The sequence below is a fragment of the Corynebacterium sp. c25Ua_89 genome (assembly GCF_047459735.1).
Taxonomy (GTDB): Bacteria; Actinomycetota; Actinomycetes; order Mycobacteriales; family Mycobacteriaceae; genus Corynebacterium; species Corynebacterium simulans.
This window is the reverse complement of the sequence record NZ_JASBOD010000008.1, coordinates 55629-98091: the sequence shown is the minus strand read 5'-3', so window position 1 is coordinate 98091 and position 42463 is coordinate 55629. Positions and strand designations below refer to the sequence as shown.

The 42463-nt window shown below is 59.3% G+C and carries 35 protein-coding genes and 2 pseudogenes (1 of these 37 running past the window's edge); 15 read left to right on the top strand and 22 right to left on the bottom strand.

The genetic code is table 11. The features are described from left to right. Window positions 1-45: 45 nt before the first annotated feature. Together QKB66_RS11580 and QKB66_RS11575 are read right to left on the bottom strand one after the other, a co-directional pair. Entirely contained in the window at window positions 46-1143 is a 1098-nt protein-coding gene (locus tag QKB66_RS11580; RefSeq protein ID WP_414253349.1) for a DUF4282 domain-containing protein, read from the bottom strand. A gap of 163 nt (window positions 1144-1306) precedes the next feature. Beyond that, entirely contained in the window at window positions 1307-2359 is a 1053-nt protein-coding gene (locus QKB66_RS11575; RefSeq protein WP_248092410.1) for a Cj0069 family protein, read from the bottom strand. A gap of 398 nt (window positions 2360-2757) precedes the next feature. Here QKB66_RS11575 and QKB66_RS11570 point away from each other — a divergent pair, with 398 nt between their 5' ends. Both QKB66_RS11570 and QKB66_RS11565 read left to right on the top strand, forming a co-directional pair. Further along, a complete protein-coding gene (locus QKB66_RS11570) occupies window positions 2758-3609 on the top strand; it encodes a sulfurtransferase (protein ID WP_070731942.1) in 852 nt (283 codons plus the stop codon). 151 nt (window positions 3610-3760) lie between these two features. Then, window positions 3761-5530, top strand: a complete 1770-nt coding sequence (locus tag QKB66_RS11565; RefSeq protein ID WP_414253348.1) for an acetyl/propionyl/methylcrotonyl-CoA carboxylase subunit alpha — start codon at window positions 3761-3763, stop codon at window positions 5528-5530. A 53-nt stretch (window positions 5531-5583) separates the two neighbouring features. Here QKB66_RS11565 and QKB66_RS11560 read toward each other — a convergent pair whose 3' ends face one another. Both QKB66_RS11560 and QKB66_RS11555 read right to left on the bottom strand, forming a co-directional pair. Then, window positions 5584-9015, bottom strand: a complete 3432-nt coding sequence (locus QKB66_RS11560) for a pyruvate carboxylase (RefSeq protein WP_414253347.1) — start codon at window positions 9013-9015, stop codon at window positions 5584-5586. Between the two features lie 219 nt (window positions 9016-9234). Beyond that, window positions 9235-9417 (bottom strand): annotated as a pseudogene (locus QKB66_RS11555) (citrate/2-methylcitrate synthase); the annotation flags it as partial. A 283-nt stretch (window positions 9418-9700) separates the two neighbouring features. Between QKB66_RS11555 and QKB66_RS11550 the strand changes: the two are divergent. Beyond that, complete coding sequence (locus tag QKB66_RS11550; protein ID WP_414253346.1) at window positions 9701-10240, top strand: Ltp family lipoprotein; 540 nt, start codon at window positions 9701-9703, stop codon at window positions 10238-10240. Between the two features lie 16 nt (window positions 10241-10256). On the opposite strand, the gene QKB66_RS11545 is transcribed toward QKB66_RS11550, so the two are convergent. From QKB66_RS11545 to upp, 4 genes are all read right to left on the bottom strand, one after another. Then, complete coding sequence (locus QKB66_RS11545) at window positions 10257-11705, bottom strand: NAD(P)H-quinone dehydrogenase (protein WP_248092455.1); 1449 nt, start codon at window positions 11703-11705, stop codon at window positions 10257-10259. Window positions 11706-11770: 65 nt separating this feature from the next. Beyond that, entirely contained in the window at window positions 11771-12952 is a 1182-nt protein-coding gene (locus QKB66_RS11540; RefSeq protein ID WP_248092457.1) for a M20 family metallopeptidase, read from the bottom strand. Window positions 12953-13065: 113 nt separating this feature from the next. Beyond that, the gene (locus tag QKB66_RS11535; protein ID WP_062035772.1) at window positions 13066-13389 is read right to left on the bottom strand and encodes a helix-turn-helix domain-containing protein; all 324 of its coding nucleotides are present in this window, start codon (window positions 13387-13389) and stop codon (window positions 13066-13068) included. A gap of 52 nt (window positions 13390-13441) precedes the next feature. After that, entirely contained in the window at window positions 13442-14077 is a 636-nt protein-coding gene (gene upp / locus QKB66_RS11530; RefSeq protein WP_414253345.1) for a uracil phosphoribosyltransferase, read from the bottom strand. 52 nt (window positions 14078-14129) lie between these two features. Between upp and QKB66_RS11525 the strand changes: the two genes are divergently transcribed. From QKB66_RS11525 to QKB66_RS11515, 3 genes are all read left to right on the top strand, one after another. Then, window positions 14130-14414 carry a hypothetical protein gene (locus QKB66_RS11525; protein WP_061920725.1) on the top strand — a complete coding sequence of 95 codons (285 nt, stop codon included), beginning with the start codon at window positions 14130-14132 and terminating at the stop codon, window positions 14412-14414. Continuing rightward, entirely contained in the window at window positions 14411-15346 is a 936-nt protein-coding gene (locus QKB66_RS11520) for a C40 family peptidase (protein ID WP_414253344.1), read from the top strand. Before QKB66_RS11525 ends, QKB66_RS11520 begins: the two co-directional genes overlap by 4 nt. Window positions 15347-15414: 68 nt before the next feature. Beyond that, window positions 15415-16653, top strand: coding sequence for a hypothetical protein (locus QKB66_RS11515; RefSeq protein WP_414253343.1), 1239 nt, complete (start codon window positions 15415-15417; stop codon window positions 16651-16653). 99 nt (window positions 16654-16752) lie between these two features. On the opposite strand, the gene QKB66_RS11510 is transcribed toward QKB66_RS11515, so the two are convergent. Beyond that, entirely contained in the window at window positions 16753-17637 is an 885-nt protein-coding gene (locus QKB66_RS11510) for an adenosine deaminase (RefSeq protein ID WP_414253342.1), read from the bottom strand. A gap of 40 nt (window positions 17638-17677) precedes the next feature. Between QKB66_RS11510 and QKB66_RS11505 the strand changes: the two genes are divergently transcribed. Further along, window positions 17678-18964 carry a serine hydrolase gene (locus tag QKB66_RS11505; protein ID WP_414253341.1) on the top strand — a complete coding sequence of 429 codons (1287 nt, stop codon included), beginning with the start codon at window positions 17678-17680 and terminating at the stop codon, window positions 18962-18964. Here QKB66_RS11505 and QKB66_RS11500 read toward each other — a convergent pair. From QKB66_RS11500 to QKB66_RS11475, 6 genes are all read right to left on the bottom strand, one after another. After that, complete coding sequence (locus tag QKB66_RS11500; protein ID WP_248092485.1) at window positions 18933-19769, bottom strand: RDD family protein; 837 nt, start codon at window positions 19767-19769, stop codon at window positions 18933-18935. The genes QKB66_RS11505 and QKB66_RS11500 overlap by 32 nt on opposite strands. A 51-nt stretch (window positions 19770-19820) precedes the next feature. Further along, window positions 19821-20903 (bottom strand): YhjD/YihY/BrkB family envelope integrity protein, encoded by a 1083-nt coding sequence (locus tag QKB66_RS11495; protein ID WP_248092497.1) that lies wholly within the window; start codon window positions 20901-20903, stop codon window positions 19821-19823. A 95-nt stretch (window positions 20904-20998) separates the two neighbouring features. Beyond that, window positions 20999-22018, bottom strand: coding sequence for a tryptophan--tRNA ligase (gene trpS / locus QKB66_RS11490; protein ID WP_248092517.1), 1020 nt, complete (start codon window positions 22016-22018; stop codon window positions 20999-21001). Window positions 22019-22117: 99 nt separating this feature from the next. Beyond that, window positions 22118-22309 (bottom strand): hypothetical protein, encoded by a 192-nt coding sequence (locus QKB66_RS11485; protein WP_049147434.1) that lies wholly within the window; start codon window positions 22307-22309, stop codon window positions 22118-22120. Window positions 22310-22364: 55 nt separating this feature from the next. Continuing rightward, the gene (locus tag QKB66_RS11480; RefSeq protein WP_414253340.1) at window positions 22365-23291 is read right to left on the bottom strand and encodes an exodeoxyribonuclease III; all 927 of its coding nucleotides are present in this window, start codon (window positions 23289-23291) and stop codon (window positions 22365-22367) included. Between the two features lie 102 nt (window positions 23292-23393). Beyond that, window positions 23394-24716 carry an MFS transporter gene (locus QKB66_RS11475; protein ID WP_414253339.1) on the bottom strand — a complete coding sequence of 441 codons (1323 nt, stop codon included), beginning with the start codon at window positions 24714-24716 and terminating at the stop codon, window positions 23394-23396. A gap of 210 nt (window positions 24717-24926) precedes the next feature. On the opposite strand from QKB66_RS11475, the pseudogene QKB66_RS11470 reads away from it, so the two are divergent. The 6 genes and pseudogenes from QKB66_RS11470 to QKB66_RS11445 all read left to right on the top strand — a co-directional run bounded on the left by QKB66_RS11470 (window position 24927) and on the right by QKB66_RS11445 (window position 31956). Then, a pseudogene (locus QKB66_RS11470) lies at window positions 24927-25977 on the top strand (iron-siderophore ABC transporter substrate-binding protein). Window positions 25978-25981: 4 nt separating this feature from the next. Next, window positions 25982-26974 carry a FecCD family ABC transporter permease gene (locus QKB66_RS11465; protein ID WP_414253338.1) on the top strand — a complete coding sequence of 331 codons (993 nt, stop codon included), beginning with the start codon at window positions 25982-25984 and terminating at the stop codon, window positions 26972-26974. Further along, window positions 26974-27978, top strand: a complete 1005-nt coding sequence (locus QKB66_RS11460) for a FecCD family ABC transporter permease (protein ID WP_414253337.1) — start codon at window positions 26974-26976, stop codon at window positions 27976-27978. Before QKB66_RS11465 ends, QKB66_RS11460 begins: the two co-directional genes overlap by 1 nt. Window positions 27979-27993: 15 nt before the next feature. Next, window positions 27994-28794, top strand: coding sequence for an ABC transporter ATP-binding protein (locus QKB66_RS11455; protein ID WP_414253336.1), 801 nt, complete (start codon window positions 27994-27996; stop codon window positions 28792-28794). Continuing rightward, window positions 28795-29697, top strand: coding sequence for a siderophore-interacting protein (locus QKB66_RS11450; RefSeq protein ID WP_414253335.1), 903 nt, complete (start codon window positions 28795-28797; stop codon window positions 29695-29697). A gap of 72 nt (window positions 29698-29769) precedes the next feature. Then, window positions 29770-31956 carry an NADP-dependent isocitrate dehydrogenase gene (locus tag QKB66_RS11445; RefSeq protein WP_248092534.1) on the top strand — a complete coding sequence of 729 codons (2187 nt, stop codon included), beginning with the start codon at window positions 29770-29772 and terminating at the stop codon, window positions 31954-31956. 136 nt (window positions 31957-32092) lie between these two features. On the opposite strand, the gene QKB66_RS11440 is transcribed toward QKB66_RS11445, so the two are convergent. Next, window positions 32093-32875, bottom strand: a complete 783-nt coding sequence (locus QKB66_RS11440) for a MerR family transcriptional regulator (protein ID WP_414253334.1) — start codon at window positions 32873-32875, stop codon at window positions 32093-32095. 78 nt (window positions 32876-32953) lie between these two features. Here QKB66_RS11440 and QKB66_RS11435 point away from each other — a divergent pair, with 78 nt between their 5' ends. Further along, window positions 32954-35008, top strand: a complete 2055-nt coding sequence (locus QKB66_RS11435) for a M3 family metallopeptidase (RefSeq protein WP_414253333.1) — start codon at window positions 32954-32956, stop codon at window positions 35006-35008. Window positions 35009-35074: 66 nt separating this feature from the next. On the opposite strand, the gene QKB66_RS11430 is transcribed toward QKB66_RS11435, so the two are convergent. The 3 genes from QKB66_RS11430 to pdxS form a co-directional block, all read right to left on the bottom strand. Continuing rightward, window positions 35075-36091, bottom strand: coding sequence for an HNH endonuclease signature motif containing protein (locus tag QKB66_RS11430; protein ID WP_414253332.1), 1017 nt, complete (start codon window positions 36089-36091; stop codon window positions 35075-35077). An 86-nt stretch (window positions 36092-36177) separates the two neighbouring features. Further along, window positions 36178-36771: a pyridoxal 5'-phosphate synthase glutaminase subunit PdxT gene (gene pdxT / locus QKB66_RS11425; protein ID WP_311517823.1), complete on the bottom strand. Its 594-nt coding sequence runs from the start codon at window positions 36769-36771 to the stop codon at window positions 36178-36180. Between the two features lie 49 nt (window positions 36772-36820). Next, window positions 36821-37753 (bottom strand): pyridoxal 5'-phosphate synthase lyase subunit PdxS, encoded by a 933-nt coding sequence (gene pdxS, locus QKB66_RS11420; RefSeq protein WP_414253331.1) that lies wholly within the window; start codon window positions 37751-37753, stop codon window positions 36821-36823. A gap of 81 nt (window positions 37754-37834) precedes the next feature. Between pdxS and QKB66_RS11415 the strand changes: the two genes are divergently transcribed. Then, window positions 37835-39151 (top strand): PLP-dependent aminotransferase family protein, encoded by a 1317-nt coding sequence (locus QKB66_RS11415; protein ID WP_414253330.1) that lies wholly within the window; start codon window positions 37835-37837, stop codon window positions 39149-39151. Window positions 39152-39316: 165 nt separating this feature from the next. Here QKB66_RS11415 and QKB66_RS11410 read toward each other — a convergent pair whose 3' ends face one another. The 3 genes in view from QKB66_RS11410 to QKB66_RS11400 are tightly spaced (at most 9 nt apart) and all read right to left on the bottom strand, a layout consistent with a single transcriptional unit that may run on beyond the window. Continuing rightward, window positions 39317-40156, bottom strand: coding sequence for an SPFH domain-containing protein (locus QKB66_RS11410; protein WP_061920695.1), 840 nt, complete (start codon window positions 40154-40156; stop codon window positions 39317-39319). Further along, window positions 40156-40803, bottom strand: coding sequence for a hypothetical protein (locus tag QKB66_RS11405; RefSeq protein ID WP_248092545.1), 648 nt, complete (start codon window positions 40801-40803; stop codon window positions 40156-40158). Before QKB66_RS11405 ends, QKB66_RS11410 begins: the two co-directional genes overlap by 1 nt. 9 nt (window positions 40804-40812) lie before the next feature. After that, window positions 40813-42463 carry the 3' portion of a nitric-oxide reductase large subunit gene (locus tag QKB66_RS11400; RefSeq protein WP_311517752.1) on the bottom strand. It continues 998 nt past the right edge of the window, so only the last 1651 of its 2649 coding nucleotides appear in the window; the start codon falls outside the window, past its right edge — the gene reads right to left on this strand; it ends in the stop codon at window positions 40813-40815.

The window sequence follows — 42463 nt, the reverse complement described above, 5'->3', positions numbered from 1 at the left end:
AAAGAGCACATGAGACCGAGGCTTTTTAGCTGGCAGATGAAGGGCTTACTTATCCTCTTCTGCCAGTTCGACGAGCTTCTTGGTGTTCTCCGTGGTCTGGATGTTGGAGACGAAGAACTCAAGCACGAGGCGAACCTGAATGAGGTAAATCAGCAGACCCAGGGTGCCGAAGATGAGGTGGCCCAGGATCATCACTGCAGCCATGCCACCGCCAGCAGAGGACGAGCCTGCAAGATCGCCCATGATGCCGGTTAAGGAGCCGCCCGTGACGGCCACGATGAGGCCACCAATCCAGGACAGAACACCGACCACAACTGCGATCACGTAGATGATGGATGCAAACTTCACGGTGATGAAGCTGGAGAACTTGAAGTCAAACAGGGACTTAAAGAAGTTATCCTTCGGCGCCTGCGGGTACTGGTTGAAGCCCTGAATTTGTGGGTTGTAGCCTTGCTGGTTCTGCTGGCCCGGCTGCCCCTGTGGCTGGAAGCCACCGAAGCCCTGCTGGTTCTGCTGGCCCGGCTGCCCCTGTGGCTGGAAGCCGCCAAAGCCCTGCTGGTTCTGCTGGCCTGGCTGGTTCTGTGGCTGGTTCTGCGACTGGAACTGCTGGTTGAAGCCGCCCTGGTTGAAGTTGCCGGCCGGCGGAACTGGCTGACCAAAGCTGGACTGGCCAAAACCATTGCCTGCGTTGTTATTGCCTGTGTTGTTCACGCCGTTTGCGCTACCTGCATTATCAGCGCTGTGACTGTGGGAGCCCAATGCAGAGCTTGCGGGCTCGGCGGAAGCGCTGGCAGCCTGAGCGTTCTCAGAGCCAAAGCCTTGGACATTGTCGGAGCTGTTGAAGGAGGCCTGGTTGAAGTCGGACTGGCCGAAATCAGAGGAAGTCTCACCGAAGTTTACGGTTTCTTCGCTGCCGGTGCTGTGCGCGCCGCCGAAGCTCGATGCCTCGGAGGAATCAGAAGCGCCGAAGGAAGAAGCACCGAAATCGGACTGGCCAAAGTCAGACTTGCCAAAATCAGAGTTTCCAAAATCGGAGTTGCCGAAGTCGGAATTACCGAAGGAAGAGGAGCTCATTGCGTCCTCAGCAGCGTGCTGTGGATTCTGGTCGGAGTTGTTTTCTCCGAACTTGTCTGGGTTGGTCATATGAGAGACGTTCCTTTCAATTTATTTAGTACGCACAAAAGAAACTACAACACGCTGCACGATTCGGCAGCCCAATGGGAAATACTCCCTTTATAAGGGGCATATAAATACCCTGCTTCCACCACCTTCGGGGAAACAGGGTCTGCAAAAGTAAGAGGAGACCTTAAGCGTGTTTTGCCTCAACGCGCTTGATGGCTTCAGCGGCAACCTTCTGCTGAATGCCCATGTCAAGCTCGGAAGTAAAGCCCACACAGGAGCAGTTGATCTCGCCGAGGACGTAGGTGTCCTCGCCATTCTCGCCGTCGGCAAGCATGAAATCAGCAGTCCAGATCAGCGGGATGTTGTCACCGCCAAGCTTTTCTGCAATGACCGGACGAACCTCGGCAAACATGTCTACAAGTTCCTGCCAAGCTTCGGGCTTGTCATAGGTGTACTTAGCGCCGGAGAACAATGTGGCGGAGAAGTTGTCGCCGCCTTCAGCCGGCTTCTTGTGCACCACGAAGACTGGGTCAGGGCCGACTAGGAGGATACGGATTTCTCCCTCGACGATGCGCGGCATGAAGCGCATATCAACGAGCATGCCGTTGTCACCGACAATGTACTGGTCACAGAAATCCATGAACTCACCGAGCTCGCGAACCTCGGTGTGGTTATCCACTGCCTCGGTGCACTTAAGCTTGGTCTCTAGCGGCAGTGCGGTGCCAGGTTCTACCTCGAGGGACTTGTCCTCGAGCTGGACACGCCAGATGCCTTCGCCCGTCGAACCGCGGTTTTGCTTCAGCACGCGCTCGCCATAAGACAGCGAGGTGGGGAAAGTGTCGTGGAACGATTCAACGTCGTAATATGCCGCGGTATCGGAAGGCACAAGCTCAGTGTCATTGAGCTTGACCAATGCATCCTTGGCACCGTAGGCCATCATCTCATAAGGAGTGGACATGCCAACCAGTCCAGCTTCAGAGAGCTTGGTCAGCAGATCAAAGTAGCCTTTCTCGCCGCCTGGGATATTACCCGGGTTTACGCGGGAGATATAAGCGTCGAAGTTTTCGGTGACGTACTCGAAGATGCGCTCAGACCACTCTGGACGGAAGAAGACGACCTCAGAGTGCCAGCCTGCGTCCTTGATGGACTCGACGATGGGCATGGTGTCCTTGCGGTGGCCGTTGAGCTGCTTGTCAGATCCGCCCTCGACCTCGAAGACGACGATTGCCTTGTGCACAGCAATTCCCTTTCGTTTGGGGGTTGTGGGTGATGGTCCGGTACGCCAGCGGCTTTTTGTGGACGCTTCGTGTTTTAGACAGTATTTAAGCGATTCAAGCGATTTACGCAGCGTTTTGTACCGCACCACACCTTAAAAATAACGCAGGTTTGCACCTCCTCGCTGGGTTGTTAACCCCGCATTAACCCCGGTACGTTTTGGCCGCTCAAGATACATTTTAGGCATCTGACCTGCAGGCTTGTTATAACCAGTGATTGTGAGCCACGGCAATCGGCAAGAAAATGTATGCAACGCCACAATGTTCAGCTCAAGGTGACCAATTTAAGGGCTTAAGCGTTAGAGTTGTTGTGTTTAGAGAGATCTCTTTTATAAACCCCATTTAGAAAGGAAACCGGACCGTGGCCGAGTTCGATCCACATCCCCCATTCCAGGAATATGCGCACCCAGAGCGCCTCGTTTCCGCACCTTGGCTCTCCGCTAGGCTCGGCACCAAGGGCCTGCGCGTTATCGAAGTAGACGAGGATTCCCTCCTCTACGACATCGGACACGTCCCGACCGCCTCGCGCATTAATTTCCAGACCGAGCTGCTCGATCCCCTCACACGCGACGTCGTCGATGCAGCCTCCTTCTCCCAGCTCATGCGAGACAAGGGCATCAAGCGCGAAGACACCGTTGTTATCTACGGCGACAAAGCCAACTGGTGGGCGGCCTACGCCCTGTGGGTATTTGAACTTTATGGCCACCCTGACGTCCGCCTGCTCGACGGCGGCCGCGACGCATGGGTTACCGAAGAGCGCGATACCTCTTTCATGGTTCCAGACTTCCCGGAGTCCGATTACCCAGAGGTAGAGCGCGACGACGCCACCTTCCGCGTCTTTGTAGACCAGATGCGCGAGACCTCAGCAAAGCTCGTCGATACCCGCACGCCTGAGGAGTACGGCGGCGAGCCTTCCACCGGCGAGTCCGCTTATGGCACCACCATGCGCCACGGACACATTCCGGGCGCCGCCAACTTGGAGTGGGATCGCTCCGTTTACCCGAATGGCTGTTTCCGCGCGCTTTCTGAGCTCAGCGTCAACTATGGCAACCTCGAGCCAGAAACCGAGACCATCCTCTACTCCCATGTTGGCGCGCAGGCCGCCCACACTTGGTTCGTGCTAACCTTCCTGCTGGGATTCAAGTCCACGAAGGTCTACGACGGTTCGTGGGCCGAGTGGGGAAACATGGTTCGCATGCCAATCGAGAAGTAACTTCTCCGTTCAACACGCCGATTTACTCCCGTATCCTTGCTGGTGCGGGAGTATTTTTGAGAGCAAAACCGGAACTTGACGGTTTTCTCATGTTTTTGTGTGCAAGAATAGTGGACAGTCCAATACAATTTTTATCAGGAGGGTTCCTGCCGTGGCAGTTGAAACCAAGAAGATCACCAAGGTGTTGATTGCTAACCGTGGTGAGATTGCAGTCCGCGTCATCCGTGCCGCGCGCGACGCTGGCATCGCCTCCGTCGCCGTTTATGCAGAGCCAGACGCCGACGCACCATTTGTTGCGCTTGCCGACGAAGCCTTCGCCCTAGGTGGGCAAAACTCCGCCGAGTCCTACCTTGTCTTCGACAAGATTCTCGACGCCGCCGCCAAGTCCGGCGCAGACGCCATCCACCCAGGCTATGGCTTCCTGTCTGAAAACGCCGACTTCGCGCAAGCGGTCATCGACGCCGGACTTATCTGGATCGGCCCTTCCCCACAGTCCATCCGCGACTTGGGCGACAAGGTCACCGCTCGCCACATCGCAGAGCGTGCCGACGCCCCGATGGCGCCGGGCACTCCAGACCCGGTTAAGGATGCAGCCGAGGTAGAAGCCTTCGCCGACGAACACGGCCTGCCAATTGCCATCAAGGCCGCCTTCGGTGGCGGCGGCCGCGGCATGAAGGTCGCCTACGAGCGTGACGAAGTAGCAGAGCTCTTCGAGTCCGCTACCCGCGAGGCCACCGCCGCATTCGGCCGCGGCGAATGCTTTGTCGAGCGCTATCTCGACAAGGCTCGCCACGTCGAGGCACAGATACTGGCTGACCAGCACGGCAACGTAGTCGTCGTCGGCACCCGCGATTGCTCCCTGCAACGTCGCTTCCAAAAGCTCGTGGAGGAAGCCCCTGCCCCGTTCTTGAGCGATGAGCAGCGCACCGCCATCCATGAGTCGGCCAAGCGCATTTGCCGCGAGGCTGGCTACTTTGGCGCTGGCACCGTCGAGTACTTGGTCAGCTCCGATGGACTGATCTCCTTCCTCGAGGTCAACACCCGCCTGCAGGTGGAACACCCAGTCTCTGAGGAAACCACCGGCCTAGACCTAGTGCGCGAGCAGTTCAACATTGCAGAGGGCGGTGAACTTTCTATCACCGAGGATCCCACCCCGCGCGGCCATGCTTTCGAGTTCCGCATCAACGGCGAAGACGCCGCAGCAGGCTTTATGCCAGCACCGGGCACCATCGTTTCGTACAGCGAGCCTTCCGGACCAGGCGTCCGTGTGGATTCCGGCGTGCGCGAGAACACCGTCATCGGCGGCCAGTTCGACTCCATGCTGGCCAAGCTCATCGTCTGGGGCCCTGACCGTGAGACCGCGCTTGCCCGTGCTCGCCGTGCGCTCTTCGAGTACACCGTCGAAGGCCTGCCCACCGTCATCCCGTTCCACCAGGCCATCGTCAACGACCCTGCGTTTAGCGCCGAGAACGGTTCCTTCGATGTCTACACCAAGTGGATTGAGGAAGAGTGGGTAAACGAACTGCCTGCCTACGTCGACGTTGAAACCCCAGAGGAAGAGGAGGCAGCAGCCTCTCAGAAGTTCGTCGTCGAAGTCGGCGGTCGCCGCATCGAGGTAGCACTCCCAGGCAATCTCCTGCTTGGCGGCGGCGCACCCCGCAAGAAGTCCAAGAAGCGCCGCGGCTCTGGTTCTAAGACCGCCGCGTCTGGCGACGCCGTCGTGGCACCGATGCAGGGTACCGTCATCAAGGTTGGCGTCGAAGAAAGCCAGGAAGTCGCAGAAGGCGACGTCGTGCTCATCCTCGAAGCCATGAAGATGGAAAACCCAGTCAAGGCCCACAAGGCCGGCACCGTCACTGGCCTTAGCGTCGAGCAGGGCGCTCAGGTCAACAAGGGCGCAGTGATGCTCGAGATTAAGTAGCAAATAAGAAAATCGCTCCGAATACAGCGCGTATTCGGAGCGATTTTTGTGTTTTAGTCGATGACGACGATCAAATCTCCGCCCTCGACCTTGGTGGCCTTACCAATAGCCACGCGCTCGATCTTGCCGTCCTTGGTAGCGGAGATGGAAGCTTCCATCTTCATCGCTTCGATGACGGCCACCTGATCTCCCGCCTTGACCTCGTCTCCGGCTTGAACGGTGACGTTAACGACGCCCGCAAACGGCGCCGCCACGTGCCCCTCGTTGGAACGATCTGCCTTTTCCACCGTGGCCACGGTGGACTCGACGTTGTTGTCGCGCACCTTCATCGGGCGAATCTGGCCATTGACGTTGAAGACCACATTGCGTAGACCCTTCTCGTCTGGCTCGCCGATGGCGTCAAGGCGCAAAGTGATCGTCTTCAGGTCTGCGCGGTCATTAGAGCCATCTGGGAAGTAATGCACGATGTACTCGTTGCCCTCTTCGAGGCCATACAGGAACACGGTGTCGGTCAGCGCCTCCGTGTTGCCATAAGTGCGGCGGAACTCGTTGAACTCCTCGAACTGCTTCGGGAACAGCAGACGGTTAAGGCTAGCGCGACGCTCGCTGGAATCGGCAGAAGCCAGGTGCGCCTTTTCCTCTTCTGGGATCGGTTTGACCGAGACGTCGCCAGGCGTGCGGCCTTCTAGCACCTTGTCACGCAGCGGCGGCCAGCCGCCCGGAGGGGTACCGAGCTCGCCGCGGAGGAACGCGATGACGGAATCCGGGATGTCGAACTTGGTCGGGTCGGCTTCGAAGTCTGCTGGGTCGACACCCGCCCCCACGAGGTGTAACGCGAGATCGCCGACGACCTTCGAGGACGGGGTGACCTTGGTCGGACGGCCAAGCATCTCATTGACGGCGGCATAGGTGTCCTCGATGACCTCGAAGCGGTCCTCCAAGCCCAAGGCCGTGGCCTGCGCGCGCAGGTTGGACAGCTGGCCGCCCGGAATCTCGTGGCGGTAGACACGGCCGGTCGGGCCAGGAATGCCCTTTTCAAACGGACGGTAGAGCTGGCGCACGGCCTCCCAGTACGGCTCCATGTCAGAGACCGACTGCAAGTCGATGCCGGTATCGCGCGAGGAGTTGGAGAAGGCCGCGATGATGGCAGAAAGCGAAGGCTGCGAGGTGGTGCCAGCCAGCGGTGCGGAAGCACCGTCGACGACGTCCGCGCCAGAGAGCGCCGCAGCGTAGTAGGTGGCCAGCTGGCCGCCCGCGGTGTCGTGAGTGTGGACGTGGACTGGCAGGTCGAATTCCTTGCGCAGGGCCATGACGAGCTTGGAAGCAGACTCGGGGCGCAGCAGGCCAGCCATATCCTTAATGGCCAGCACGTGTGCACCGGTGTTCACGATTTCCTCGGCCAGCTTCAGGTAGTAGTCCAGCGTGTAGAGCTTTTCCTGCGGCGAGCACATATCGCCCGAATACGCCATCGCAACCTCGGCCACGGTGGTGTTAGTCTCCAGCACGGCATCGATGGCAGGACGCATTTGCGTGACGTCGTTAAGCGCGTCAAAGATACGGAAGACGTCGACGCCGGACTTCGCTGCCTCCTGCACGAAGGCGTTGCATACGTCATTGGAGTACGGGGAATAGCCCACAGTGTTGCGGCCACGCAGCAGCATCTGGATGTTCTGGTTCGGCATCGCCTCGCGCAGCAGGTCCAGGCGCACCCATGGGTCCTCCTTGAGGAAGCGCATGGCGACGTCGTACGTAGCGCCGCCCCACGCCTCAACGGAGAAGAGCTCCGGGGTCATGCGCGCGACAGCCTCAGCAGCGGTGACCAAGTCGGTACCGCGCACACGGGTGGCCAGCAGGGACTGGTGCGCATCGCGGAAAGTGGTGTCGGTGACGGCCAGCGCGGACTGGGCACGAATCTTCTCAGCCCACTTCTTCGGACCGAGCTCCAGCAGCTCATCGCGGGAACCGCGCGGCAGTGGCTGGGACCTGTCGAAGGTAGGAATCTTGTCGAAAGGACGCAGCTTGGTCGGGCGCTCACCGTTTGGCTTATTGACCGTGACGTCAGCAATGTAGTCGATGATGCGGCCAGACTCATCCACTGCCGGCGGAGCCTTGAGCAGGTCTGGGTGCTCTGGGATGAAGCCGGTGTCCACGCGGGTGGCTACGAAGTCAGGCTCGCGCAGCAGGGCGCGCAGGAAGCCGATGTTGGTGGCCACGCCGGCGACGGTGAACTCGTTGAGCGCGCGCTGCGCACGAGCGACGGCCTGTTCAAAGGTGGCGCCGCGACAAGTCATCTTCACCAGCAGCGAGTCGAAGTTCGGCGAGATTTCCGCACCTACGGCGGTGGCGCCGTCGAGACGCACGCCCGCGCCGCCCGGCGAACGGTAGGTGGTAAGGATGCCAGTGTCTGGGCGGAAGCCGTTTGCTGGGTCCTCAGTGGTGATGCGGCACTGCAGCGCCGCGCCGGTGAGCTGGATGTCCTCCTGGTGGAGCCCAAGTTCCTCGAGCGAGACGCCGGCCGCAATCTGCATCTGGGACTTCACAATGTCCACGCCGGTGACTTCCTCGGTCACGGTGTGCTCAACCTGCACACGCGGATTCATCTCGATGAAGACGTGGTTGCCCTTCTCATCCACGAGGAACTCCACGGTGCCAGCGCCCTCGTAGTTGATGTGCTGGCAGAACTTTACGGCATCGGCACAGATGCGGTCACGCAGCTGCGGATCCAGCGTGGGGGCCGGGGCGATCTCGACGACCTTCTGGTGGCGGCGCTGCACGGAGCAGTCACGCTCGAAGAGGTGAACGACGTTGCCCTGGGAGTCCGCCAGAATCTGCACCTCGATGTGCTGGGGCTTAATGACGGCCGTCTCAAGATAGACGTGCCCATCGCCGAATGCTGCCTCTGCCTCGCGGGAAGCCTCAGCACACTTGGTCTTGAGCTCGGCCTCGTTCTCGATGAAACGCATGCCGCGTCCGCCGCCACCGGCGACGGCCTTGACAAATACCGGAAAGGTGAAGTCCTTGGCGTAACCAGCCAGTACATCGGGGTCCGTGGAAGGCTCGGAGTCCTGCAGGGTCGGCAGGCCAGCTTCCTGAGCGGCGGTCACAGCGGCGGCCTTGTCACCGGTCAGGTCCAGGGTCTCCGGGGTCGGGCCGATGAACTTGATGCCATTGTCCTGGCACGCACGAGCTAGGTCGGCGCGCTCTGAAAGGAAGCCGTAACCAGGGTAGATTGCGTCTGCACCGGACTTCTTCGCAGCGCGGATGACCTCGTCGATGTCGAGGTAAGCCTTGACCGGCTGGCCCTCGGTACCGATGCGGACTGCCTCATTGGCAAATGAGCGGTGGAAGGAATTACGGTCTTCGCGCGGGTAGATTGCAACGGTTTTCGCGCCCACCTCAAAGGCGGCACGGAAAGCGCGCACGGCGATTTCGCCGCGGTTGGCGACGAGCACCTTCTTAAACGATTTTTGTGCGGTGTCAGACACTGCGCATTGTCCTTTCAAAGTCCTCCGCCGCCAGGGTTCTGGCGGCAGGAGTGATCTGGTTGGTACATCCCCTTGGACATGAGATTCCACTCTCAGAGTAGTTCTCTTTGTGGCCTAGAGTGCAAAGATCCCGGCATAAATTTTCCCGATATCCACGACTCATAAGAAAAGGCCAGTGTCCCTTTAGAAAAGTTAATTAAGGGGTGCTGGCCACAGCCACTAAATCTGCTTTGGTGGCACCGAACGTTGTTCCTCACCGTTGTAGGCAGACAGCGGGCGGATAAGCGAGTTGTTCTCGTTTTGCTTCACGATGTGGGCGGTCCAACCGGTGATACGCGCCATCACAAAGATCGGGGCGAAGAACTCGATATCGAATCCAAGGACGTGGTACGCCGGGCCAGCTCCTGGACTGAGTATCCGTGGTAGGTCAGGGAGTTGGCCAGCACGGCGCCGGGCGCGTAGACGCCGTTGAAGCCGCCAAGGTCCTGAATCAGCAGCCCCGGTAAAGCTCGAGCTCAACGCCACTCCGGAGAACGCCTACCAAACCAGATAGCGCGTACGTTCGAAACGCGCGGAAGCCGTGTCCAGTGCCTTTGCGAAACTGCTTGTGTTCCCAAGGTTGCACCCCAGCTTTTCACTCGCTGGGGAAGCATCCTCCTCAACAGTTTCTCTCTGGAGTTTTTCCATGTCTAACTCGAACAATCCATATGCAAACCCGCTGCAGCAGCCTAGTCAACAATCCGGCCAACAACCCGGCCAACAACCTGGCCAACAACCAGGTTTCCCCGCCGCTGACGGCACCTACGGCGTAGGCTCTGTACCGCCACAGGAACCGAAGAAAAAGAAGAAGGGCGGCTGCTTCAAGTGGGGCGCTGGCGCCTTGGCCGTGCTCGTCATCATTGGTGTCGCTACCAGCGGTGGCGGCGAAAAGGAAGACACCGCGGCAGACAATCCCACCAGCGTTGTCCCCGAAGGCAACGTTGCACAAGAGTCCGATACCTCGGGTGACCTCGCCAAGCTTTCCGACGCCCTAGCAAACATGAGCGGCGACGAGGGCGACCCCAACGCTCCCGTTGAGCACCGCAACGCACTGCGCAAGGCCAACCAGTACCTCAAGACCATGAACTTCTCCCAGGCCAAGCTCTACGACCAACTCACCAGTGACTACGGCGAGAAGTTCACCCACGAAGAAGCCCAGCAGGCCGTAGACCAGCTGGGCATGTAGGAAGAACTTCTGGGTTCTACTCCAAGTCGTCGTGTGCCACGAGACGGCGTGCCGCCTCGGTGATGGTGCCGGACAGCGATGGATAGACCGCGAAGGAATCAGCCAGCTGGTTAACGGTCAGCTGGTTGGTCACTGCCACGGCAATTGGCAGGATGAGCTCGGAAGCGGTCGGTGCAACGACAACGCCGCCAATAACGCGGCCGGAGGTAGCACGGCAGAACAGCTTCACAAAGCCGTGGTTCAGCGAGCGCATCTTCGCGCGCGGGTTGGTGTTCAGCGGCATCGTAATGGTGCGCGCGGAAACCTCGCCAGCCTCAATCTCAGCCTGGGTAAAGCCCACAGCTGCGATCTCCGGGCGCGTGAAGACGGCCGTGGCGACAGTCTTCAAACGCAACGGCGAAACGCCCTCACCAAGTGCGTGGTACATCGCGATGCGGCCCTGCATAGCGGCCACGGAAGCCAGCGGGAACAGGTCGGAGCAGTCACCGGCTGCGTAGATGCCCGCGACGTTGGTGCGAGAAACACGGTCGACCTTGATGTGGCCAGACTTCTGAGTAGCCACACCAACGTGCTCAAGGCCAAGTTCCTGGGTATTCGGAATAGAGCCGATGGACATGATGACGTGCGAGCCATGAATCTCGCGGCCGTCCTGCGTCTTGACCACAACATTGCCGTCTTCAGTACGGGTAACGGTCTCAACGCGGCAGTTCTTCTCCAGCTCCACACCGCGCTCAGCCAGAACGGTCTCGAGGACGTCGGCTGCGTCGGCGTCATCATGCGGCAGAATACGGTCACGGGAAGCCACCATGGTTACCTTGACGCCCATCTCTGCAAAAGCAGAAACGAACTCCGCACCGGTCACTCCAGAACCGACCACGATGAGGTGCTCCGGCGCTTCCTTCAAGTCATAGACCTGCTGCCAGGTCAGGATGCGCTCGCCGTCTGGCTGCGCGCCCGGCAGGATGCGCGGGGTGGCACCGGTAGCCACGAGCACGAGGTCTGCCTCGAGGGTTTCAGTTTCGCCTTCGCGCTTGACGACGTCGACCTTGTGCGCCGCGCCCTGCACCCCATGCTGGTCCTCGCTGAAGCTCGCGCGGCCGTCAATAACGTTGACGCCGATCTTCTCCAGGCCTGCACGAACGTCTGCCGACTGCTTGCCGGCCAGTGCCTGCACGCGTTCGTTCAGGGCCTGCAGCTTCAGCTGCATTGAGCCGAGCTGCTCGTTTAGCCCCATGGCTTCAGCGCGACGAAAGTCGGTGCGCAGGTTTGCACCAGCAATGAAGGACTTGGAAGGAACGCAGTCCAGCAAGACGGAAGAACCGCCGGGGCCCTGCTCTTCTACCAGGGTAATCTGTGCGCCGTACTTGGCTCCGGCAATGGCCGCCTCGTAACCTGCTGGGCCGCCACCGATGATAACGATGCGCGGGGCATCTTCGATTGCAGCGTCTAGCGTTTCCTTCGTCACTGTCTAATGCTCCTTTATAGAGTGTTTAAGGACCTAATCCTTAAGACAGTGTAATGGTTGCTCCCCTATTCCTGCACCTTGGTAAATTGCTCCACCACGGAGCCGAAAAGCTTCACGCCTACACCGATGCAGCGCTCGTCGACATTGAGATCCCCCATGTGCAGATCGTGCTGCTCGCCCTCGCCAGACCAGCAGCCCAGACGCGCCATGGAGCCCGGTACGTGTTCTAAGTACCAAGAGAAGTCCTCGCCGCCGGAAGATTGCGGGGCCTGAACGACGGCCTGCGGGTCGATGGCCTGTGCGGCAGATGCTAGCAGTGCGGTAGAGACGTCGTCGTTAAGCACGGGCGGAACGCCACGGTGATACGTGAGCTCGTGTTCCACCCCAACCGGCGCCAATACCTGCTCCACGAGCTCCGAAAAGAGCGCTTGCATGCCGCGCCAGATACCGATGTCCGCGGTGCGCATGGTGCCCGTTAGCGTGCCAGACTCCGGCATTGCGTTCGGCGCATAGCCGGAATTGACCTGTCCGAAGACCAAGACCGTTCCCGTCCTCGGATCCACCCGGCGCGACAGCAGGGCCGGCAGCTCCGTGATGACCTTGCCCAAAGCGTAGACGACGTCTGCAGAAAGGTGCGGGCGGGAGGTATGCCCTCCTGGGCCTTTGATCTCGAGCTCGACGACGTCGGTTGCAGAGGTAATCGCCCCTGCGCGCACGCCAATTCGGCCCACGCGCAGCTTCGGCTCCACGTGTACCGCGAAGATGGAGTTAACCCCTTCAAGAGCGCCCCACTCGATCACATCCGTGGCGCCGCCGACCCATACTTCCTCCGCTGGCTGGAAGATAACGCGTACACCCAACGGCAAGGAATGCGCGCGCTCGAAATCCGCCAGAGCGCACGCAAGCCCCAAAGCGATGGTGGTGTGCACGTCGTGGCCGCAAGCGTGCATAGCACCGGGGTTTTCGGAGGTGTATTCCAACCCCGTGACCTCCGTAACCGGAAGTGCATCGATGTCGGCGCGAAAGGCCAATCGGCCCTGCTCGGTATCAGGGCCAATATCAACCATCAGGCCAGTCTGTGGGAAACGCTGCGGATTTAACCCATATTCTTCAAGCCTGCGGGCGATGAAGTTGGTGGTCTCAACTTCATTGTTGGACGTTTCCGGGTGCCGATGAATATGGCGGCGCCATGCAATTACTTCCGCGCGATGATTGTCGAACCACCCATTCACGAATGTGGAAATCACTCGGCACCTCCCAAAATTTTTCTACTGACCTCAAAGTCTACAACTAGACAAAGCGGTTCAGGTAGCCACGCAGCTCAGCGCCGGAATATACCAAGTGGTGCAGTTTTTCTTCCTCAAAATTCTGCGGCCGCTGCGAAGCGACGCCGGTCGATATACTCGGGCGCAAACGGGGTGACTTCGTCAAGCATGTGCTCCGCATCAGGCAGCAACGCAGAGGGTGGCACTTCCAGCGCGAATGCCAACTTAAACATCGTTGAAAGCTGCGGATCCGCACGCAGCGGCAGCGCCTTATCCGTACGCTCCAAGTTTGAGATTTGGCTGCGCGAGACCCCCGAGATTTCCGCCAAAGCCTGTTGGGACATGCGACGTCGTGCACGAATCCCCCGTAGCCGCGCCGCAAAGTCATGCCCTACTAACGCCCACGTTTTGTTGGCCACGAATCTTTCCTTTCCCCCAAAAAGTAGTTCGTGGCCGCTAGCCTAGCGCAGATTAGAAATCGATGTTGCGCGGGCCGTAGAGGCGGTCACCGGCGTCGCCCAAACCAGGAACGATGTAGGCTTCTTCATTCAGGTGCGGGTCAATCGCGGCGGTAACCAGACGCACAGGCAGGCCAGAATTGGCCAGCGCATCGACGCCTTCCTGCGCGGAAACCATGCAGATTGCGGTGATGTCGGAGGCTCCGCGGTCTGCCAGCAACTTTAGGGAATACAGCAAGGAACCGCCGGTGGCCAGCATTGGATCCACCACAAAGACGGTGCGGCCGGAAAGATCCTCTGGCAGTGCCTCTAGGTAAGGGACCGGCTCGTGGGTCTCTTCGTTGCGGGCCATGCCGATGAAGCCCACCTGCGCGTCTGGGATCATGGCGAGAGCTGGGTCAATCATGCCCAGTCCAGCGCGGATAATCGGAACGATGATTGGCGGGTCGAGCAGGCGGCTGCCTTCGGCTGTTGCCACGGGGGTCTCGCAATCGAAGTGCTCGACGTCGAGGTCGCGTGCGGCCTCATAAACAAGCATGGTTCCGAGGTCTTTGAGGGCGGCGCGGAATGTGGAGTTATCACTGCGTGCATCGCGCATGATGGTCAGGCGGGAAGCAGCAAGCGGGTGATCTACTACGTGGATGTCCATGGTTTCCCACTTTAGAACTTTTGGGAACCGTTTGGGTTTTGGGGCAGTCCAAATGACCATGACGACTTTCACGATTGATACCGAATTCACCCGACATCTAGCCCGCGAACTTTTTGCCGCTACGCAAGAGACCACTCCTCCACTTCCGCATATACCTGACGGTTCACTTTCTGCATTTGGTGCTCATCTTTGTGACGCCGTTGCCAACCTCAACTCCCGCACGGAATCTCTGCGCGCGGATATGGAAGAGGTAGCCGCGGCGTCGGTAGCCATGGCAGAGGAGGCGGACGCCGCTGATTCTGCGACTGCCGCTCATCTGGGAGGTGTTCTTTCATGATTGAGGCAGCAGTAAGGCAGATTTCGCAGATGGCTCCTCCTGCGCTACCGGCGGTAGAGCTGCCAAAGGTCCCGGATTTAGAGACTGTCCCGGCGCTGGCAAAAATTGCGCACGGTGACCCTTCCAAGCTTCTCGACGCCGCGAATGTCCTTGCAGAAGACCGCACCACCATCGAAAACGCGGTATCCCAGGCGCAACAACTGATTAAAGCTGCAGGCCGCGACCTCATTGGTATTGGAATCTCGCTGTTGACCAAGGCCGCCCCTGTGGCTTTGGGCATGCTCGTTCCGAACCCGGCAATCAATGCGGCAGCCCGGGCGCACATACAAGGTTTGAGCGCGTCCCATCTGGCACAGGCTTTTGCGCGCTTAAAACAGCTTTTGAGCGAACTGTTGGCGGCGGCGCAGCCACTATTGCCCATTGCCCGGCGCGCGGTGGAAAAGACTGTCAATGGCCGCAGCTCTGAGCCTGCCGAGCCGCAGATAGCGCCGGGAAATAGCGAGAAACCGAGTGAGGCCAAGCCGGTCGCTGGGCTTTCATCTACAGCTGCAGCACAGGCGGCGGGTTCTTCCAGCGCAGGTGCGGGAAGCGAGCAGGGCAAGGCCGCAGTCGCTGCGGCGATGAGCAAGCTCGGTACGCCTTATGTTTGGGGCGGTACGGGTAACGGTGGCTTCGATTGCTCCGGTCTTACCCAATGGGCGTGGCGCCAGGCAGGCGTGGAGATTCCACGCACGGCGGAAGCACAGACCGTGGGCAAGCAGGTTAGCGCAAATGAGCTCCAGCCGGGAGACCTCGTGGTTTGGGACGGGCACGTCGCGATGTACAAAGGCAGCGGTGAGATGATTGAAGCCGGCAGCCCGGTGGAGACGAGTCCGTTACGCACCAGCAATATGGGTATGGCCTTCAAGGGCTTTTGGCGGCCCACCGGCTAAAAGTATCTCGCTGGACTCGGGATATGCGAATACGGCGAATCTAAAATGTTTGGGTAGACTGTTTGCCCATGAGCACACGCGCAATTGTTCCAGTCCAGCTCTCCTTGACCGAGGGCGATTTCTACACCCTGTGGGCGCCAAAGTGGCGCCAGAATGGCTCCGAGTGGCAGGCATTTTTGGGGGATGCGGAATCAGTCCTCGTGTTCAACTCCGAAGCAGAGATGCTGTGCTACCTGGAGTCCGGAAAGCACCATGATCTCCTCGACCATCCACAGTGGTCCGAGTTCGCTGCGCGTGCCGAAGACCGCGTCAGCCCAGCAAAGAAGGAAGTCTTCGATCTCATCGGAATGCCGGCGCACCTAGCCGGCCGCCCCAGCCACGAAAACGTTAGCGCGGTTGCTCGCTGCCTAGAGGTAGCCGAGTCTCTCGCTAACGTAGCCGGCGCCGAGCACACCGTAATTTTCTTCGCCTCCCACTCCATCCTGCGCAACGTCCCGCGCGGTGCAGACCACTACGCGGGCGAGCAAGGCATGAGCGAGTGGTCTGGTGTAGGCCGCGTAATCCTTGCTAACTGGAAGGAAGTAATCGAAGACCTCGATTCCAACATCAAGGTAGTAGATTCTTCCGAGTTAGACTCGGCACAAGTCGCTTCAGCCGAAGAGCGCATCGCAACCGCAACCGCGGCGGCCGAGAAGGAACGAAAGGAAAAGGCAGAGGCACGCAAAGCTGCTGCGGCGGCAGCGGACCCATATGACAACTCCCCATGGGCTGCGGCTGGCATCGATCCGGTCAAAATCACCGCAGACATGAAGTCGGTTTATACGCTGCGCACCTACCTAGACGGCAAACCCGTGTTCTTGGGCAAGTGGGGCGAAATCTTCACCTTCAACTCCCCGAAGACTCTCGTTCGCTGGATTATGGAAAACGACGAGCATGATCTAGCCCGCGTTTCCACCTGGGAGGAACTCGTCTCCGCGGCCAACGCTGGCGAGCTGGAGCTTAGCGTTCACCCGGATAATCAGTACACCTTCAACGGGCTTACCCGCGATATCGAGAAGGGCCCCGAGGCAGTCGACCAAGACCAGATGGGCCGCTGCTACGAGGTTTGCGCAGATGCCGCAGACTGGGCTGGCGACGACTCTATTAACTCCTACATGCTCGAAAACCCACGTTTCCAGGATTACTTGGGCTACATGCTGGGCTCTACCGAGCACGCAGGCTACGTCCCCTCGAAGCCTTATAACCACCACGCAGAGGCATGGAAGGGCCTAGAGGAAATGCTCATCAAGCGTTTCTCCCGCTTCTAGCCTCAACGCGAAAGGACCCTGCATCGCAAGATGCAGGGTCTTTTACGATGCAGGGTCTTTTGCTTGTGCTGGCATTACTTCGCCGGCTGCTCCGGGGAACTATTCCGCGGCGACGGACTCTTCGGTGCCTGGTCCTACAAGCTCAGGGTCAGAAAGCTCCTCGTATGCGGGAAGGATGACAGTCTCCAGCAAGTGCTGACGCTCCTCCTCAGTGCTAAACGAGTTCTCCAGCGCCTTCACGCTCAAATCGAAAACCTCCTCCAACCCGTAGCCAAAGTGCTCGGTTAAAGCCAGGAACACCTCATTGAGATTGCCCGAACCGGCGGTTACGGCACAGGTAAAGCCCAGCTGCTGTAGCAGCGGCAGCGGATGGTCGCTGAATTCCTCAAAAGACAGCGGCTCAAAGGTAGCTGCCAGATGGCGATCCCGAATCCAACTCGAGACCGTTCCTGGCTGGATGCCCTCGAGATCGGCGGAGAAATCATCCGGCAGCTGGGTCGCATGCGCCAAACGAGTGGCACCGGCCTGCACAGCAGCAGCAACCGCCCCGAATTCGAGGCCGCGGACATCAACAACGAAAGGCACGAAATTCGCGCGCAGATCCGCAACAACCTGCGGATCACTCTCGCCTTCCAGCACAAAACCGACGACCTGCGAGCCCAAACGGGCGCTAGCGGACTGCGGGGCGTTGGTCAGCAACAAACGCGCATCAATTCCGGCAACGTCGAGGCCGGCTGTCGCTGCTTCGAGAGCGGCTTCCGCACCAAAAGCAAATGCCTGTGGGTCGAAACGAATCTCTGCATACACCACGTTCGCCGCGGCCAATTCCTGAACATATTCGCGCATCGCCGCGGTTAAGGCGGCGTTATCTGCGGGCAAAGATTCCGGCGCGAAAACCGCATCCAATTCGACCTTGGGAAGACGAGCGATAAGCTCCGGCGCGGAATCTTTATTTTCTGGGCTAATTAATGGTGCGTCATGCATAAGACACATCCTAGGCACTGTGCCTAAGATGTTCCATGCCATGAAAAACGTTATCGCTACCTTCCTCGCTTCCGCCTGCCTCGTCGCTAGTGCTCCGCTTGCCTCGGCCCAAGACTTTGCACCCGCAGAGTCCGAACCTGACTCCAACGCTGAGCCAAACGTTGAAGGCGCCGAGACCAACACAGACGCCGCAGAAATGAGCACGGACGCCGAGTCCTCGTCCATCCGCACCGAAGCGCCGAACACCGATAACTGCCCCCACTCGCTTAGCCCCGGAGAGCCTGTCTCCACCTCGGAGCGTCTCGCGCCGGGCCAGCCCACCCCAACTCCCCTGCCGCCTGTCAAATCCACGCAGCGCTGTGGTGTCACCGCCGCCCCAAGATTCGATCTCAATAAGGACGTCGTCGCCTCCGCTTGGATGGTCAGCGACTTAGACACCGGCGAGATCATCGCCATGAAAGACCCGCACGGCCGCTACCGGCCGGCTTCTATCATCAAGGCCCTTCTAGCACTCGTGGTCATCGAGGAAGTCCCCCTCGACAAAAAAGTCAAAGCCACCATGGAAGATGCATCCGTCGAAGGCTCCGCCGTAGGTATCGGCCCCGACGGCGAATACACCGTTGAACAACTCCTCGAGGGCCTGTTGATGGCCTCCGGCAATGACGCCGCCCACGCCCTCGCCGGCCAAGTTGGCGGCGATGAGGAGGCCCTACGCAAAGTCAACGTGCTCGCGAAGAAGCTCGGCACCCGCTCCACCCACGCGGCAAGCTACTCGGGCCTCGATTCAGCCGGCATGTCCACCTCCGCGGAAGATATCTCCATCATCTACCGCGCTGCGTTCCAAAATAAGACTTTCGCCCGCATTGTCGACACCGAACACGTCGAATTTCCCGGCTGGGGCGAACTGCCCGGCTACGAGTTATGGAACGACAACGGCCTTTATTTAAACGATCCCCACGGAATCGGCGGTAAGACCGGCTACACCGAAGACGCCCATCACACTTTCGTTGGTGCACTCGACCGCAATGGCCGCCGCCTGCAGGCCGTCATCTTAGATACCACCGTCGAGCACGGCTTCCGCGCGTGGCAGCAGGCGCAGATGCTTCTCGACGCCGCGTATAAAGTCCCGGCTGGCTCGGGCGTCGGCAAGCTTGGCGACGCCCCGCAGAAAGAAACTCCTCGCCCCGCACCGCAGACCACGCAGCAGTCCCCCGAAACTAAAAAATCAGCCCTCGAGAAAATCGAGGGCTGGGTCGGCTGGGCCATCGCTGCAGCAGTGGCCTTGCTGGTTATCGTTATCGCTGCTTTTTCACTACTTCGGCATTAGCGAGGTTATCGTGCGCACCGAGTAAACCATTTTCCTGATTGATAGTGGTGGCGTAGAAAATCGCGGCGAAGAAGCTGACTGCCCCACCCAAACCTGGAACGAGGGTGACAACGCGCCACCACTGCCGTTTCAAAGACTGGATAACGCTGAGCTTGTCACCCGAAGTCCGGTCACGGACCTCATAGCCCAACAGCTTCTTTACCGGCGTTGCACCCCATGAAACTTCGAAGCCTACGCAGTACAAAATCGTGCACAGTCCGAAGATAAGAGACATCGACAGCTCCGAGGCCTCCGCACTTATTGCCGCAATCGGAGCAGAAACCATGCCGCATAGGACGAGGTCCGCAATAGCCATCAGCGCACGGGTGCTGCCCAACGGGCGCTCGGCGTTAACTTGCGCTGGCTGATACGGGCTAAACGGTGCCGGAGCGGCTGCCTTATTCTGCGGCGCGAAAGGATCGAAGGGCGAAGCTTGGGCCTGCGCAGTTGGAGCGAAACCATAAGGCTGCTGTGGGCGCTGCATTTGCGCCGGCCACTCGCCGTAAGCGGCAAGCTCGCTCAGCTGCGCCCAGGTGGGCTGGAAACTATCCTCCAAGCCCTGATCGTAGGTGGCGCGGTTTTCCGGGTTAGACAAGATTGTGTGGGCAATCTGCGCTTCTTGCCGGCGGTCGTCGCCAAGCTCGAAGCCCATCTGCTCCAGACGCGCGTCCTTGGCAGCAAGCAAGATTCCCAGCTCCCGGGAAGTGCTGCGATGGTCGAGGGAAAAGTGCTCGTACAGGTTCGGCGCGAAGGATTCTGGAGTCATAATAAGTAGTCTAAATCAGAGCCTAAAGTATGGTGTCGGGGACGGGGAATGTTACTTCCGACGCAGCAGTGCCGCGATGCCGGCAATCACAGCACCCATCGCTGCACCTGCGCCGAGGGTCACGCTAGTCGACGGTCCGCTCTTGACCTCGTTGCGCACGCGGATCACGGCAGGCTCCGGCACTGGTGGCTCCGCCAACTCCATGGATTCTTCTGTGGTGGCGGTCCACGCGGAGACATAAAGTACGACGCGCCAAACCAGGTACATCATGACCATAAGCACGATGACCGGACCAAATACCGCACCCGCGAGGTTGCCGGAGGCAGAAGACATGATCACGGTGGAAAGCTGCTTAATGGCCTCGAATGCCACCGCACCGATTACCGCGCCCTTCAGGCCGGACTTGGTAGGGACCTTTGTGCGTGGAAGGAAGACGATCATCCACCAGAACACGAGGAAGTTCGCCAGCAGGCCGAGGGCAATACCGGCCAGGATGATCACGGCGTCCATGCCCGGGAAGGAGGCGATGCCGACCTTTTCAAAGATTTTCTGAGTAAGACCGGACGAGCCCGCGGCGGTAACGCCGAAGGCGATGATGAGCGCCACCAGCAGGCCGATTAGGCCCAGAAGGTCGCTCAACTTTTGGGTAAAGAAGTTGCCCTGGGTTTCGTTCGGGTCCTTATCCCACATCGCAGAAATGCCGATACGCAGGTTATTCATCCAGCCCAAGCCGGACCAGAGAGTGGTAAGGCCACCGATGCCGTACATCGCGCCGCGCTGGGCGATGGCGGTTTCTAGGACCTCGTTGAGGGTGCCACCAAGGTCGCCGGATACGGAGTCGGAAATGTAATCCTGGACCTGCTGCATGAGGTCAGGGCGGCTCGCCAAGACCGTTGCGGCGACTGCCACCGTAAGCATGAATAGCGGGAATATTGCCAGCACCGAGAAATAGGTGATGCCGGCGGCGAACTGGTTGCCGCCGTTTTCGCCGTAGCGGCCCAGCATGCGCATGATGTGGTCGATGAAGGGCGACTTATCCCGCACCTTGTCTACCGGACTTGGGTCATCAGCGTAGGCGCGCTCGATGCCGTAGTCGTCCGTTTTGGAAGAGTCTGTTTGGGTGGTGGTAGCCACGGGCAACATGTCCTTTTCACGTATGAGTTTTCACATATAAGTTCAGGCTACCCAGGTTAGCGTGTCATACCACCACCGCGCAGAATTGCTGGCTTTTACTTACGCAGTCGGGGGAGGAATCCGACTGCCTCGTAAACCTTCTCCACGAGTGGTTCTGCGATCTCCGAAGCCGCCTCTGCGCCTTTAGCCAGCAGGCGTTCTAGCTCGCCGCGGTCTGCCATGAGCTCGTCGTAGCGAGACTTCAAAGGAGTAGTAAACGCCTCCAGCGCATCGGCGGTATCCACCTTGAGGTGGCCATAGCCCTTATCGGTGTATTTCTCCACCAGCGCATCGATCTTCTCGCCCGTGAGCGCAGACTGGATGACCAGCAAATTGGACACGCCCGGCTGCTTCTCGCGGTCGAAGGCCACAACGCCCAAGTCATCGGTGACCGCAGACTTGATGCGCTTCGCGGAAGTCTTAGGCGGATCCAGCAGGTTAATAAGGCCCTTTGGGTTATCTCCCGACTTCGACATCTTCGAAGTCGGCTCCTGCAGGTCATAGATCTTCGAAGCGCCTTCCGGAATGAATGGTTCCGGAACACGGAAAACCTGGCCGTATTTGTTGTTAAAGCGCTCCGCCAGGTTGCGGGTTAGCTCCAGGTGCTGGCGCTGGTCCTCACCCACCGGCACGTAGTCCGGGGAGTACAGGAGGATATCGGCTGCCATCAGCATTGGGTAGGTAAACAGGCCAACCGTTGTGCGATCCGAGCCGTGCTTTGCAGACTTGTCCTTGAACTGGGTCATGCGGGAGGCCTCGCCGAAACCGGTCAGGCACTGCAGCACCCAAGTCAGCTCCGTATGCGCCGGAACGTGGGACTGAACAAAAAGCGTGGACTTTTCCGGGTCAATGCCCAGCGCAATAAGCTGTGCGGCGCCCGCGACGGTGCGGTTGCGCAACTCCTCCGGATTCTGCTCGACGGTAATCGCGTGCAGATCAGGGATGAAGTAGAAGGCCTCGTAGCCGTTTTGCAGATCGATCCACTGCTTCAGCGCTCCCAAGTAGTTACCCAGGTGATAGGAATCAGCCGTGGGTTGGATACCGGACAGTACGCGGGATGGATTCTGCTCATTCATGGTTATTCACTCTACCCCGGCAGCTGCAACGCGCACCCAAGAGATCAAAAAATGCCCCTTCCCCAACGGCGGGAAAGAGGCATCAAAAATGCGCAGGCTTTAAAGCTTGCGAGAAGTCGGCGCATGAACGTCGAGCATAACTGCCCAACCAGCGACCATGAACGCGCCGCCGACGCCCTGGAGGATAATTGGAGCCAGGAAGGCGAAGGACGGACCTACGATGGTCCACCACCAAATACCCAGGCCGAGCAGTACGGCGCCGAGCACGAAGTAAATAATTGCGCGGGTCATTAGGTTCTCCGTATACGAACTTAAGGGTTTAAAGACTGAGTCAGTTTAACACCGCTTAGCGATACTGCACCAGCAAAGGGGAATGATCGGACCACCGCTCCTCCACGCTTGGTGCTTTTTCCACCCAGCTTTTTTCTGCACGGGAGAGCAAGTCCTTGGTCGTCGCCTGATAATCGATGCGCCAGCCTGCGTCATTGTTAAAAGCCTGGCCGCGATAGGTCCACCAGGTATATGGACCATCAGCCTCTGGCGCCAAGCGCCTTGCAACGTCGTACCATTTGACGTCTTCCTCCCCCGGCACGCGGGTGGACCAGTCAGTCTTGGTCGCATACTCCACGACGCCCAGGTAATCGCCCAAGCCTTTCTTCGGTTGCGGCGCGTCGTCCGGGAAGGTGCCAAAGACGTGATCCATGAAAGCGCGCTCTTCCGGCAGGTGGCCCGACTTCTTCTCGTTGGCCTTGTTGTTTTTCAGATCCTGCGCGCAATGGCAGATATTCCAGTCACCGCCGATAACCGCCTGCGGGTAAGCCTCTGCCAGCTCAGATAACACGCCCGAGAACTCGTCGAGGAAAAGGTACTTTTCATCGAGCTTTGGCGAATCCGTATCGCCCGAAGGCAGGTACAGCGACGCCACGCGAACGTCCTTGCCCTCTGGGTCTTTAACGGTAGCCGCAATGAAGCGACCGGCGTCGAGGAAGGAACCGAAGCCAACGGTGACGTCGCTAAGCGGTGTGCGCGACAAGATTCCCACGCCCGCGCGCCCCTTAGCGGCAGCCTCTGCCTGCTCGAGGTGCCAGCCGGCCTCCAAAGCTGGGGCAAGCGCCTTCTCCGTCTCCTTCGGATTCGCGCGGACTTCCTGCATGAGGACGATGTCCGCAGCAGTCTCAGCAAGCCACGCATTCATGCCTGGGTTGTTTTCATTGCGCTGCTTGCAGGCGGCGCGAATTCCGTTGACGTTAACGCTTGCGATTGTAAAAGTCATGCGCGCCAGTCTACTTACGCGCGAGCAGACAAACCGCAACCGCCACCGCGGCTTGTGCCGCGCCCGCCAGCGCCGGTGGATGCTTACGAGCTCATAGCCTCACTAGCTTTGATCGATGATCTTGCTATAAACACCGCTTCGCTTGGCGGTTACCTGCGTGATGAACCAGACGACGATACCACCCGTTGCGAGCACCGCACCGACAAGCGAGGTGGCGTTGTAGTCAAAGCCCGCACCGACGACGAGTCCGCCCAAAGCCGCGCCCGTGGCGTTCGCGATGTTCAACGCGGACTGGTTCAGCGCGGAAGCCAGGGTCTGAGCATCGCCGGCAACAATCATGAGGCGCAGCTGCAGCGATGGGATAAGGACGGAGCCGAAGAACGCTAGGAAACCGAACGCGGTGGCGGCCACCCACAGATTATGGGCGCCGAAGAAGAAGATGAGGGAGGTCGCAACCAAGCAGAGGAGGGCGGAGACGATGGAGTATTCGGTGTTGCGGTCAGCAAGCGCGCCGCCTACCGCGTTGCCGATGGTCATTCCGATGCCGTAAATCATCAGCACCGCCCAGGTCCAGTGCTCTGGCATTCCCGCAACTTCGGTCATCGTCCAGGTGATGTAGGTGTAGACGGCGAACATGCCGCCGAAGCCGACGATGCCCATGATGACAGAAAGCCATACCTGCAGGTTCTTCAAAGCGCCCAGCTCAGTGGAGATATCCGTCGAAGGCATCTGGGTCATGTGTGGGAAAAGGAAAAACAGCAGAATCATCGTCGCCAAAGCGAGCAGGACGACGAGGAAGTAAGCCGCGTGCCAACCCAAGCTCTGGCCCAGTGCCTGGGCTGCTGGCACGCCGACGACCGTGGCAACGGCCAAGCCCATGCCGATTGCGGCCATCGCCTTACCGCGAGCGCCTTTCGGTGCCATCGCCGCAGCCGAGAGGTTGGCCACGGAGAAATAAGCGCCATGCGGCAAGCCTGCGATAAAACGGGCAATAAGTAACGTCGCCAGGTTCGGCGCCAGTGCCGTCAGCAGATTGCCAACCAGAAGAAATGCGATCAGCAAAATGATCAGTCGACGGCGCGGGAATTTGCCCGTTACCGCAGAAATCACCGGCGCACCGACCACAACGCCGAGCGCGTAGACCGAAATCAGCGTCGAGGCAGCGTCCTCCGTAATGCCGAAGTCACCTGCGATAAGCGGCAGCAAGCCCATCGACACGAACTCGGTGGTGCCAATCGAAAACGCACCCAGCGCAAGGGCGAGGGTCACCAGCGTACGCCGGGCATTGGAAATCTCGGTTTGGCGGGGGACGCGGGGCTTGGGTGTGGCGTCGGCAAGCAAGGCATCGGCACGCGAAGCGTCGACAGGCGAAGCGTCGGGACGCGAACTATCGGCGGACGCGGCGGTAGAAGAGACAGGTTTCACGTGCGGAGACCTTAGCGCGGGGCAGACGGTGTGCGTAAGTCAGAGAGACTGAACTGGGTTATTCCCACACCATCGGACTTTTATGCCAAAGCTCACACCGCAGAAATTACGCAACATAGTCGTTGTGTAATAGGCCTGCCTAAGTTAGAACAGGATTACCCTAGCCAGTAATCACTGCTGATCCACCAAACAAGGAGATCTCCCCCCCTCGTGCGTGTACAAAGCATCATCGCCTCCGTCGCAGCGGCAGCCACGCTATTCAGCGTCACCGCCTGCTCGACCGAAGAATCGACCAGCAACGAGTCTGTCTCCTCTGCAGACAACGCGAACTCGGCCGCTTTCCCCGTCACCATCGAGCACGCTTACGGTGAGACCACTATCGAGAAGGCGCCTGAGCGCGTAGCCACCGTTGGCTGGGCCAACCACGAGGTCCCCCTTGCCCTTGGCCTTGTACCAGTGGGCATGTCCAAGTCCACCTGGGGCGATGACAACGGCAACGGCATCATGCCGTGGACCGAAGAAAAGCTAAAGGAGCTCGGCGCTGAAACCCCGACGCTTTTCGATGAAACCGACGGCATCCCCTTCGAGCAGGTCGCCGATACCCAGCCGGACGTCATCCTGGCCTCCTACTCTGGCTTGACGCAGGAAGACTACAACACGCTGTCCAAGATCGCTCCCGTCGTGGCCTACCCCGATGTTCCATGGACTACGTCCATGGAAGAGATGGTGGAGATGAACGCTGAGGCCATCGGCAAGGAAGACGAAGGCGAAAAGCTTGTCGACGACCTCGACAAGCAAACCGAAAAGGCCCTGAGCAAATATCCAGACTTAAAGGACAAGAAGGTCCTGTTCACCGCATTCGGCGGCACCACTGACGCCTCCAAGATTGGTTTCTTTTACCACTGAGGATCCGCGCATGGGCTTCCTGGCTGAACACGGTCTCGGAACCCCGGACATCGTAGAGAAGAACTCCAAGGGCGCGAAGCAGTTCTGGGTTGAGGTCTCGGCCGAAAAGCCGGAAGAATTCAACGACGTCGATCTCGTCGTGGCCTATTCCTCCGGCAACGCGGCAGATGACAAGAAGGCTTTGGAGGAAATGCAAAAGGATCCGCTAAAGGGCAAGATTCCGGCCGTCAAGGCTGGCCACGTTGTCTTCCTCGAAAACGGTCCGCTTGGTGCTTCTGCTAACCAATCTCCGCTTTCTATTCCATGGGGTATCGAAAAATACTTCGAGCGCTTGAACTCCGGGTTGCAGGGCTAATTCCATGACGGCTAAAAAGACCGCCGTCATCATCGGACTATTGGCCGCCACTGTTGCCGCAGTGGTGGCTTCGGTCATGTTTGGCGTGCGCACGATTTCCCTATCCGACGCCCTCTCAGCGCTTAGCGGTTCCACCGCCACCGCCAGTGAGGCCGCCGCCTACTTGCGCGTGCCCCGCACCGTGTTGGCACTATTCGTCGGAGCTGCACTCGCCATGTCGGGCACCACGTTGCAAGCCATGACCCGCAATCCCCTCGCCGACCCCGGCATCTTCGGCATCCTGTCTGGTGCTTCCCTCGCTGTGGTCGTGGGTATCGCGTTCTTCGGACTCTCGCGCCCTGTTCCGACGATGATTGTGTCCATCATCGGTTCTTTCACGGCCGCGGCGTTTGTTTATTTCGTCGGTTCCCTAGGCCGCGGAGGCGCTACTCTCCTAAAGCTCGCGCTGTCCGGCGCCGCTACAGCCGCGGCCTGCTCGAGCTTGGTCAGCGCCGTGCTTTTGCCCCGCACCGATGTCATAGACCAGTTCCGTTTCTGGCAAATTGGCTCCGTTGGCGGCGCCCAGTGGCCACATATCGCTATGGCTCTGCCTTTCCTAGTGCTGGGTCTTGTCATCGTGTTGGCCTGTTCGACAGCGCTCAACGCACTTGCGCTTGGCGACGACGTCGCCACCGGCCTCGGCATCAACGTCCTGCGTGCGCGCCTAATCTCCGTTGTCGGGGCAGTCATCTTGTGCGGCACGGCCACGGCGCTCGCCGGCCCCATCGCTTTTGTGGGACTTATCGTCCCGCACGTGATGCGCTTGGCCCTAGGAACCGACCATCGACTTCTCCTGCCGATGACCGGCCTCGCCGGCGCCTTCCTGCTCGTCGCAGCCGATACTTTGGGCCGCATCGTCGCACGCCCCAGCGAGATTGCCGTTGGTATCCTCACCCCGCTTATCGGAGCGCCATTGTTTATTTGGATCGTCCGTCGCACAAAGGTGCGTGATCTCTAATGCAAACGCTCCAGCAGCAGCGCCGTGCCCGCACTCGTTCTTTTGCCTGGCGCCTTAGCGCGCTCATCGCTCTCATCGTAGTGTTGTGGGCCGCCAGCCTCATGTTTGGCGAGACCTTCTACGGCCCACAGAAAATCCTCCAGGTCTTAATCGGTGAGACCGTTCCCGGCACCTCATTTACCGTCGGCGAACTACGCCTGCCGCGGGCCACCGTGGCCGTGGCTGCGGGAATCGCTTTCGGCATCGCCGGTGTGACCTTCCAAACCATGCTGCGCAACCAGCTAGCCTCGCCGGATATCATCGGCATCTCCTCCGGCGCCTCAGCCGCAGGCATTACGGCAATCGTCTTTTTCAATGCTTCCCAAACCACAGTCTCGATGTGGTCGCTGCTGTGTTCCCTCGCTGTTGCCGGAGCCATCTATTTGTTGTCGCTCAAGTCAGGTTTCACCGGCACCCGCCTGATTCTCATCGGCATCGGTATGGCCGCAATCTTGCAGGCCTGGACGAACTTCGTGCTTTCGAAAGCACCGTCCTATGACCTGCCCACGGCCACACGGTGGATTACGGGCTCACTCAACACCATGTCTTGGCAGCGTGGCCTCCCCCTCCTCGTGGCGGTGGTAGTCATCGCGCCGGTCATGGTTATGCTCGGCCACAAACTCAACGTGCTACGGCTTGGCGACGACCTCGCCGTCGGACTCGGCCTCCGCCTTAACGCTGTACGCGTTACGGCAATTGTCGGTGCGGTCATCCTCATCGCAGTGGCCACCGCTTCGACAGGCCCTATTGCTTTCGTGGCATTTATGGCAGGGCCGATCGCCACCCGGCTTTTCCGTCAGGGACCTTCGATGATCGCTCCCGCTGGCGCCATCGGCGCCATCCTGGTTCTTGCTGCGGACATGGCCGGACAATACTTCTTCGGCACCCGCTATCCGGTCGGAGTCGTCACCGGTGCGCTCGGTGCGCCCTTCCTTATCTATTTGCTTACCCGTACCAACCGTTAGGACACCGTCGCCACAATGAAACAATCAGCCCAACTTTCCGCGCAGGAAATCACCCTAAGCTACGGCGAGCACGACATCTTAAGCGATCTATCCCTCTCGCTCGCCCCTGAAAAGATAACCTCCATCGTCGGCCCAAACGGCTGCGGTAAGTCGACCCTCCTACGTTCGCTCTCCCGCCTGCTAAAGCCAACACACGGCGACATTTTCCTAGACGGTAAGGAGATTGCCGACATCCCGACCAAACAGCTCGCCACGTCGCTGGGCCTGCTACCGCAGTCACCAATCGCGCCGGACGGAATCGTGGTCGCAGACCTCATCGGCCGCGGACGTACTCCGCACCAGGGGCTGCTTGGCCGCTGGAGCCAGGACGACTACGCGATTGTGGAAGAATCGATGGAGCTGACGGGCGTCGCCAGCCTGGCACAGCGCTCCATCGATGAGCTCTCAGGCGGCCAACGCCAACGCGTGTGGATCGCCATGGCACTAGCCCAGCGCACCGACATCTTGCTCTTGGATGAGCCCACCACCTATCTCGATATCAAGCATCAGCTCGAAGTCCTCGACCTGCTGGTGGACTTGAACGAAAAACATGGCACCACCATCGCGATGGTCATCCATGACCTCAACTTGGCCGCCCGGTACTCCGATGAGCTCATCGCTGTTAAAGATGGCACAGTCTACGCTCAAGGCACCCCGCAGGAAGTTTTGACGCACCAGACCGTGCACGACGTGTTCGGTGTTGACTCGGTCATCGTTGATGATCCAGTCTCGGGGCTGCCGGCCGTCATGCCGATTGGAAAAAGGAGGGTGAAATAAGTGGCCTATCAACCATTTCGCGCGACCGTCGTCGACTCCACGCGGATTTCGCCGAGCTTTCAACGCGTACGCCTGTCTGGATTGGAAGAAATGGGCCCTGCAGGTGCGATCCACGATCTGCGTATCAAGCTGATCATCCCCGGCCCTGCCGGCCTGCCTGAACTGCCTGCCGCAGAAGATTGGTTCAGTTCCTGGCAAAAGCTCGACCCGGCTACCCGCGGAGCGCTGCGCACATATTCCGTACGTGATTTAGACCGAGACAACGGTATCCTTACCGTCGACTTCGTCCTGCATACTGCCCCTGGGCAAACCGGGCCAGCATCTTCTTGGGCACACGCGGCCAAACCCGGCGATAGCATTTACGTGATTGCTCCCCACGCCACCGACGCCCCAGGCCCTGGCATCGAATTCCAGCCCGGCGAGTCCCGCGAAATCCACATTCTGGGCGATGAAACCGCACTGCCTGCAATCGCCCGCATCCTCGACGAATGGCCCGCAGGGCTGACCGGCACTGTGCACATTGCGGTGCCCTACTTCCAGGATGCCCAAGCACTTGCTGCTCCAGCCGGTGTCAAGGTGGAATTTCTCCCGCACGACGAAGCCTCACTTATCGGCGCCCTCGCCCACCTCACAGGTCTTCCCTCTCCCGCCCCTGCCGATAAAGACTTACAACCGAGCTCCTTAAGCGGCGTCGTGGAGCGCGAAATCCTCTGGGAAACCCCCGCCTATTCCGCTTCCGGTGAAGAACTAGGCGAGCGCGCTGCAAGCGATGCGTATTGGTGGATTGCGGGAGAAAGCGGCGTCGTCAAGCGTATGCGTCGATTGCTGGTTAAAGAGGCCGACGTGCCCCGTTCGGCTGTATCTTTCATGGGATATTGGAAGCGTGGGGTCTCTGAGGGGTAGTCGTCAACGCTGCGAATACTAAGTAGGTATTCTGGTAGGTCGAAACATTTTCACGTTTTAATTAGGAGAATCATGGCAAAGATCATCTGGACCCGCACGGACGAAGCTCCGCTGCTTGCAACCTACTCTTTCAAGCCGGTTGTTGAGGCCTTCGCCTCCACCGCAAACATCGAGGTAGAAACCCGCGATATCTCCCTGGCCGGCCGCATCCTGGCGCAGTTCCCAGAGCGCCTCGGCGACAAAAAGGTCGAAGACGCCCTCGCTGAGTTGGGCAAGCTGGCTAAGACTCCGGAAGCTAACATCATCAAGCTGCCGAACATCTCCGCTTCCCTCGTCCAGCTAAAAAAGGCAATCGCTGAGCTGCAGGCTGCAGGCTACGACGTCCCGGATTACGAGGACGCGCAGGAGGCCTACGCTGTGGTTACCGGTTCCGCTGTGAACCCGGTACTGCGTGAGGGCAACTCTGACCGCCGCGCTCCCATCGCAGTGAAGAACTTCGCGAAGAAGTACCCACACAAGATGGGCGCTTGGTCTGCTGATTCCAAGACCAACGTGGCCACCATGTCTGATAACGACTTCCGCCACAATGAGAAGTCCGTCATCTTGGAGCAGGATGACACCCTTACCATCAAGCTGGTTGCTGGGGACGGCGCTGAGACCGTCCTGTTGGAGAAGCTGCCGGTTCTAAAGGGCGAGGTTGTTGACGGCACCTTCATTTCCGCAAAGGCTCTGGATGAGTTCCTGAAGGCTCAGGTTGCACGCGCTAAGGAAGAGGGCGTTCTCTTCTCTGCTCACTTGAAGGCCACCATGATGAAGGTCTCTGACCCAATCATCTTCGGCCACGTTGTGCGCGCTTACTTCGCTGATGTCTTTGCACAATACGGCGAGCAGCTTGAGGCCGCTGGTCTCAATGGCGAGAACGGCCTTGGCGCTATCTACGACGGCCTGCAGTCCCTCGAGAATGGCGAAGAGATCAAGGCCGCATTCGACGCTGCTCTCGAAAACGGTCCGGACCTGGCTATGGTCAACTCCGCTAAGGGCATCAGCAACCTGCACGTCCCGTCTGACGTCATCATCGACGCTTCCATGCCGGCCATGATCCGCACCTCCGGCCACATGTGGAACAAGAATGATGAAGAGCAGGACACCCTGGCTGTCATCCCTGATTCTTCTTACGCTGGCGTCTACCAGGCAGTTATCGATGATTGCAAGGCGAATGGCGCTTTCGATCCTTCCACCATGGGTACCGTTCCGAACGTCGGCTTGATGGCTCAGAAGGCTGAGGAGTACGGCTCCCACAACAAGACCTTCAAGGTGCCGGAGAACGGCACCGTGCAGGTGACTAACTCCGCTGGCGACGTCCTCATCGAGCACGACGTCGAGGCAGGCGACATCTGGCGCGCTTGCCAGACCAAGGATGCTCCGATCCAGGATTGGGTCAAGCTGGCTGTTAACCGCGCTCGCCTTTCCGGCATGAAGACCATCTTCTGGCTGGACCCGGAGCGCGCACACGACCGCAACATCACCTCCTTGGTTGAGAAGTACCTCCAAGACCACGACACCGAGGGCTTGGATATTTCCATCGCCTCCCCGGTCGAGGCAACCAAGACCTCCATCGAGCGCATCCGTAAGGGCGAAGACACCATCTCCGTCACCGGCAACGTGCTGCGTGACTACAACACCGACCTGTTCCCAATTCTCGAGCTCGGCACCTCCGCAAAGATGCTGTCTGTGGTTCCGCTGATGGCTGGCGGCGGCCTCTTCGAGACCGGTGCAGGCGGATCTGCACCGAAGCACGTTCAGCAGGTTGAGGAAGAAAACCACCTGCGCTGGGATTCCCTGGGCGAGTTCCTTGCTCTGGCTGAGTCCTTCCGCCACGAGCTCAATGCGCACGGAAACACTAAGGCAGGCGTACTTGCCGACGCCCTCGACAAGGCCACCGAGACCCTCCTCGACGAGGGCAACTCCCCGTCCCGTAAGGTCGGCGAGAACGACAACCGTGGCTCTCACTTCCACTTGACCCTCAACTGGGCGAAGGAGCTGGCTGCTCAGGCCGAAGACGCTGGGCTGGCTGAGACCTTCAAGCCGGTTGCTGAGGCACTCGAGGCTAAGAAGGACGAGATCCAGCAGGGTCTGCTCGATGTTCAGGGCTCCCCAGCTGATCTGGGCGGCTACTACGCACCGGACGAGGAAAAGATTTCCTCCGTCATGCGCCCGGTCGCTGCCTTCAACGAGATCATTGACGGTCTGAAGAAGTAAACCGTAACAATTCGGCTCCCCTCTCTTTCGGAGGGGAGCCTTTTTGTTGCTCGAGTACAGCACTGAGTTGAGCTCAGCGCTTAGGCTTGTTTGGTCGAGCTCAGCGCTTAGGCTTGCTTGGTGCGTTTGAGCATCACTAACACCATTGCGCGGTGTCTGGGTCGATTCCCGCGGCGTGTGCGGCGGCGTTAATCGCGTCTTGGAGCCACTGCGCAAGACCTGGCGCCTGGGAATCGTAGTGAGCGCGGAAACGCTCGTCAGCGGTGTAGCCGCGCGCGATAAGCACATGTTTGGACTTCGATACCGGAAAGTGCTCACCTAACAATTCGCGGTGTCGCTCTACCAGCTGCAAAGCTTCCGGCGCTGCGGGGTCCATGCCGGCCGTACAAGCAGCGGCTAACTCACGCTCGATTGTTTCATGGCGTTGCTTAAGCTCTTCCCAGTCTGCCACGTTGCGGCGGGCTGCATTGCGCTGGGAGATAGCCCAGTCTTCCGTATCGCCATAGGTTTCTTCAGCTTCGGCGTGGTGATCGGCGAAACTATCGCCAAGCACTGCCGCAATCTGCGAAACCGAGAGATTGTTGTTATTCATGGTTTCCTCCAAAAGGGTATCGAGTGCGCGCACTTGTTCATCAAGGCGGCGTTGTCTTTCCATGAGCATCGCCCGCTGGCGGCGTAGGTGTTCCACTGGACTATCTCCCGCTTCCAGGACCGCAGCTATATCTTTAAGCGGCATCCCCGTTGCGCGGTAGACCACAACTCTTTGCGCCCGTGCGATGTCTTGCTCCGAATAAAGCCGGTAGTTAGACCACGTACGAGCGTTCGGTATAACAAGTCCGCGTTCTTCCCAGTAGTGCAGAGTACGTACGCTGACTCCCAGAAATTCTGCGGCTTCGCCTACTTCCATGTGTGTGCTCATACCAAAATTTCACTCCCTTACGTCGCGTGAGAGTCAACTCACTCCGCTTCAGCCCCTTATTGGGTACATTGTTCGCTTATGACTAATCCACTACTTTCTCCGTCTACTCTGCCCTACCAATTGCCACCTTTTGCCGAGATTAAAGAAGAACACTTCCTCCCGGCATTTCACGAGGCTCTTCAGCTCCACGATGCCGAAATCGCCGCCATCGTAGATAATCCCGCCGACCCGACGTGGGAAAACACCGTCGAGGCACTAGAGAGCTCCGGACAAGACCTAGAACGCGTCATTGCTGTCTTTGCGAATCTCTCCGGAACCGATATCACCGACGGTATGGAGGCCATCGGTTCGCAGCTGTGGCCAGAGCTTTCCGCCCATCAAGATGCGATCTATCAAAATGCGGTTCTCTACGCCCGTTTAAAGGAAGTGGGCGTAGACGCGCCCAAGGACGAGGAATCCCAGCGTCTATATGCTCATTTGCTGCGTACGTTTGCTCGCAAAGGCGCGGACTTAGATTCCGCAAGCAAGGCCCGGCTTTCGGAAATCAATCAGCGTCTTTCGACTCTGTCTGAGGAATTCGGCCGCACGCTGATGGAATCAACCCGAAAACTCGCGGTGGAGCTCACGGAACAGGAGTTGGAAGGCCTACCGGAGGAGCGGAAGGCCTCTGCGAGCGCGGATGCAAAAGCTCTGGGTCGTGAAGGCTTCGTGATTCCTCTAGAGCTGCCAACTGTGCAATCGGAGCAGGCCCGTCTCGTACAGCCGGAGGCTCGTGCGAAGCTTTATGAGGCGTCTGCTCGCCGCGGCGAAGGAAACGCAGAAGGTCTCATCGAGGCGGTGCAGCTGCGTGCCGAACGCGCAGAACTTTTGGGTTTTTCCTCGCATGCGGACTACGTCATCTCTGAGGAAACTGCCGGAAGCGCCCAGGCAGCTCGCGATATGCTCTTCCAACTAGCACCTGCGGCTGAGGCTAACGCAGAAGGTGAACAGAAGTTGCTCGCAGAGGCAGCGAGCCTGCGCGATGAGGACTTTGGCGCAGCGGATTGGCCGTATTGGGAGTCGCAGGTGCGTGCTCGCGATTTTTCGCTGGACGAGGAAGAACTACGCAATTACTTCCCACTCGAACAGGTCTTGGAGGAAGGCGTATTCGCTGCTGCAAATCGTCTTTACGGCATCGTGGTTGTCCCGCGTGATGACTTGGAGGGATATGCTGAGGGCGTGCGCGTGTGGGAGGTCTTCGACGAGGGCCAGGATCCCGCAGCGGACAAGGACAATGGCATCGGCCTGTTTGTCACTGATTACTTCGGCCGCCCCACCAAACGCGGCGGGGCATGGATGAGCGAGTTTGTGGGTCAGGCAGGTCTGCTGGAGCGCAAACCGGTGATCGTGAACGTCATGGGAATTACCAAGCCGGCCGATGGTTCACAGCCGCTGCTGAGCTTGGACGAGCTGCGCACCGTCTTCCACGAGTTTGGCCATGCGCTGCATGGTTTACTCTCGGATGTCCGATACCCCACTTTCGCAGGTACAAACGTCCCCCGCGACTGGGTCGAGTTTCCCTCGCAGATTAATGAGAACTGGGCATTGGAGCCGGCACTGGTGAAGCGTTACGCCCGCCACGTGGATACCGGCGAGGTCATCCCCGATGCACTCTTGCAGGCAGTTTCGGAAGCCAGCGAGTTTGGCCAGGGCTTTGCCACGGTGGAATACTTAGCGGCCTCGATTGTGGACTTGGCGTGGCACTCGCTTTCATTCGACGAAACCGCAGACCTCAAGGCGGCGGAGATTGCGCAGTTCGAGAAGCAAGCCCTAGCCATGGCCGGGCTGAACAACCCGCTTATCGCGCCGCGCTACCGTTCTCAGTACTTCAACCACATCTTCGCTGGCGGATACTCTGCAGGCTATTACTCCTACCTCTGGGCCGAGGTCCTCGACGCCGATGGATTTTCTTGGTTCAAGGAAGAAGGCGCCGGTGACTCGGACGAGCAAGCTCGTGCAGCTGGCGAGAAGTTCCGGAAGCTCATCTTGTCCAAGGGCGCATCGCGCGATTTCACCGAAACCTACCGCGAACTGCGTGGCCGAGACAAGGACGTCGAGCCGCTGCTCAAGCGCCGCGGCCTCGCTGGTGCTTAAGGCATGCGTGTAGGCGCAATCGCCTATGCGATTGCGCTAGTTCTGGCAACTACAGCTGGGTTGCTGCTAGGTAACGAAGGTAGGCGGAGCTTCGTACGGTGGCTGCCATGCCACCCGCCCACCGATGCGGAGCATGCGCCCGCGTTCGGGAGGCGCATTCGGGTCATCACCGTTTACACCGTTGTGATAGGAACACAGCGGAACCATATTTGAAACGTTGGTTTCGCCACCGTGTACCCAAGGCTCGATGTGGTGTATCTGGCAACGCTCAGCCGGAACTTTGCAATCCGGCCAGGCGCAGGTGGGGTTTTCTGCCGACAGCAACTTTCGCTGCTTCGGCGAGGCAAAGCGCGACATGCGGTATAGATCCACCGGCCCTTCCTCGCGGCTAATCAGGGTAACGAATCCCTCGCCGGAAAAGGTACGCTCAAGATACTCCGCACCAGTCATTGTGGCACCGGAGGTAGTGCGCAAAATAACATCGCCATCACCGCGACCATTACCGCGCTGCAGCTCGCAATAATCCTCGAGGTGGACTACCACCATCGTGGTAGCCTGCGTGCGCACTCCGCCCTCGGACTGCGACTCCAAGAAGCTCGCGCCAGGGCGAGACTGGTCGATGCCTTTGAATACATCCGTAATTCCCATGGAAGAACCAGTGACGGTCAGCGTGGCCAGACCGTTGGGGTGCTGGCGCAAAGTGGCACGTTCAGATGCCACCCGCGGCGGCTGCATCTCCTTGAGGCGTTTGCGCGCGAGCCTTTCTACCTCTGGCGACGCCGCCGCGCAGAGTTCGACGCGCAAATTCCACGCCGCGACTTTCTTCTTAACTCGCGAAACAAAATGTTCGATGCGCCGCAGGGTGCTCAGGCTATGCTGCTGGTTTCGCGCGTGTGCAACGGCGGTGCGTTGCTTCTTGCTAAACGACGTCGGCCCAAAATAGGTGCTGTGGAGCGCCAGAAGCTCGGCGGCATCAGCAGACGTGGCACCTAAAGAAATCAGCTGTGCGGCAGACATGCCTTCGCACTCAGCGACGAGGTCAACGCCTCGGCTGAGTGCTGCAAGGTATGTCTTAAGGCTCATAGCCATCAAGCTACCCAGGCCTTCTACCAGCCACAACGCCTTGGCACCCAGGATGGTCAAATTCGCAGCTATCTGGCGGTTTAAAGCTACACGCTTAAGCTTGCCAACCACCGCGCGTGGATGCGGTCATCGCCATTTTCTTCTGGATGGAAGCTCAAAGCGATGACGTTGTCTTCCCGTACTCCCACGACAACTGGAGCTCCGTCCCTCTCAGGAACGGTGGCAATTACTTCCACCCCTGCGCCATGCGAGGTAACAATAGGCGCGCGGATGAAAGACGCCTCCACAGCCAGCTCTTCCTCATCCAAGCGCACGGGCACAGTGCGCTCTTCAGAGAAGCGCTGGTTACCGAATCCATTGCGGCGCACGACGACGTCAAGCACACCGAGGCTCTGTTGCCCAGGCGCCGGATTCTCCAGTTCACGGGCAGAGTAAATCAGTCCGGCGCAGGTGGCCAGGACGGGCAGGCCGGCACGGATGGCGTCGCGAAGCGGCTGCGCGAGCTCGAAGGCGCGAGCAAGGCGGTCGATGGTAGAAGACTCGCCACCTGGAAACACGATGCCATCAAGGCCATCCAAATCCCGGGGCAAGCGCACGCGGGTTACGTGCGCGCCGAGAGATTCCAAAATCGCAACGTGCTCCTCGACGCCGCCTTGCAAGGCCAGCACACCAACCGTCAGCGCTTTGCCAGGCTTCGCCGCTTTATCTGCCTTTTCCGCCGTATCTGTCTTACCAGCCACGTTCAGCCAAACGGTGCGGAGCCGGAACGTCAGCTACGTTGATGCCTACCATCGCCTCGCCGAGACCGCGGGAAATCTTCGCCAGCTCAGCCGGCTGGTCATACAGCGTGGCCGCCTTAACGATAGCCTCCGCGCGAGCAGCCGGATTGCCGGACTTGAAGATACCGGAGCCGACGAAGACGCCCTCGGCGCCCATCTGGCGGACGAGTGCGGCGTCGGCAGGCGTTGCGACACCACCGGCAACGAAGAGCACGACCGGCAGCTTGCCTGTCTCTGCCACCTCTGCGACAAGGTCGTACGGAGCCTGCAACTCCTTGGCTGCGACATACAGCTCATCGCGATCCAGGTGCTGCAGGCGGGCAATCTCGCCACGAATGGTACGCAGGTGCTTTACTGCCTCGGAGACGTCGCCGGTACCGGCTTCGCCTTTGGAACGAATCATGGCAGCACCCTCAGTGATACGGCGCAGCGCTTCGCCCAGGTTGGTAGCACCGCAGACGAAAGGCACATCGAAGTCCCACTTGTTGATGTGGTTGACGTAATCGGCGGGAGATAGAACCTCGGACTCGTCAATAAAGTCCACACCGAGCTCAGCCAGGATCTGAGCTTCAACGAAGTGGCCAATACGAGACTTTGCCATCACCGGGATGGAAACCGCATCGACGATTCCCTCAATAAGATCCGGATCTGACATACGAGCGACGCCGCCCTGCGCGCGGATATCCGCTGGCACACGCTCCAAGGCCATGACGGCGGCAGCACCGGCATCTTCGGCGATCTTTGCCTGTTCCGGGGTAACGACGTCCATGATGACGCCGCCCTTGAGCATATCCGCGAGACCGCGCTTGACGCGGGTGGTTGCAATCTTGGAAGAATTTTCTGTCTTATTTTCAGTCTTGTTCTCAGTCTTGTTTTCAGCCATGCGAATCATCGAACCGCATAAAGTGGTCCACAACAAGGTCCAATCTAGGCCAATTGAATTAGACCACTTTAAGATGAGGGTATGAATTTAGGCCTCGACCCGGACGATTCGCGGACGCTGCCAGTGCAGATTGCGGCAGCCATCCGCGAGATGGTTGCCACTGGCACACTGTTGCCAGGCGAGCAGATAGATTCAACCCGTACCTTATCGGCGCAGCTAGGCGTCTCGCGCGGAACTGTGGTAACCGCTTTCGATCAACTCATCGCCGAGGGCTACCTCGTCGCAAGCACCGGCTCCGGAACCCGCATCAATCCTCGCCTCCACCCCACCAAAGCCCCCGCGACCGCCCCGAAATCGCACACCCCACCGCCCCTCAACCGGGTGGAGCTAACCCCCGGCCTACCCGATACAACGAGCCTCATCACCCCCGAATGGCGTGCTGCCTGGCGCAACGCCGCCGCGCTTGCCAACGCTCCCCTTCTAACCCAAGAAATCGGTCACCACCTCCGCCACATGCGCGGCCTTGCGGTAGATCCGGATCGCATCCTCGTTACCGCCGGTGCGCGTGAGGGGCTTGCGTTGTTATTGCGGGGCGTCGGCAAGCAGCTGCGTATTGGCGTGGAATCGCCGGGTTATCCCAGTCTGCGCAAGGTACCGGAGGCTTTAGGCCATACCCTCGTGGAAGTACCTACCGATTCAGAGGGTGTGCGTGTTCCGCTAACGGACCTGGATGCACTCATCGTCACTCCGAGTCACCAATATCCGTACGGCGATTCCCTCTCGGCTGCTCGTCGAACGGAGCTGGTGCGGTGGGCACGGGAGACGGGAGTACTCATCATTGAGGACGATTTCGACTCCGAACTGCGCTACGTAGGCCAACCTTTGCCCGCGCTGACTGCCCTCGAGCCCGAGCACACGGCGCTGTTGGGCACGTTTAGCTCGGTGATCTCCCCGACCATCGCTTGTGGATATCTCGTCGTCCCGGAGCAGCTGCGCGAGCCACTTGTGCAGCAGCGCCAGCTTTTTGGGCAGCCCGTGAGCTCTATTACCCAAGATGCGTTGGCGGGGTTTATGGCCAGCGGTGCGCTGCGCCGTCACACCGGCAAAATGCGCCGCGCTTACCGACGCCGCCGTGACCTAGTCACCGCCACCTTCCGCACGCTACCTGGCGTCGAGCTGCTACCAATTCGCGGTGGTCTGCACGCTGTGTTGCTCTGCGAACGCCCAGCGGCAGCGGTGGTCACACGGGCAGCGGAACAGGGAATCGGCCTTACTGCACTAGCTGATTACTGGGGCGGAGAGGAAGCACCAAACGGAGTCGTATTGGGCTTTGGCCACCTCAGCGACTTGGAATTGGCGCTAGCACTCGCTGCGGTCGCAGAAGCCGCATCTCTTTAATGGGTAGAATCTCGCGCTGATTGCGCACTCATGCGCGTGCGCAGCCAAGCCGCCTACGAGCATGCCCGGCGGCACTGAGCCGCGTGCAGGAAAGCCAAAAGGGCCACGCAAAGAGCGTGACCCTTTAGTTGCTGCGCTAACGGTTTACTGCGGTTGCCTAGGACGTTACTTATCCTCAGCCTTTTTAGCGCCGGCTAGCTGCGAAAAGTTCTCGTTGAAATCCTTAAATCCCTTCGAGAAGGTGCCGAGGTTGTCCATGAAGCCGCCCATGATGTCCATCGGCAGTGGGAAGACGATGGTGGAGTTCTGGTCTGCACCTAACTCCAGCACCGTCTGTAGGTAGCGCAGCTGCAAAGCTGCCGGAGCCTTACCCAGCTCCTCCGCGGCTTCTCGCAGCTCGCGGGAAGACTGCAACTCGCCGTGTGCGGAGATGACCTTGGCGCGACGCTCACGCTCGGCTTCTGCCTCGCGGGCAAGGGCACGCTGCATCATTTCTGGGATTTCCACGTCCTTGATCTCCACGATGCGGGTGATAACACCCCAGCGCTCGGTCTGGCCGTTGATGATATTTGCAAGATCCTCGTTGAGTTCTTCGCGGTGTGCGAGGAGATCATCGAGATCCGCGCGGCCCAACAGGCTACGCAGAGTCGTTTGCGCGATTTGCGACGTAGCGACGGCATAGTTTTCCACTTCCAGCACGGCCTTGAGCGAATCCGTCACCTCGAACATGACCACGGCGTTCACGCGCACGGAGACGTTGTCCTTGGTGATGATTTCCTGCGGAGGGATGGTAAGTGTCACCACGCGCTGGTCCACGCGCTCGAGCTTATCGATGCCCGGCCACATGAAGTGCAGGCCCGGCTCCATGAGCGGACGCAGATGGCCGAATCGGAAGGCCACTCCGCGCTCGTACTGTTTGATGACTTTCAGCGAGTACATCAAAAAGACGATGATGAGCGCGACGATGATGCCGATGACGATCGGCCAGAAAACGAGTGCTGACATTAGCTAGCTTCTTCCTTCTTGCGTTCCGAGCGATAACGGCTGGACTTGCCGTATTTCGAACCATAGCGGTCGATTTGGGCGGCCAGCTCGGCTTCACGGTTGTCCATTTCGGGGACGACGATTCGCGGCGCATTCGATGGCGTATTCCACAGGTGGCGTGCCAACGGATAGACACCAAGACCGGTAATCACCAAGACGGTGGCAAGGGTGATAAGCACCTCGGACAGCGAGTGGTTGGTAATTAGGGACGACAGCGGGAGCAGGTAGCCCATGGCGGCCACCGCGAGGGCAATGCCGCGGTGGAAACGACCAGAGTCGGAGTGTGGCCATGGGTCGAGCTGCCGGGTGACTTCCCTGCCATGGTGGGAGACCGTGCAGGCATCCTTCACTGGACAGGTATTGCACACCGTGGGGTTGGCGCGGTAACGCATGACGCGGTTTTCCGGGTCAAAGCTCGACGGCCAAAGCCACTGATCTTCAGGGCACTGCCAGGCGTCGTGTTCCTCCAAGTAGCGGAAAGTGCCAGCGCGGTTAGCCATGGTGCGGTTGGCGGTTTGCTTCGCCATAGCATCAAAGCCCCACGCTACAACCAGAAGAAACAGGCCGTAGCACACCGCCAGGAGGGTAAAGATTCCTGGAGCTTGCATTATGTGTCCCTACTTCTTCTGATCCGGCTTATTCTGATTTGGCTTCTTCTGGCCAGGATTACCGTCCGCCCGCTTGTCGGAGAGGTAGGTGCCGCCCCACTTGGTGCGCGATTCGAACTCTGGGTCCTGTGGGCCAGAAGCTGCAGAATCGCCGCGGCCCGAGTCCGGGGCTTGCTCTTCAACGAAGGCGCCACGCTCGTCGATGTAGCCATAGCGGCGGCCTGCCACTCGTCCAGTGCTGTGCGCGCCGTCGCGGGTATCCACACGACCCTTTCCGCCGGAGACAAGGCCGACGCTGGAGGCAGCGCCCGCGACGGGCACCTCGCCGGCGTGATCGTCGTCGTCAGGCGCGATGATGCTAAACAGCGGATCCTTCGGGTGCTCTTCGATGGTCGGGATTTCCTTGTTAAACAGCACGCCCTTGAGCGCCATCCATAGGAACGGGATGATGCCGGCTAAGAACATGACGTCGCCAGGCATGCGCAGCCACTCCATGATGAAGTTGCCAGGCTCGGTGATGTAGCCCAGGGAACGTGCCTCGACGTATCCGGAAGCCACGGATTCGTAGAGCTGCATAACGCCCAACGGGAGCAGCGAAATAACAACCATCCACAGCAGACCGATGTTCTGCAGCCAGAAGGACCACGCCATGGCCTTGTCGGACCACTTTTCCTTCGGGATAAGGTAGCGCAGCGCGAATACGGACAGGCCGACGGCCAGGAAGCCGTAGACGCCCATCATGGCGCCGTGTGCGTGGTTTGCGGTCAGCGCGGTACCAATCTCGTAGTAGGAGACGATTGGCAGGTTGACTAGGAAGCCGAAGATGCCGGCGCCCAAGAAGTTCCAGAAGCCAACTGCAACCAGGAACATAACTGCCCAACGGTGTGGGAATGGGCGTTCGCCGGAGGCGCGCTGACGGGAACCGAGCTGCATGAAGGTCCAAGCCTCAACGGTCAGCAGGGTCAGCGGCACGACCTCGGCAGCAGAGAAGAAAGCGCCAAGTGCCATGTGCTCAACCGGGGTACCGGAGAAGTACAGGTGGTGCATAGTGCCCAAAACGCCACCGGTGGAGTACAAAATAATGTCCAAGAAGATGATGCCGAGGGCGATCTTCTCGCGGATGACGCCGAGAAGCACGAAGACATAGGCCACCATCACGGTGGTAAACAGCTCGAGGAAGTCCTCCACCCACAGGTGGACGACCCAGAAGCGCCAGAACTCGGCAACAGAGATATGGGTCTCGGAGCCAGCCAGGTTACCCACTGCATAGAAAGCAGGGATGGCGATGCCGGCGTAGAAGAACAGCCACGGCATATTGGACTTGTGTTCGTACTTCAGGCGGCCGCGCAGCTGGCGGAAGATGATGCCAATCCAGACAAACATGCCCACAGTGAGCAGAATCTGGAAGAAGCGCGGCAGGTCAAGGAACTCCCACTGCTGGGAGAACAGGGTGCCTTCCTTGATGTAGCCCATGGTAGACAGCCACTCGAAGGCCATGGAGCCAAAGACCACAAACGCGATGGCACCGAGCAGGAACCAAACCAGCCAGTGCTGCTTCTTCGGTTCCTTCTTGCCCACGAAAGAGGCCAAGAAAATACCGGCAGCAAGCAGGCCGCCTGCAGTCCACAGCAGCGACAGCTGGAGGTGCCAGGTGCGCGAG

Bases quoted from the DNA above. Each gene is read 5' to 3' on its own strand.
- QKB66_RS11580 (WP_414253349.1), bottom strand. From the start codon at position 1,143: ATGACCAACCCAGACAAGTTCGGAGAAAACAACTCCGACCAGAATCCA.
- QKB66_RS11550 (WP_414253346.1), top strand. From the start codon at position 9,701: ATGTCTAACTCGAACAATCCATATGCAAACCCGCTGCAGCAGCCTAGT.
- upp (WP_414253345.1), bottom strand. From the start codon at position 14,077: ATGGACATCCACGTAGTAGATCACCCGCTTGCTGCTTCCCGCCTGACC.
- QKB66_RS11525 (WP_061920725.1), top strand. From the start codon at position 14,130: ATGACCATGACGACTTTCACGATTGATACCGAATTCACCCGACATCTA.
- QKB66_RS11520 (WP_414253344.1), top strand. From the start codon at position 14,411: ATGATTGAGGCAGCAGTAAGGCAGATTTCGCAGATGGCTCCTCCTGCG.
- QKB66_RS11515 (WP_414253343.1), top strand. From the start codon at position 15,415: ATGAGCACACGCGCAATTGTTCCAGTCCAGCTCTCCTTGACCGAGGGC.
- QKB66_RS11510 (WP_414253342.1), bottom strand. From the start codon at position 17,637: ATGCATGACGCACCATTAATTAGCCCAGAAAATAAAGATTCCGCGCCG.
- QKB66_RS11505 (WP_414253341.1), top strand. From the start codon at position 17,678: ATGAAAAACGTTATCGCTACCTTCCTCGCTTCCGCCTGCCTCGTCGCT.
- QKB66_RS11500 (WP_248092485.1), bottom strand. From the start codon at position 19,769: ATGACTCCAGAATCCTTCGCGCCGAACCTGTACGAGCACTTTTCCCTC.
- trpS (WP_248092517.1), bottom strand. From the start codon at position 22,018: ATGAATGAGCAGAATCCATCCCGCGTACTGTCCGGTATCCAACCCACG.
- QKB66_RS11485 (WP_049147434.1), bottom strand. From the start codon at position 22,309: ATGACCCGCGCAATTATTTACTTCGTGCTCGGCGCCGTACTGCTCGGC.
- QKB66_RS11480 (WP_414253340.1), bottom strand. From the start codon at position 23,291: ATGACTTTTACAATCGCAAGCGTTAACGTCAACGGAATTCGCGCCGCC.
- QKB66_RS11465 (WP_414253338.1), top strand. From the start codon at position 25,982: ATGACGGCTAAAAAGACCGCCGTCATCATCGGACTATTGGCCGCCACT.
- QKB66_RS11460 (WP_414253337.1), top strand. From the start codon at position 26,974: ATGCAAACGCTCCAGCAGCAGCGCCGTGCCCGCACTCGTTCTTTTGCC.
- QKB66_RS11455 (WP_414253336.1), top strand. From the start codon at position 27,994: ATGAAACAATCAGCCCAACTTTCCGCGCAGGAAATCACCCTAAGCTAC.
- QKB66_RS11445 (WP_248092534.1), top strand. From the start codon at position 29,770: ATGGCAAAGATCATCTGGACCCGCACGGACGAAGCTCCGCTGCTTGCA.
- QKB66_RS11440 (WP_414253334.1), bottom strand. From the start codon at position 32,875: ATGAGCACACACATGGAAGTAGGCGAAGCCGCAGAATTTCTGGGAGTC.
- QKB66_RS11435 (WP_414253333.1), top strand. From the start codon at position 32,954: ATGACTAATCCACTACTTTCTCCGTCTACTCTGCCCTACCAATTGCCA.
- QKB66_RS11430 (WP_414253332.1), bottom strand. From the start codon at position 36,091: ATGAGCCTTAAGACATACCTTGCAGCACTCAGCCGAGGCGTTGACCTC.
- pdxS (WP_414253331.1), bottom strand. From the start codon at position 37,753: ATGGCTGAAAACAAGACTGAGAACAAGACTGAAAATAAGACAGAAAAT.
- QKB66_RS11415 (WP_414253330.1), top strand. From the start codon at position 37,835: ATGAATTTAGGCCTCGACCCGGACGATTCGCGGACGCTGCCAGTGCAG.
- QKB66_RS11410 (WP_061920695.1), bottom strand. From the start codon at position 40,156: ATGTCAGCACTCGTTTTCTGGCCGATCGTCATCGGCATCATCGTCGCG.
- QKB66_RS11405 (WP_248092545.1), bottom strand. From the start codon at position 40,803: ATGCAAGCTCCAGGAATCTTTACCCTCCTGGCGGTGTGCTACGGCCTG.